Origin of the sequence: Sulfurihydrogenibium azorense Az-Fu1 (assembly GCF_000021545.1) — a bacterium.
GTDB classification, from domain to species: domain Bacteria; phylum Aquificota; class Aquificia; order Aquificales; family Hydrogenothermaceae; genus Sulfurihydrogenibium; species Sulfurihydrogenibium azorense.
This window is the reverse complement of the sequence record NC_012438.1, coordinates 169,910-227,580: the sequence shown is the minus strand read 5'-3', so window position 1 is coordinate 227,580 and position 57,671 is coordinate 169,910. Positions and strand designations below refer to the sequence as shown.

The window sequence follows — 57,671 nt, the reverse complement described above, 5'->3', positions numbered from 1 at the left end:
TTCTTTTAGATGAAGATGCTGAAATATTCAAAAAGAGACTTGGGACTAAAGATATTCTCATACACGGACAGATACTTGGTAAAATAATGTTTTCAAGTCTTTTAAACCCCGGAGCAACACAACTGGTAGAAACGATAATAGATAACGAAACAGGAATAAGAAAAGTCAAAGTTAAAGAAATTGGAAATTTTGAAACCTTTGGAGATATTCTACTGTATCTGAGAAAACAGGACTTGATGCCTATTGCCTTAGAAAGGAATAAGAAGATAATACTATCTCCTTCTGATGACTTTAAAGTTTTAGAGACAGACTATATATTTATAATTCCAAAAAGTGGAGAAACAGATTGAAAAATGTTTTAATAACAAGGGAAAAAGGTCAGTTTGAAGAGGTTAAATCAATCTTTGAAAAAGAAGGTTTTAATCCTATACCTTTTCCTACAATAAAGTTTGAAAAACTGCCTTTAGATAACTTTGATGAAAAAAACTATGACTATCTGATTTTTACAAGTAAAAACGCTGTTAAGTTCTTTTTAGAAGATATAGAGGTAGACAAATCAAAGCCTGTAATCGCCGTTGGTAGTAAAACAGCTAACTACTTGAAAAAAGAAGGTTTTAAAAATATAGAGATACCAGATGCTTTCAGTGGAGAGGGTTTAAAGGATTATATAGATAAAAACTTAGATAGGTTTAAAGGTAAAAAGTTTGGTCTTATAAGGGCTTTAGAAGGGTCTCAAGTTTTACTTAACCAGTCAGGTAAAGACTACTTCGTTCAGCTTCTACCTATTTACAAAACAACCTATAACATTCCTGACAATACAGAAGAAATTGAGAAATTATTTTTAAAGAAAGAGATTTATGCAGTTGTTTTTTCAAGTCCTTCTACTTTCTATGGTTTTTTAAATGTTTTTGGAGTTGAAAAATCAAAAAAATTTTTAGAAGATGTTTTAGTGTGTACTATTGGTACAACTACATCAAAAGCGTTAGAAGATAAAGGATTTAAAGTTAATATAGTTCCACAGATTTTTACATTTGAGGAAATAGTAAAACTTTTAAAAGAAAAACAGCCATAAAGGGCTTTTTATCCTGCTTTTTTCTTTTCTCTCATCTTTTCTATATGAACCATTATAGCTGTGATGGCTGCTGGAGTGATACCTTCAAGTCTTGCAGCATGCCCCAAAGTCATAGGTTTAGCCTTTGTAAGTTTCATAACAGCTTCTTTTGTTAAACCTGCTACTTTTGAGTAATCTATATCTTGAGGAATTTTTATACTATCTAAATACTTCATCTTTTCGTTTAATTTTCTTTCTCTTTCAAAGTAGCCATCGTACTTAACATTTATCTCCACTTCTTCTTTAATGTAATCTGAAGATGGTGTTTCGATGCCGTAATCTTTTAGGTTGTCTATACTTATTTCAGGTTTTTGTAAAAATGTAAAAACTGATATTTTTTTGTCGTTGTCTTTAATGTAGGTGTTTTTGTAAGTTTCTATCCAATTTTTAATCTCATCTTCATGTTGTTTTACAAATCTATACTCTTCTTCTGTTAGAGCTCCGATGTTGTAAGCTTTTTGGTAAAGTCTAAGGATTGCGTTGTCTTGTCTTAGGTGTAATCTATACTCAGACCTTGATGTAAATAGTCTGTATGGTTCTATAACACCTTTTGTTGTAAGGTCATCTATCATAACACCTATGTACCCTTCATCTCTACCTATTATAAATGGTTCATCTTTCCCTAAAGCTCTTAGAGCTGCGTTTATTCCTGCAACTATCCCTTGTCCTGCAGCTTCTTCATAACCTGTTGTTCCGTTGAAGTTTCCTGCGTGGTATAGACCTTTTATTTTCTTTGTTTCTAGTGTTGGGTAAAGTTCAGTTGGCATCACTATATCGTACTCAATTGCGTAAGCAGGTTTTAAAAGAACAACGTTTTCAAGTCCGGGTATGCTTCTGTACATCTGCCACTGTATCTCTTCTGGTAGAGATGTACTTAAGCCGTTAGGATATATACTTATTCCATCTCTTGTTTCAGGTTCAAGCCATACTGTGTGTCTATCTTTTCCTTCAAATTTTACTATTTTGTCTTCTATTGATGGACAGTATCTCGGTCCTACTCCTGTAATGGCTCCACCGTAAAGGGCAGTTCTATGTAAATTTTCTCTTATTATTCTGTGGGTTTCTGGAGTAGTGTAAGTTATGTAGCAAGGTATCTGGTCTTTTTCTTTAAACCAGTATGACCCTTTCGGCTCTGTCCAGAATGAAAATTTTGGTGGAGGGTTATCTCCCGGAGCTTCTTCTAAGATAGAGAAGTTTATTGTGTTTTTATCAAGTCTTGCAGGAGTTCCTGTTTTAAATCTTGCAAGTTCAAAGCCGTGTCTTTTGTAAAATTCAGGGAGTTTACTGGAGGGTTTCTCTTCCATTCTTCCTGCAGGAAATCTTTTGTCTCCTATATGAATAAGACCGTTTAAAAATGTTCCGGTTGTGATAACTACTGATTTTGTTTTTATTTTTAAACCTTTATCTGTTATAACTCCTTCAACTTCGTTTTGATGTGGTTTTAATACTATGTCTACAACTTCATCTTCTATAACTGTAAGGTTTTCTGTGTTGTGGGTTTTTTCAACCATGTATTTTCTATACTCTTCTTTGTCTGCTTGAGCTCTTGGAGACCTTACAGCAGGACCTTTTCTTGTGTTTAACACTTTAAACTGTATTCCGGTTTGGTCTATTGCCTTTGCCATCTCACCGCCAAGAGCGTCAACTTCTCTAACAACTATACCTTTCGCTATTCCACCTATAGAAGGATTACAAGGCATAAGACCTATTTTATTTTCATCTAATGTAATTAAAGCAGTTTTTGCTCCTAACTTTGCAGATATTATCGCAGCTTCTATCCCTGCATGCCCACCACCAACTACAACTACATCAAACTCTGTATCATAAACCAATTTTTACCTCCAGTTTAACTTTTTAAAAACACCTATATTATATTATTCCTTGAAATCAAATTTTCCAAAAGATTTTAAGAAGATTTTTAAAGAAGATTTACCAGCTCTAAAGGTGTTTGAGTTAGGACTTCTACTCCATCTTTTCTTGCCACTACTATGTTTTCTAACCTTACTCCACCCCAGTTAGGAATGTATATACCCGGTTCTATTGTAAAGACTGTGTTTTCTTGTAAAATTTCTTCGTTGTCTTTGTATATTCTTGGTTCTTCGTGAATATCTATCCCTATTCCGTGTCCTGTTGAGTGGGTAAAGTAATCTCCATAGCCATACTTTTCTATTACCTTTCTTGCTGCTAAATCTATCTCTTTTATAGGTATTCCTGCTTTTACTACGCTAGTAGCTTCTATATGGGCTTCTTTTACAATGTTGTATATTTTTTCAAATCTTTGGTCTAAATTACCAAGGTAAAGTGTCCTTGTAAAATCACTACAGTATCCTTTATACTTTAAACCCATATCTATTAGTAATGGTGCATCTTTTAAAATAGGTTCTTCTGAGGTTTCCCAGTGGGGTATCGCAGAGTGTTTTCCTGTAGCTACTATTGTTGGAAAACTTTCTGATGTTCCTCCTTCTTCAAAAATAAGGTCTATAACTTTCCTTCTTACAGACAGTTCTTTTATATTTTGGTTTAAATTTTCTTTTATCCAAGGTAAAAGTTTTTTATAAACGTTATCTATTTTATGGGCTGCCTGTTTTATTATCTGGATTTCTTCTTCTGTTTTTGAAACTCTAAACTCATTTAAAAAACCTTCATAACCAATTAATGTAGGTTTTAAGTTTTCTTTGAGTTTTTCATAGAATGATAAAGTAATTTTATCTTTTTCAAAGCCTAAGTTTTTGATATTTAAATCGTTGATAAACTCTTTTAATCCTTTAAGGCCATTTTTTAGCTCTACTACTATAAAATCCTTTAGTTTTTCTTTTGCATTTTCGTAGTATCTTGCATCTGTAAGGAAGTAGACTTCTTTATCAGTCAGTATAACATAAGCGTTAGAAGATGAAAATCTTGATAAATAAAACACGTTAGAGTAAGAGTTAAACAGGAAGGCATCTAAGCCTTCCTTTTTTAGTTTTTCTTTTATCTGGTCTATTTTTAACATTTGAATAAGGTTGCTTGCTGGATTTGGTCTGCTTTTTCTTTGCCTACTAACTTTTCTACTATTTTAAGGGCAAAACATGCAGCTGTTCCTGGTCCTCTTGAGGTTAGCACGTTGGAATCTTCTACAACAGCTTCTTCAAGATAGTTTACATCTCCTAACTTGTCTTTGTAAGTTGGGTAAGAAGTTGCTTTTTTACCTTGTAAGATTCCAGCAGAAGCTAAAACGTAAGGAGCTGCACAGATTGCACCTGTAAGCTTTCCTTTACTGTAAAACTCTTGGATTAACTTTTTCACTCTTTCATCTTTGTTTAGGTTATCCGTTCCAGGTTGACCTCCCGGAAGGACTATCATATCAAACTCGTCTGCCTTTACTTTATCTATGGTTGTATCTGGAATTACCTTTACACCTCTTGCACTTTCTATGTACCCATCGTGTAATCCAGCTATTACAACCTCTATACCAGCTCTTCTTAAAATATCTACAATACTGATAGCTTCTATCTCTTCAAACCCATCTGCTAATGGTACTAAAACTTTCGCCATCTCAAACCCTCCTTTATGGGATTTGAATTTCTTCAAATAATTCGTCTAAAACTGGGTAGTGTCCTGTAAAACATGCCGTACAATAACCTTTAGTTTTATCTGCAGCTTCAAGCATACCTTCTAAAGATAGATATCCAAGTGTATCAGCTCCTATAAATTTTCTAATTTCTTCTATAGACATAGAAGATGCAAGTAATTCTTCTTTTGTTGGTGTGTCTATTCCGTAGTAGCAAGGACTTACAACGGGAGGAGAGCTTATTAACATATGAACTTCTTTTGCTCCAGCCCTTCTTAACATATTTACTATTTTCCTGCTGGTTGTACCTCTAACTATAGAGTCATCTATCACTATTATTCTCTTTCCTTCTATAACGTCTCTTACAGGGTTTAGTTTTAGTCTTACGCTTAAGTCCCTTATCTCTTGAGATGGCTGGATAAAACTTCTACCAACGTAATGATTCCTTATTAAACCTATTTCAAAAGGTATTCCGCTTTCTTCACTGTACCCAAGAGCTGCAAGTAGTCCAGAATCTAAAACAGGTATTACACAGTCTGCATCTATAGGATACTCTTTTGCAAGTCTTCTACCAAACTCTTTTCTTACACTATAAACCCAATCTTTAAATATTTTACTGTCAGGTCTTGCAAAGTAAACAAACTCAAATATACACTTTTTTGGATTCTCTGTATGTTCAAAAGGATAGTAAGACCTTATTCCTGCATCATCTATTACAATGACTTCACCGGGATTTATATCCCTTAAGTATTCTGCGTCTACAATATCTAAAGCACAGGTTTCTGATGCTACAAAGTAAGACCCACTTCTATTTTTACCTAAAACCAGTGGTCTAAATCCATGGGGGTCTCTAACTGCTATAAGCTGTTTTTCTCTCAGGATTACTAAAGAGTAAGCACCTTTCACTTTTTTCATTGCCTCAAATACATGGGGTAGAAAATCTTCATCGTTTTTGTGGAGATTTATGTGAGGAGGGGCAGGTTGTCTTGACTTTGCTATTAAGTGAACAAACACTTCTGTGTCTGAGGTTGACCTAAATATTGCACCTTCCATCTCAAGTTCTCTTTTTAGTCTTTCAGCATTTACAAGATTGCCATTATGGGCAATTGCAAACTGTCCTCCATAAAAGTGAGCGAAAAATGGCTGAATATTTTTTGGATTAGACCCTCCACTTGTAGAGTACCTTACATGACCTATTGCAATATCTCCTTTTAACTCTTTAATATCCTCTTCTTTTATAGCTTGGGTTACAAGTCCTGACCCAAGTCTGATGTTTATATCGTATCCATCTGATACGGCTATACCAGCTGACTCTTGTCCTCTATGCTGTAATGCGTGTAAACCTAAAAATGTAAGTTCGGCAGCTGATTTATTGTTAAAAACTCCAAATACTCCACACATTAAAAAATCACCTCTTTTTAGATAACCATACAAATTTTACCACTTTTTAAAACAGTTTTCCTACTGCAATATCATAGGAAGCATAGGCAAATATCTCACTTAAAGAAGGATGGAAGTAGATAAACTCATGGACCTGGTCTGCTGTGTATCCTTCTTTTATAAAGACTGCTATTTGATGAATAATCTCAGAAGCTCCTATTCCTACTACATCAACACCGATTATTTTTTTACTGTTTTTTTCAAAGTATAGTCTAACATAACCTTCAGGTTCAAGTTCATCAACAGCTTTTTCATTGTAAGTAAATGGGTAGTACCCTGATATAACTTCTAATCCTTGTTTTTTAGCTGTTTCTTCGTTTAATCCTACATGTCCTATTTCGTATCCAGAGAATATAGCCCAAGGAGTAAGTGTGTAATCAGGGATCTTTTTATCTTGAGAAGTGATGTTATGCAGTACAATTTTTGCTTCGTAAGAAGCTATGTGGGCAAGCATAGGAGAGTTAACAACATCACCTATTGCATAAATATTTTCAAAATTTGTTTGAAGGTAGCTATTTACTTTAATAAAACCTTTTTCATCTTTTTCTATTCCTATTGTATCTATGTCTTGAGTGTTTGGTTTTCTACCTACTGTTAAAAGTATCTTATCGACTACTATAATCTCACCGTTTGAAAGTTTTACTTTAATTTTACTTTCTTCTATAGAAAAGTCTTCTACGGTAGTGTTGAAAAATGTTTTTATTCCGACTGAATTGAGCTTTTTAAGAAGGTTTTTTGATATTTCAGGAGAGATTATATCTGAAGGTAAAAGTCTGTCTTGAAGTTCTGTGATGTAAACCTGACATCCATAACTTTTTGCAATGTATCCTATCTCACAACCAGCCACTCCACCACCAACTATTAACATACTTTCAGGTAAAGTGTCTAACTTTTCCATGTAATCTTCTGTTGTAATGATGTAGTTTCCATCAGGAATAAGTTTTCCTACAGAAGCTGGATAAGACCCTGTTGCTATGATTATGTTTTTTCCTTCTATAATCTCTTTACTGCCATCAGGGTAAGAGACTTCAACTTTATTTTTATCAATGATTTTACCTTTGCCTTTAAATACAGGAACTTTTTTTGATTTTAAGAGTTGCTCTAAAGATTTCCTTAAAAATCCTATAGACTTTTCTTTATTTTCAAAAGCGGCTTTGTAATCAATAGAGTAATCTTTTACTTCTATTCCATAAGCTTTAAGTTTTTGAAGTTTTTCTATACTGTGAGCTCCACTTCTTAAGTACTTAGTAGGAATACAAGCTCTGTTTAAACAGTTTCCCCCTAATTTACTCTTTTCTACTATGGCAACATTGATTTTTTTTCTTAGTGCTGTTAAGGCAGCTTCATAGCCACCGGGCCCCATCCCGATTATAATTAGGTCAAACATTAAAGACTCCTTCAAATTATTTTATTTTTAATGTTATTCCTTATTTTACTTATTTCAAGAAACAATGTAAGAGACAAGGGCAAAAGATATTTAAGAGAGGGAGGATGACGGGACTTGAACCCGCGACCCCGAGGGCCACAACCTCGTGCTCTGCCTACTGAGCTACACCCTCCGTAATAGAGATTTATATTATAATTCTTTTTAAGAAAAAATTCAACAAAAAACGGGGTCAAAAACCCCGTCTAAGACTATTATTTACTTAACAGTTCAGCAGCTTCTAATACTTGAAGACCTGATTCATGTAAAGAAGTTTTACCTATAAATCCTGCAATTCTTGCAACTTCAAGCTCTTTTCCAAAAGTCTCAGGATCCAAGTTAGAGATTTTTATAGCTTCTTTCCAATTTTTAGGAAGGATTCTTACTTTACTTTCTTTTACATAAAGATTTCCTACTTCTCTTATTGCTTGAAGTACTTTTACCATGACTGGGTTTATTGGAAACTCAATACCTTCTGGAACTCCAGCTAAAGCTCTTTTAATTAAAGAACCTGCAGAAGTAAACTCAATAGATTCGTTTGGAAGAATATTTATAATACCTCTTGCTTCAAGCTTATTTAAAGCATACTCAACTTCTTCTTTTAAAGTTTCATCAAATTCTTTGAATAAATCTCCTAAGAACATACCTTGTTCAGGTATTCTATGAACTACCATAACTTCAAATTTTGTAATGTAAGGCTTTTTACTTACGCTGTAAGCAAGGTCTAAGTAAAGTTTTCCTGTTTCAGTAGGATAACCTTCTCCAACAAGATGTTCTTCTACAGACTTTTGATACCATTGATAGTTTGGAGCAGTAAACTCTGTTTTACCCATAGCAAGGGACTTAACAGCTGTTGAGCTGATTTCTCTTACTCCTCTAACTTTTATATCGTTTAAAACCTTTTTACCGTACTGTGTAATTGTATAAACAGTCTTTCCTGTTTTTTCTTCAACTTCAGAGTTTATAAGGTTAAATGATTCAAGAGAGTAAAGGGCAGTTTTGACAGTGTCGTGGAGTTTTTCTTGCCATTTGTTTCCCTTTTCCCAAAAGTGTTTAAATAACTCTTCCATTGTTAAGAATTCTTCCCATTTTTTCTTTAACTCTTCTTTCTTTTGATAACCCATAGCTTGATTTAACATTCTTCCATACCATTCTTTTAAATGCTTATACTCTTTTAAAGGTTTTTCAAGTAAAAAGTGAATAATTTCTTCATCAGTTGGAATTATTTCTGGGTTTTGTTTATTTTTATCCCATATTTTCTCTATTGCTAATAAAACTTCCTCATCTAAAACTTCAAGGTTAAATGATTTTACAGGTAAATAGCTTTTTTCACTCCATAACCTGTAAACTTCAATTAGATGCTCTCCAGCTGGTAGGAGTTCTCCGTTATCATCTATAAATGCAAGTTCTTCTAGTACTTCTCTTTCTGAAGTAGATAAAGATTCTATACCACTGTCTAAAACTTTTAAGAGAGAGTACATATAATCTTCATTAATAACTGTTTCTAAAGAAGGAGCCATCTTTTCAACAGTTTCTTTTACAGCATTTCCAAGAGCTGAAAGAATGTAAACGTCAGACTTAGGAACAGAGAAGGATATCAATCTCATTGATTCTAAAAGTTCAACGTTTCTTCCTGTTATAGGTAAGAATTGACATCTGCAGGTCCGGGAGGAATAGAGATTATATAGTTTGCAAGCTCTTTAGATATTTCTAATCTTGGTTTTGCATTTTTATAAATTTCGTATATAGATTTTGCGTAATCATTAATCTTCTTTAACCAACCTTTCTTTTCTTGATGAACTTCTTCTGCTAACCCTCTTTCTTTTAAAGCATCAAATATTAAATCTCCTGTTAAATCTCCACTTCTAATAGAGGACTCAATCATAGAGATAACTTCTGAACCTATCCATCTAAAACTTTCATTCCACTGGGAAGGATGAGGTATAATACCTTTATTTATCATCTCTTCTAATAGGCACACAAGATTTCTTCCCCAATAAGTTAAAACATACTCAATAGGACTATTCCCTTGAGCCATTAAATTTTGAAGTTCAAGTTCAATATAAGGGTCTTCTTCAGCTTTAATCGTGATTTGGCAAGCCAATCCTTTTTCTTCTTGATGTTTTGCATTTAAAAGTGCAAGTGCATGTTCTTTCTTAATAATCATCTTTATGAAACCTCTTATGAAATCTCTAATTTTTAGCAGAAAATTATATTATATCACAAAGAAACTGGGAAAATATTTTTCTCAATCCTTCAAGTCCACCAGTGGGAATAGAGATAGCATTTATGTTTTTAGGTACATCGTAGTCTCTTGGGTTTATTCTTATAAGGAATCCATTTGTTAATTTTGCTATACGTTCACTTGTTAGTCTAACTGTTGGAACAGCTTTTCCAGCTCCTATCTCTATTATTACAAGCTTTTTATTTAAATCTATCACTTTTTCAAGCCAGAGGTTAAATCTAAATTCTTGACTTTCTGTTCTTATTGGTATCCAGCTAAAGTCGTTAAACATAAGAATGTTTGGTCTTGCAACTCTACCACAGTTTTTACAAGTAGGAAGAGGGTCTAAGGCTTGGAAGTTTTCCATATCTACCTTTACTTGAGTACTATCAGCAGGCCATATCTCATCACGACAAGGTAAAATACACTGTAGGTAGTGAATACTTCCGTGTATCTCAACTATCTTCTTTTCATCAAAACCAGCTTTCTGAAACTGTCCATCTACGTTAGATGTAAATATAAAGTAGTTGTTATTTTTACTTTCTACTAAATTTTTTAAAATGTAAAATCCTTCGTGGGGTTGTGTGTTTCTATACAAGTTCAGTCTGTGTCCATAAAAAGCCCAAGCTAATCTTGGATTTTCTATAAACCACCTTGGATTTGCCAAATCTTGAAAGTTTAAGCCTAACTTTTTTGCGTAAGGGTATGCTCTCCAAAATCCCTCTTTACCTCTAAAATCAGGAAGTCCAGAATCAACTCCCATTCCAGCTCCTGCGGTAATTAAAACACTATCTGCCTGCTTTATAACCTCTTTAGCTTTTAAAAAGATATTCTCATCCACTTACAAACTCCTAATCTTACTTATTATCTTTGATGTTGATGTATCGTAAACAAAGTCTATAGTAAAGACCTGTCCTCCGTAAGATTTTACAAAATCAGCTCCTACTATATTTTCTATTTTCCAGTCTCCACCTTTTACAAGAACATCTGGTCTTATCTCTTTTATAAGTCTCTCAGGGGTGTCCTCTTCAAAGATTATAACTAAATCTACAGGTTTTAAAGCTGATAAAACTTTTTTTCTCTGGTCCTGAGGGTTTATAGGCCTGTCTTTTCCTTTCAATCTTCTTACAGACTCATCACTGTTTAGTCCTACTATTAAAAAATTTCCTAAAGACTTTGCCTTTTCAAGGTAATCAACATGCCCTGCGTGAATTATATCAAAACATCCGTTTGTAAAAACAATCTTTTTACCCTCTTTTTTCAACTCCTCTACAACCTTTAGATAATCCATCTTCTACCTCTTGGGAAAGATTATTATGTAGCCAAGTAAAAATATAGGAAAGGATATTAGAAAATAAACACTGTTGTTAAAAATAATAGATGTTATAAATCCTACTAAAGCAGGAATGTAAGCTAAAATCAAAGTTAAGTTGTAGTTAGACTTTTTTTTAAAAATTAGTAAAGATGGAATAAAAGCCGTAAGTAGTATTACTAAAAAAGCTGGAGAAAAAAAGGAAAAGTTTGGATTTAAAGGAACTCTTAGCAGTATCAGTACAGCAAACCATATAAAAATAGAAAAAAGACTGGCAAAGTATTTTTTTCTTCTATCTACTAAAGTTTCATTCAAGATTTAACCCTTTTTCTGCATTTTCTTTTGCTTTTTCAAACTCTTTTACAACTTTTTCAAACTCTTTTAAAAGTTTTTTTCCTTCTTCTGTAAGTTTTGACCCACCACCACCATAACCACCTCTTACACTTTCAACTATCTTTTTCCCATACCTTTTTTCCATTGCATCAATGTAGTAAAGAGCTTTTCTATAGGATATACCAATATTTTCAGCTGACTTTTTTATAGAGCCTGTCTTCTCAATCTCCCTCAAAAGTTCATCTCTACCAAGACCTATGATAATCTCTCCATCTTTTTCTATCCAGACCTTATACTTTACTTCAAACACAATTAGAATCCCCCAAAGTAGAAGTTGTATATCTTTTCTCCAAAAAACAGGTACACACTACCTGCCAATGCTAAAAAAGGTCCAAAAGGTATCTCAAGTTTCATAAGGTTATTATCTTTTTCTTTTTTCATAAAGTAAAGTGATGCTAAAAGTCCTAAAATAGACCCAAAAAATATGGTAAATAAAGCTCCAAACCACCCAGTATAACTACCTATAAAAGCAAGGAGCTTCACATCACCCATTCCAAGTCCTTCTATATTTCTAAATTTTAAGTAAAGGTAAGCTATTAAAAATAAAAATCCTGACCCAACTAAAGCTCCGATAATAGCATTTATCAAAGGTTCAAAAGAAGAAGATTGATAGCTTTTCATTCCTGCATACACAAAACCGGATAAAAGACCAAGATAGTTTATCTCATCTGGAATAATCTTAAAGTCAAAATCTATAAAAGAAAGGGCAATCATAGAACATAAAAAGTAAAAAGCAAATACAAAGTCTACACTAAAGCCAAACTTTAAGTAAGATAAAACAGCTGCACATCCTGTCATCAACTCTACTAAAGGATACCTTACAGGTATAGAAGTTTTACAAAATCTACACTTACCTTTAAGAATCAGGTAGGATATGATAGGGATGTTGTCATACCACTTTATCCGATTTTTACATACAGGGCAGGAAGAAGGAGGGTAAACGATAGAAAGGTCTCTTGGCATTCTGTATATTACTACGTTTAAAAAACTACCTATGGATACACCTAAGATAAAAATTGCAAAAATTTTTATAACTTCATAAAAGTTAAGCTCCACCTTTTTCCCCTTCTTTTTGAGATTTTTCTAACTTTTCTGTATAAACAACTATCAGTCTTACCACTGCAAACACAAGTAAAGCTATGATGTAATAGTAAGTTTCCTTTAACTCTTCTCCTTCTGCTGTAGAAATCAAAACTGACCTAATTGTCCCAGCTATAGCAGTATCTACGAAGAGATTTAAAGAGATTTTTTCTCCTTTTATTAGATTTATCTCAGCTCTTAAAAGGGAAGACAAAGGCCAAAGAAGTATAGCTGTACCAAAAAGCCTAAGTGCACTACCACTTATATTCCTTTTAAACTCTACTACATTTTTTATCAGTCCTATAAAGTCGTGGACAAACCAAATAAATATAGCCAAAGACACAACAACTATCAAAACCGCTAAAAAAAGGTGGATAAGTCTGTCAAAATTTTCTAAAAAACCTATAAGAGCTGTATCAATATTAGATATTTTTTCTACTAATTTATTCCTTAGATATTTTATTTTCTTCCTCAAGTTCTTCCTCAAGCTGTTTTTTCAGCTGCTGACCTTTTTTTACTAAAAAAATAACTTGAAAAGTAGTAAAACCTAGTAAAACAGCTATTACACCTTCAAACTTTCCTATCAAATAACCAACAAGTGCAGCTCCTATAGGTATTGGGACTCTAAAAACCATACTCATAAGGATTTTATTCTTAGCAGCTCCATAACTTCCTATACTTTTCCACATATGCCAAAAGTATAAAACTCCAGATACAAAGCCTAAGATAAAAAGAGGTATATAAATAAGTATCACTAAAAACTCCTTATTATCTTTATGGTAAAATTATTATAACATCAAAAAATTACGGAGATTACAATGGAAAAAGAGAAATTAAAAAAGTATGAAAGACTTCTTTTAAAGAAAAGAAATCAAATTTTAGAAAGATACTTAAAAAAAGAAGAGACTCAAAAAGTCCTAACAGAACAGGCTACTGAACCAAGAGATATAGATGAATACGCTCTTATAGATATAACAGAAGAAATTTTAGGAGAGTTATCTGATATAGAGATAGAGATAATAAAAGCTATAGACGAAGCTTTAGAAAGAATAAAAAATGGAACATACGGAATTTGTGAGGTTTGCGGAAAAGAAATAGAAGAAGAAAGATTAGAAGCTGTACCTTGGACAACCCTTTGTATACAGCACGCAAAAGAAAGGGAGCTTTACGAAGAAACTCCTGATTTAAGGTATAAAGAGTACTTTGATAACCTTGTTCCAAGGGAAAAACCTACATCAGAAGAAGAAGCAGGAGAGTTATAATGGAGCTTTGGAAAAAGTCAGCTGTAGAAATATCAAACCTTATAAAGAAAAAAGAGATAAAACCATCTGAAGTAGTCCAATCATTTATAGAAAGAAAAAAACAGGTAGAACCTAAGATAAACGCCTACATCACAGATTTAGAAGAGTTAGCTATAAAACAGGCTAAAGAGAAAGACCAAGAGATAACCAAGTTAGATAACATTCCAGACCTTTTCGCAGTGCCAATAGCAATAAAAGATAACATATCAACAAAAGGAATAAAAACAACATGTGCTTCTAAAATCCTTGAAAACTTTGTTCCTGTTTACGATGCTACTGTAATAGAAAGGTTAAACAGTCAAGGCTATATAATAACAGGAAAAACTAACCTTGATGAATTTGCAATGGGTTCATCTACAGAAAACTCAGCCTTTTTTACAACTAAAAACCCATGGGATTTAGAAAGAGTTCCGGGAGGTTCATCTGGAGGTTCTGCAGCTGTTGTTGCAGCTGGAGCAGTTCCTCTGTCTTTAGGTTCTGATACTGGAGGGTCTATCAGACAGCCAGCTGCATTCTGTGGAATAGTAGGATTAAAACCAACTTACGGTAGAGTTTCAAGGTACGGACTTGTTGCATTTGCTTCATCTTTAGACCAGATTGGACCCTTCTCAAGGTATGTGGAAGATACAGCTTTAATCATGAACGTAATATCTGGAAAAGACAGTAGAGACTCAACTTCAAAAGACATTCCACTGCCAAACTTTTTAGAAGAGATAAAGAAAGATGTAAAAGGTTTAAAAATAGGACTTCCACAGGAATTCTTCACAGAAGAGTTAAATCCTCAGATAAAAGAGATTATCTTGAATGCAGTAAAACAGCTTGAAAAAGAAGGAATGAGTGTAGAGTGGATATCTCTACCTTACTCAAAGTACGCAATAGAGACCTACTACATAATAGCACCATCAGAAGCTTCTTCTAACCTTGCAAGGTTTGACGGAGTAAGATACGGATACAGAACAAAAGATTACAAAGACTTAGAAGAGATGTACTCAAAAACAAGAGACGAAGGCTTTGGCCAAGAAGTAAAAAGAAGAATAATGGTAGGAACTTACGCTTTATCTTCTGGATATTACGATGCTTACTACCTAAAAGCTCAGAAAGTTAGAACTTTGATATATCAAGACTACATGAAAGCATTTGAAAAAGTTGACGTTATAATAACACCTACAACCCCAGATGTAGCATTTAAGATAGGAGAAAAATCAAACGACCCAATCCAGATGTACCTTTCTGACATATTCACTGTTTCTATAAACATGGCAACACTACCAGCTGTAAGTATTCCTTGTGGATTTAAAGATAACCTACCAGTTGGAATGCAAATAATAGGAAAGCCATTTGACGAATCAACGATACTAAAAGTTGCTTATAGATGGCAAAGCATCTATAGATTTTATGAAAAAGTACCTATGGAATGAGATTTTTTGTTTTTACGATATTTCCCGGATACTTTGACTGTTTTAAAAATTACGGAATAGTAAGTAAAGCTATAAAAAGTGGTAAAGTTGAAATAAACACTGTAAACCTAAGGGACTTTACAGAAGATAAACACCGGACTGTTGACGATGTTGTCTACGGAGGCGGTCCGGGAATGCTTTTAAAACCAGAGCCTATATTTAAAGCTTACGATTATGTAAAAACGATATCTAAAAATCCTTACGTCTTAATCACTGAACCTTGGGGAAGAAGGTTTGACCAAGAGTTTGCAAAAGAGTTATCCCAAAAACAAGATATAGTTATAATCTGTGGAAGGTACGAAGGGGTTGATGAGAGAGTCAAAAGTATAGTAGACGAAGAAGTATCAATAGGAGACTTTATCCTTTCTGGGGGAGAACCAGCAGCTGTAGTAATAATGGACAGCGTTGTAAGACTTATCCCACAAGTTCTCTCAGAAGAAGAAAGTTTAAAAGTTGACTCCTTTAGTGATGGACTGTTAGGTTATCCAAACTACACAAGACCACCAGAGTTTAGAGGTATGAAAGTTCCCGAAGTTCTTCTATCAGGAAATCACAAACTCATATCCCTTTGGAGAAGATTTATGCAACTAAAAAAAACTTACGAGAAAAGACCAGACTTACTTGAGAAAGCCGTTTTATCCCTTGAAGACAAAAAGATGCTTGAGTATATTTATAAAGGTAAAAATTTTGAAGATTACCTAAAAGGAGAAAAAATTGCTTAACATAGAAAAACCTCCTATCGACGTTATAGAAAACGACGAAGCTTACATTGTTATAGTTGACATTCCGGGTGTTGACAAACAGGACATAGAGATAACAGGAGATGAAAACTCAATTACGATTAAAGCATTTAGAAACCAAATTATAAAAGGAAGATACCATATAGTAGAAAGGTTTAACGGCTTTATAAAAAGAACTATAAAATTCCCTTCAGCAATAAATCTAAATCAAGCCAAAGCTATATATGAAAACGGCGTTTTAACAGTATATTTACCAAAAGCAAAAAATCAGTTTATAATAGATACTTGTTTTAAAATCTTAATACCTTAAACCAAAACCAGGAGGTAAGATGGAAGAGAAATTTTTAGAGCTCCCTTCAAAGTATCCTTTAATACCAACGAGAGACTTAGTAGTTTTCCCATACATGGTAATGCCCCTTTTTATAGGAAGACCTTTTTCTATAAAGGCAGTAGAAGAAGCTATAGATAATAACAATAGATACATATTCTTAGCTCTTCAAAAAGATAAAGATATAGAAAAACCTTCTTTAAAAGATATTCACGAGATAGGAGTAGTAGCCACTATCATAAGAATGATGAAACTTGAAGACGAAAGATTAAAAGTTTTAGTCCAAGGTGTAACAAGAGGAAGGATAAAACAGTTAAGAAAGACAAACGGATACTATGAGGTAGAAGTTGATATCATAGAAGATGAAGAAGTAGAAGAAACAATAGAAATAGAAGCACTTAAACACTCAACTCGAGACCTTATAGACAAAGCTATATCCCTTGGAAAACAGATAATTCCAGATTTAGTAGAAATTATAAAATCTATAGAAGAACCGGGAAGACTTGCAGATGTTGTTGCATCGGTTTTAGACTTAAAGCCAGAAGAAGCTCAAGAGATACTTTACATCCTTGACCCGGTAGAAAGGTTAAGAGTCGTTCATGATAAACTCTTAAAAGAAGTAGGAATATTAGAACTACAGCATAAAATAAGAGTATCAGCCAGAGAAGCTATAGAAAAAGACCAGAGAGAGTATTTCTTAAGACAACAGATAAAAGCAATCCAAGAAGAGCTTGGAGAAAAAGACGAAAGAAAAGAAGAGATAGAAAATTACAGAAAGAAAATAGAAGAGTCTGGAATGCCAGATTACGTAAAAGAAGAAGCTGAAAAACAGCTTAAAAGACTTGAAAAGATGCATCCAGACTCTGCTGAAGCTGGCGTTATAAGAACTTACCTTGACTGGTTAGTAGAGCTTCCATGGAACAAAAGGACTAAAGACAGACTTGATTTAAAACTTGCAAAGAAAATATTAGATGAAGACCACTATGACCTTGAAAAGATAAAAGAAAGAATCTTAGAGTATCTAGCAGTACTAAAACTAAAGAAACAAAAAACCAAAGATCAATCTATAAAAGGCCCTATTCTATGTTTTGTAGGACCACCGGGAGTAGGTAAAACTTCACTTGGAAAATCAATAGCAAAGGCATTAGGTAGAAAGTTTATAAGAATATCCTTAGGTGGTGTAAGGGATGAAGCAGAAATAAGAGGACACAGAAGAACATACGTAGGAGCTCTCCCCGGAAAGATAATTCAAGCTATAAAACAAGCAGGAACAAAAAATCCTGTTATAATGCTTGATGAAGTAGATAAGATAGGTTTAGACTTTAGAGGAGACCCTACAGCTGCATTACTTGAAGTTTTAGACCCAGAGCAAAATAGAGAGTTTGTTGACCATTACCTTGGAGTTCCTTTTGACCTTTCAGAAGTGATGTTTATATGCACCGCAAACAGGATAGACACAATCTCAAGACCACTACTAGACAGAATGGAAGTTATAAGATTATCTGGATATTCAGAAGAAGAAAAGTTAATGATAGCCAAAAAGTACCTCATACCAAAACAACTTAAAGAAAACGGTTTAGATGAAAAAACGGTAGAGTTTACAGACAAAGCCATACAGTTCATCATCAGAGGATACACAAGGGAAGCTGGCGTTAGAAACTTAGAAAGACAGATAGGGTCAATCATAAGGAAGATAGCAAAAGAGATAGTAGAAAAAGGTAAAAAGAAGAAGTACAAAATCACAGAAAAAACTGTTAAAAAACTGTTAGGTTCGCCTATATACACACTAGAGAAAGAAGAAAAAGACGAGGTAGGAGTCGTTACAGGGCTTGCTTGGACTGAAGTAGGAGGAGAGATACTAAAGATAGAAGCTACAAAAATGCCGGGAAAAGGAAATTTAATCCTAACAGGTTCATTAGGAGATGTAATGAAAGAGTCTGCAAAGATAGCATACTCATATGTTAAGTCAAAAGCCCAAGAACTTGGTATAGACCCAGAAGATTTTAATAAATACGATGTCCACGTCCACGTTCCTGCAGGAGCAATACCAAAAGATGGACCATCTGCAGGTATAGCTATAACAACGGCAATTACATCTTTACTTTCAGGTAGACCAGTAAGGTCTGATGTAGCAATGACAGGAGAGATAACCCTTACAGGTAAAGTCCTTCCAATAGGAGGACTAAAAGAGAAGATACTGGCAGCAAAAAGAGCAGGAATAAAAAACGTAATACTACCAAAAGGCAACAAAGAAGAAGTGATGTCTGACCTTCCAGCTTACGTAAGAAAATCTGTAAACCTTATATTTGTAGACCACATAGATGAAGTGTTAAAAATAGCTTTAAAGGATAAGAAGATTGAGCCTGAGAAAAGCGAAAGTTAAAGACGCAGAGAGTATTTTTAAAATACTTCAACATTTTGCATTAAAAGAAGTTCTACTTCCAAGAAGTTTAAACAGTATATACGAAAACATTAGAGATTTTTATGTGTATGAAGTTGGCGGTAAAATCGTAGGAGTTGGGTCTTTACACGTATACTGGGAAGACTTGGCAGAGATAAAGTCTTTAGCCGTCTTAGAAGATTACCAAAACCACGGTATAGGAAGAAAAATTGTTGAGGCTTGTTTAGAAGATGCAAAACAACTTGGTATAAAGAAAGTTTTTGCACTAACCTACGTTCCCTCTTTTTTTGAAAAGTTAGGATTTAAAATTACAGATAAATCAAACTTTCCACAGAAAGTCTGGACAGAGTGTATCCACTGTGTAAAATTCAACGACTGTAAAGAAGTTCCAGTGGTGATCCAGCTATGAAGTACATATACCTTTGCAGACACGGAGAAAGTGAGTACAACGCAAAAAAGATAGTTCAGGGACACATAGACACTCAGCTGACTGAAAAAGGCATAAAACAGGCCAAAGCACTGGGAGAGTTTTTAAAAGATAAAAACATCCAAAAGATAGTATCATCAGATTTAAAAAGAGCTTACCAAACTGCTAAAACAGTAGCAGATATTTTAGGCTTACAAGTTAATGTAGATGAAAGAGTTAGAGAGATGCACTTTGGCACGTGGGAAGGATTATCTTACGACTGGATATACCAAAACGCAAAAGATCATTTTTACAACTGGCTTTCTAACCCCGTAAAACATCCACTACCAAAACAAGAAGACCCACACCATTTTGAAAAAAGACTAAGACTCTTCTGGGAAGATATAAAAAAATCCAAAGAGGAAAACATACTGATTGTAGGACACGGAGGTTCTATCCAAGGATTACTTTGTATAGTGATGAACTTAGGTATAGAATGCTTGTGGAAGTTTAGACACGACAACACAGGATTATCTCTTGTATTATCAAACAACTCAAAAGACGAAGTTAAGTTTATAAATCTTTCCTTCCATACCGAAAAAGATTTTAGATTACTATAACACAATAAGAAAAGGAATAACTAAATGAAAAAAGTAGTGGTATTATTAGCAAGTATTTTTATAATTAACACTACATTTGCCCAAGAAGATATAACAACTTTACTGGATAAGTACGAAGAAGCTGCAGACCTTTCCAACAGAACAAAAGTTGAAAGTCTTGGACATTACATAACAATAACAAGAAAAGATTTAGAGATAATGCAGGCAAATACCCTGTCTGACATTTTAAAATCTTTAAAACTTCACTCCTACATTCCAAACACTTTCGGAGTTTATCAGTTGATCGCTGCTGGCTTACCTGCCGGTTTAAACACTTCTTATAGACTTTTTATAGACGACCACGAGGTAAGTTCAATACATACAGACAATCCATTTCTACTCTACGACAACTATCCCTTAGATGCCATAGACCACATAGAAATATATCTTGGAGCAGGAGCTGTAAGAATTGGTAATGAACCTTCAATATTAATCATAAAACTATACACAAAAGACCCTAAAAGAGAAAACTCTACAACAATTAAAGGATTATTGGATACAAGAAAAGGTTATTCTTACAGCTTTACAGATGCAAGACCTATAAAAGAAAACATCTCTTACCTTGTAAGTATTTATAAAGGATACAACAACTATAAGACTTACCACTACAATAACAACCCTCTAAACAGAGACTCCCAATCAGTTTTTGGTATTTTTAAACTTAATTACTACGACACTCAACTTACATTTAACTTTGCAAGGGTAAACAGAGATGCATTTAAGGGATTGGCAGTTGACATTTCTCCAGACATATCTAACACACAATCTCAAGATTTCTACATATCCCTTACCCAAAAACTACTTGAAGACAAATCCCTAACCTTTAACATCTCCTATGATTACAACGAAAGAAAAGGAGAGTTTGAAAATAAATTTAATGAAGGTGGTATTTTTGTTTTACCTGTATATAACCCATCTTCATTAATCCCTTACTACTATTATGAAAAAAGAAACTTAAAAAAATACATATTCTATATATCAAAAGAGTTTAAAACAGACAACAACGCCCTACTAATAGGAGCTTCATACAAAATAAAACAAAATGATGTGGAAAAAGCTGATTATAAAGCGTTTACTTTATCAGGATTTACATCAGGCTCTATTAAGGACTTTCTTAAATTCAACAGAATAGACCTTTACACAGTTTTTGCTGAAAACCAGTACAATGTAAATGAAAAAAATCTCATATTTTTAAGTCTAAAATACGACTACTACAGAAGAGAGAATCTACCAGATATAAAAGAGTTTATAGCAAGAATCGGACACACGTCTTTTATAACCCATAACCTTTACATAAAAAGTTTTATAACAAAAACCTACATACCACCATCTTTCTATGAATTAGAACAATCTCAAAATCCAAAGGACTTAAAAGTAGAGAAGATGAAAGGTTTTTCTTCTGAAATTGTTTATGAGAAAGATAAAAGTATTTTAAAGCTTTTTTATGGCTACACCTACGCTAAGGATTTAATATATTTTACTCCAAATGGTACTATAAACTGGAGAGGTATCCCATCCCATCTTTTAGATTTTGAATACACTTACAAAATAACTCCAGATAACAAGATAGTATTTGATATATTTAAAACTTTTATACAATCTTCAAAGATGAGCTCTACATTTGGAGGCTCCATAAAAAGCTTTAACTCTTTTGACAGATTAGACCTTTATGGAGAGTTAATATATAGAAATGGTTTTGAAGTTTTCGACAAAAAAATTAATTCAACATATAATTTAAACATTGGACTTATTTACAATTTTGACCGAAATTTAAGTATTAGAGCAAAAGGAGAAAACTTATTAAACAGTTCCTACAAGACTGTTTTATTTGGTTATCCTAACCAAGTTGGTATATTTGATGCATACGATAGAAAGTTAACAATAGGTATAGAAAAGGTATTCTAAGATGAAAACTTTAAAAATTTTACTGGCTTTTATTTTAGTTATCTCTTTTAAAGCCTTATCTCAAGAAGACCCTATCCAAGTTGAAGTTAGATTACTGGAAAAAGTTTTATCAGACATCACTCAAAAACAGTTAATATACGTTTGTATATACGGCTCAGAAAAAATCCAGTATATACAAAAATATTGTACGAAAATACACATAACAAACTGTGAAAAAGCAGATATAATAATAGCCGACAAAGAAGTACCATACAATGATAAACCTGTAGTAGCTCTAAATGAAGAAATCTTGAAAAAACTAAAAAATGCGATAGGAGGATTATACTGGAAAAAAGGAAGACCACAACTAATCTTTTTAGAAGACAGACTAAAAAAGTTTGATATACAATTACCCTCTGAATATAATAGATTTATAATCAAATCAGAAAACTTATCTCAAAAATTCATTTACAATACTAATGCAATAACTATTGCTGAAATATGATAAAGCAACTTTTTAAAGAGATAAAAAAGAATGTAGTAAGCATATGGATCACTGTTATATCTTTACTTGTTTTATTCTCTTTATATTTATACCTACCAAAATATGAAAAAAATATTCAAAATGTTATCATTGAAAAAGACTTAGGAAAAGAAGTAGATGTAGCTGAAAATGTCATAAGAAAGATTAAAGAAAAATCTCAAAATTCATTGATATCAAAAATACACGATAGTGACTTTGTTAAAAATTCAAATGAACTCTTAGAAGTTCTAAATACACCTAACACAGAATATTTATACATTATCTTTAAATCGGGAGAACAGTTTTTTATAGCTCTTGATGTATCTAAAAAAGATAGAATGGAACCATTTGAGTATATTCAACTCCTTCCATCAGAGCTGCCAATTGTAAACCAAGCAATAAAGGACATGGAATATAAATATTTAATACATACAAACACACCAACTTTAGGATTGACTTTATACATCCCATTTAAAGATAAAAATAATATAAACTACATACTTATAAAAGATTACACCATAAAAGAAGTACAAGAGATTAAAAGTTTAGTAGACTCAATACGTAAAGCTATACTTATAGTTATAGTGTTTATAGTATTACTTGCAAATGTTGCTATTGTAGGAGTTATAAAAACTTTATACTACAAAAAAAGAAGTCTCATTGACAGCCTTACAGGACTATACAACAGAAACTATTTAGAAGAGATAGAAAATAAAAACTTAAAAGACTTTGTTGTGATAGTTGCAGACGTAGATTTCTTTAAAAAGATTAACGATACTTATGGTCATTTAGTAGGAGACAACGTTTTAAAGACAGTAGCAGAAACGATTAAAAAGAATGTTAGAGAAAATAACATAGTTATAAGATACGGAGGAGAGGAATTTTTAATAATTTTAAACAAAGAAAGATCTGTAGATAATCTCAACTACATTAATGTTGCAGAAAGAATAAGGAAAGCAGTAGAAAACTTAAAGATAAAGATAAACGAAAATGACTACCTCAAAACAACCTTATCAGTAGGTATATTTTTAGATACGGATAAAATCAAAACTTTACAAGAAGCTATAAAAAAGGCTGACGTTGCTCTATATAAAGCTAAAACAAAAGGAAGAAACAGAATAGAGATTTACGACGAAGAGAACCAGTCCTCAGAAAAAGCTCTAAAAGTTTCCCAGATAAAAGAAGCAATTGAAGATAAAAGACTTTTCTGCCTTTACCAACCTATAGTATCTTTAAAAGATGGAACTGTCTCCCACTATGAAGCTCTCGTCCGAATTAAAGACAAAGAAGGTAATACAATCCCACCTTATCAATTTTTAAACGTTATAGAAAACACTTTCCTATACACTAAACTTACAAAAGAAGTCATAGAGTACAACCTAAAAATACTAAAAGATTACCCTGATATAAAAGTAAGTATAAACCTAAAGCCATCAGATATACTAAACAGGTCAACAATAGACATACTTTTAGATATAGCAAAAGATAAAGATGTTGTAAAAAGACTTATGCTTGAGATAGTAGAGACAGAAGATGCCCTTGCATACGAAGAGATAGTAAAAATAATAAGCAGTCTAAAAAAAGCTGGATACATTATCTGTTTAGACGATTTTGGTAGTGGATACTCAAACTTTGTTTACCTTTTAAGGTTAAACATTGATTATCTAAAAATAGATGCAAACCTTATAAAGAATATTACAACAGATCAAGTTTCTTTTGAAGTTGTTAAGATGATAACAGGTTTTTGCAAAAAGATGAAAATAAAAACAATTGCAGAATATGTAGAAAATGAAGATATACTAAACATAATAAAACAAATAGGTATCGATTACGGACAAGGGTACTACTTCTCAAAACCAAAACAAATAGAAGAGCTTATTAAATCAAGCAAATAACACATTTTTGTATTAAAATATTTATTTACCTAAAAAATTTTGAGGTGGTAAAATTGTCTGAAATTTTAGAAAAAGATGCCTGCGGGGTAGGATTTTTAGCCAATATAAAAGGAATAAAATCCCATAAAATTCTTCACGATGCCCTTGAGTCCCTTGCGAACTTAGACCACAGGGGAGCTGTAAGTGCGGACGGTAAAACAGGAGACGGTGCAGGAATACTTACCCAGATACCCTACAAATTTTTTGAAAAACAGTTAAAAAAATTAGGCATAAAAATCCCTTCTATAGAAGATTTTGCAGTAGGAGTTTTCTTCCTACCAAAGGGTAAAGAAGAAAGTTTAAAAAAAGAGATTGAAGATATAATAAATCAAAAGTTTAAATTTTTAGGTTGGAGAGAAGTCCCAATAAATCAAGATGAAGTAGGAGAGATAGCAAAAAGAACTCAGCCAACTATACTACAAGGTTTTATATCAAAAGAAGGCATCAAAACAGAAAACTTTGAAAAAGATTTATTTATTTTAAGGAAAAAGTTAGAAAAACTTACTTTAAACCAAGATTACAAAGATTTTTACATACCTTCACTTTCCTCAAGAACTATAGTTTACAAAGGACTCATCACAGCTCCAAAATTAAGAGACTTTTACCTTGATTTACAAGATGAAGATTACGAGACAGCTTTTGCAATATTCCACCAAAGATACTCAACAAACACATTTCCAAACTGGAAACTTGCCCACCCGTTTAGAATGCTTGCCCACAACGGTGAGATAAACACAATATCTGCAAACAGAAACTGGCTCAAAGCGAAAGAACAAGATATAAGAGAAGTATGGGGAGACTTAGCAGATATAATACTACCTATCACAAACGACACAGACAGTGATTCTGCTTCACTGGATAACGCTGTAGAGTTTTTAGTCCATTCTGGAAAGGATATTCTTACAGCTATCAATGTACTTGTTCCAAGAGCTTGGGAAAATGACGATAGACTAACACCAGAAGAAAGAGCATTTTACGAGTACTTTGCATGTATATTTGAAAGCTGGGACGGACCTGCTGCGATAGCATTTACAGACGGTAAAATCATAGGTGGAAAGTTAGATAGAAACGGACTTAGACCTGCAAGGTACATAATAACAAACGATGTTTTACTTATGGCTTCTGAAGTTGGTGTTATAGAGTTTCCTGAGGAAGAGGTAATCTTAAAAGGAAGATTAGGTCCGGGAGACAAGATTGCTTTAAATTTAGAAACAGGTAAAATCTACTTCTCTGAAGAGATAATAGACCTTCTTGTAAAAGATAAAAATTACAAAGAATGGGTTGAGTCAAACATAGTTCCGTTTATCCCTGCAAAAGAGACTCCAGAAATTGATTATAAAGACGTTCTAAAGGAGCTCATTACCTTTGGTTACGATAAAGACGAAATTAATATGGTTGTAAAAGAGATGGCTCTAAAAGGAGTAGAGCCTACCTACTCAATGGGTAATGATACACCTATATCCGTTCTATCAAGAAGACCTAAAATGCTTGCATCTTACTTTAAACAAAGATTTGCTCAAGTTACAAACCCACCTATTGACCCTATAAGAGAAAAGAAAGTAATGTCTTTAAAAACTTACGTAGGTAAAAAAGAAAACTTTTTACTTGAAACTCCAAAACACGCTAACCAAATTGTGTTTGAAAGTCCAATAATATTTGACAACGAAATGGAAGAACTTATAAAAACATATCCAGACAAAGTCCAGATAATACCAACAATATTCCCACCTTACGAAACAGCTTTAGAACCTACTTTGGACGAGATATGCCAAAGAGTAGAAGAAGCCGTAGACAATGGAAAAGAGATAATAATACTCTCAGATAGAGATGTATCAATAGAAGGAGCTCCTATACCTATGGGACTTGCTGTTGGAGCTGTAAACACGTACATGGCAAAGAAAGGAAAAAGAAGTAAGTTTAGTATAATAGCCGACAGTGGAGAAGTAAGGGACACTCACTCTGTAGCATTCCTTATAGGATACGGTGCAACCTTAGTAAACCCTTACATGGCTGTTCAAGTAATAAGAAACCTTATAGAAGATGATAAAAAGTTTGAGATAACATTTGAAGAAGCTGTTAAAAACTACAGAAAAGCTCTAAATGAAGGCTTACTTAAGATAATGTCGAAAATGGGTATAGCCACAATAAAAAGTTATAGAGGTTCAGGACTTTTTGAAGCTCTGGGTATATCTCAAGAAGTAATAGATAGATGTTTCCCTGGAACTGTCTCTAAACTTGACGGTATAGGCTTTATAGAGATAGCAAGAGAAGTGTTAGCAAGATTTAATCCTGCTTTCTCTGGAGAGATGAAAGACCTTCCTGTAGGAGGAGAATACAGACACAGAAGAGAAGGAGGAGAGTTCCATTCATGGAACCCAAAAGCGTTAACATCTTTACATAGAGCAGTAAGACAGATAAAGTTAGAAGAGTATAAAGCATTTACAGAACTTGCTTACGCAGAAAAACCTGTAGAGTTAAGAGATTTACTTGAGATATCATCAGACAGACCACCTATTCCTATAGAAGAGGTAGAACCTATTGAGTCAATAATGAAAAGGTTTGTTGGAGCTGGAATGTCTGTAGGAGCTCTCAGTAGAGAGGCACACGAGACTATAGCAGAAGCTCTAAACACCATAGGCGGAAAGTCTAACTCTGGAGAAGGTGGGGAAGACCCTGCAAGATATGGAACAATAAAAAACAGTAAAATAAAACAGGTAGCATCTGGAAGATTTGGAGTAACTCCAGAATACTTAAACTCAGCTGAAGAGATTGAGATAAAGATTGCCCAAGGAGCAAAACCGGGAGAAGGTGGACAGCTTCCCGGTAAAAAAGTAGATGTTTATATTGCATTTTTAAGACATGCAAAACCTGGAATAACCCTTATATCTCCACCACCTCACCACGATATCTACTCAATAGAAGACCTCGCACAGTTAATATACGACCTAAAGATGATAAACCCAAAAGCAAAAGTTATAGTAAAACTCGTATCTGAAAGTGGTATAGGTGTTGTAGCATCTGGGGTAGCAAAGGCATTTGCAGACATCATTCACATATCAGGACACGATGGAGGTACAGGAGCTTCTCCTTTATCATCAATAAAAAATGCAGGAACAATATGGGAACTTGGATTACCTGAAGTCCAAAAAGCGTTGATAGATAACGATTTACGGTCAAGAGTTAAACTTAGAGTTGACGGTGGTATAAAAACAGGAAGAGACATAATCATAGGAGCTTTACTAGGTGCAGAAGAGTTTGGATTTGGAACGGCCCTTATGATAGCAGAAGGTTGTGTAATGGCAAGACAGTGCCACCTTAACACCTGCCCAGTAGGTATAACAACCCAAGATAAAAGATTAAGAGAAAAGTTTCCAGGAAAACCAGAACATATAATAAACTACCTTAAGTTTGTAGCCCAAGAAGTAAGACAGTACCTTGCAAATATGGGATACAGAAGCTTAGATGAAATCATTGGAAGAACAGATTTATTAAGGCCTATAATTCCCCATGACCACTACAAAGCCAAAAAGATTAAATTTGACCATGTTTTAATACCTTACGACCCTACAAAACCATCTAAATCAACTCAAGACTCAAATCCTATACCAGATTCTAAAAAACCTTTTGACCTTGAGATTCTCCCAGAGATATTACCTGCCATCGAAAAAGACCAGAACTTCTCAGGATTTTATGTCTTAAGAAATACGTACAGGTCTTTTGGAACAAGGATAGCCCATGAGATTGTAAAAAGATACGGAGACAAAGGATTAAGAAACGGTAAGATAGAATTAAACTTAAGAGGAACAGCTGGCCAAAGTTTTGGAGCTTTCTGTGTACATGGAATGATTTTATCCCTAACAGGTCAGGCAAACGACTACGTAGGAAAAGGTATGGCAGGTGGAATGATTATTATAAAACCACCGAAAGAGTTTAAAGGAGAAAGCCATAAAAACGTTATAGCAGGAAATACAATACTCTACGGTGCAACTGGTGGACAAGTATTTATAAGCGGAAAGGTAGGAGAAAGATTTGCAGTAAGAAACAGCGGAGCTGTAGCAGTAGTTGAAGGTGTAGGAGACCACGGCTGTGAGTATATGACAGACGGTATAGTCATGGTTCTTGGAGATATAGGTGTTAACTTTGGAGCTGGAATGACAGGAGGAGTAGCCTACATCTATGACCCAAACGGAGAAGTCAGTAAAAAGATTAATAAATCTTATGTTGAAGTAATGCCTCTTGAAGAAGAAGACATAGACCAGATAGAGAAACTTTTAACAAAACACAAAGCTTACACAGACAGTAAAATTGCAGAGAAAATACTTTACAACTTCAAACAAGAGATAGATAACTTTGTAAAAGTTGTTCCAATTGAAGTTAAAAAACCTTCTGACGAAACAGACGAAGTAGAGGTTAAAAAATGAGAAAATTTAAACTAATTCCACTTTTAATTGTTTTATTTATAACTGTAGCTTGCCACAAAGAGAGTAAAAAGGAAGTTAAGTCAGACCTTCCACAGGCAACAGTAGTCAGGGTTATAGACGGAGATACTATAGTAGTTAACCTAAATGGTATGGAAGAAAAAGTTAGATTAATAGGAGTAGATACTCCAGAAAGTAGGGTAAATAAGAGAGCTGAGATTCAAGAGAAAGAAGGGCTTGGAACTGTTGAAGAAGTAGTTCAACTTGGAAAAAAAGCAAAAGAGTTTACAAGTTCTTTAGTAAAACCCGGTGATACGGTTTACTTAGAGTTTGACGTTCAACAGAGAGATAAATACGGTAGATTACTTGCTTATGTTTACTTAAAAGATGGTAGGATGTTAAACAAAGAGATTATATGCAATGGCTATGCAATGCCTTTAACAGTTCCACCAAATGTTAAGTACGAAGAAGAGTTTAGAAAATGTTATAAAGAAGCAAGGGAGAATAAAAGAGGATTATGGAAGGAGTAGATAACAAAAAGAAGACCAACATAAAACATATAGTAGAAACTATAGTAGTTATATTTGTAGTTGTATCTTTAGTAAGAGTGTTTTTAGTACAAGCTTTTAACATACCATCAGGTTCTATGAAGCCTACCTTACTGGTAGGTGATTTTATTTTAGTAAACAAACTTGTATACGGAAACTGGGATATTGGAATACCATTTACAAGCATTACTTTTTACCATCACAACAATAGACTTGCAAAGATAGACAGGGGAGATGTAATAGTATTTAAATATCCAGAAGACCCTTCCATTGATTTTATAAAAAGAGTAATCGCACTCCCAGGAGATATAGTAGAAGTAAAAAATGATATAGTGTATATAAACGGTAAACCATTAAAAAGGGAAGAAGACGGATATTACGAAGACACAAATGAAAAAGTAAAAAAGTATAAAGAAACAACTGTAAGGTCTGATGGAAAAGAGTACTCTTACACTGTAATGGAGATAGAAGATGGTATAGGTCCAGACTTTGGACCTGTGAAAGTTCCACCAAATAGCTACTTTGTAATGGGAGATAACAGAGACAACTCAAAAGACAGTAGATTCTGGGGATTTGTTCCAGATGACTACGTTATAGGACAAGCCTTTGTAATATACTTCTCTATAGATTTAAGAAAACCATCAATAAGGATTGATAGACTTGGTAAGGTTATATACTGATGGATGAGAGTATAAAATCTTTAATTAGACGCTTAAGGCAAAATCCCCACGATACCTACGCAAAAGAGTTGTTAAAAGATGAAGAAGTAGCACAAGTTTTATTAGATGCTCATTTGCCTCAAGAGATAAATTCTATTATAAAAAAAGAAACTTTAGAAATCATAAACACAGAAAATCTAGATTACAAAGAAAAATCCAAGTACTTTGCAGATATTATCTATTCCTTAAAAACAATTTACGGGGAAGATTTAAAAATTTACGTACTTATTGAACACAAATCCTACGACGATAAACACTTACCACTCCAGTTAATAAAAAATATGACTGCTGTATGGTCAAAAGAGATTTTAGAAGGAAAAATAACACCTATCTATCCAATAGTAATTTACGCATCAAAAGAGAAACTGAGTTTAGAAAGTAAATTTTCAAACTATTACAAAATTTCTGATAATATGAAAAAATTTTTCTTAGATTTTTACGTGTCAACCTTGAATTTAAATGAACTTGATGAAAAAACGATTAAAGAAAAGTATAAAAACATATATACACTTATAATGACTTTAAGAATTATTCAAGAACCAACACCAGAAAACATTTTAAATTTGATAAAATCAATAGAAACTTTGTATAACTACAAACCAAAGGCAGTTTACGTAATAGCCTTAAGCTATATTTTCACTATTGCTAAAAAAGATAAAAACACGTATATTAAAGTTAAAAAGCAACTTGAAGGAGGCAACATGGGTAGCTTATTAGATATGTTTATAGAAGAAGGCTTAGAAAAAGGGCTACAGCAAGGACTACAGCAAGGACTACAACAAGGATTACAACAAGGATTACAACAAGGACTACAACAAGGGCTACAGCAAGGATTACAACAAGGAGCTGTGAAGGCAGCTAAAGAACTTCTTTTAGATGCTATTGAAATAAAATTTGGTTATGTTCCACAGGAGATTTTAAAACTTATAGAAAAAATACAAGATGTTAACATCTTAAAAAATTTGCATAAGAAGACAATAATTGCAACGTCCATTGAAGATTTAGAAAAAACTATAAAGGAAATGGTAGGATGATACTGGTAAAAAATGGTTATGTTATAGACCCGGAAAACAACTTAGAAGGTAAATACGATATTTTGATAGAAAAAGGAGTTATAACAAAAATTGAGCCAAATATTCAACCTTTTGCTGGTTGTGAGGTTATAGATGCAACGGAAAAGATAGTATGCCCCTCCTTCGTAGACCTACATGTTCACTTTAGAGACCCTGGACAGACTTACAAAGAAGATATAGAATCTGGAAGTAAAGCAGCTGTAGCGGGAGGATACACAACCGTCGTATGTATGCCAAACACTCAACCAGCCTTAGATGACGTTCCTTTAATAAGATACGTAATAGAAAGAGGAGAAGAAGTAGGATTATGTAGAGTACTACCTGCTGGAGCAATTACAAAAGGCAGAAAAGGTAGAGAGCTAACAGAGATGGCATTACTTAAAGATGCAGGAGCTGTTTACTTTACAGATGACGGAGCTCCCGTTATGGACTCTTTTATAATGCGTAAAGCAATGGAGTATGCCGGCTCTATAGGTTCTTTTGTTGCAGACCACTGTGAAGATTTAAACCTTTCTCAAAACGGTGTAGCCCATGAAGGAGAAATAGCAGCTGCTTTAGGTCTTCCTCCACTTCCACCAGAAGCAGAAGACACTATGGTAGCAAGAGATTGTGTACTATCTATCCAAACTGGAATGCCTGTTCATATATGTCATATATCTTCAAGGTTAGCTGTAGAGATAGTAGCTTGGGCAAAGGCTATGGGTGCAAAGGTGACCGCAGAAGTTACTCCTCATCACCTTTATCTAACAGACGAAGAGTTTTTAGATTTTTCTTGTGTAGCCAAAGTATCACCTCCTTTAAGAACACACGAAGACATAGAAGCAACAAGATGGGCTTTAGCAAGTGGGATAATAGATTTTGTAGCAACAGACCATGCACCTCACGCCCATCATGAAAAGATGCAAGATTTACAAGTGTGCCCTCCCGGAATGTTAGGATTACAGTTTGCTCTACCAATAGTCCTTGAGCTTGTAAAAAAAGATTACATGGATTTAACAAGGCTTGTAGAAGTAATGTCTACTAATCCAGCTAAAAAGATAGGGTTAAGACCTCCTCAAATAAAAGTAGGAGAAACAGCAGAATTTACAATATTTGACCCTTTTGAGACCTGGGAAGTAAACGAAGATACAATACTATCAAAAAGTAAAAACACACCACTTTTGGGAAGAAAACTAACAGGAAAAGTTAAGTATACCTTTTATAATGGTAAAATAGTTTACAAGGATTAAAAATGATACAAAAAATTTATGAAGTTATGAAAGAGATACACGACCCTGAAATACCACTAAACATTGTAGACCTTGGACTTATAAAAAATATATACGTAAATGACGGAGAGGTTAATATAGTGATGACTCTAACTTCTCCAGACTGTCCTTTACAGGAGTTAATTTTAGAAACAGTATCAAAGAAAATACTCAATGAAGTAGAAGGCATAAAAAGTGTAAACATAAGTCTGGACTTTACAAAGACATGGACAACTAACCACATATCAAAGGAAGGTAAAGAAAAACTAAAAAAGTTAGGATGGAATTTTTAAACTTTTTCTAAAAAGTCTATATGTATGGTTTTTTCCCCATGCTTTTCAAATAAAACTTTTGCATTTTTCCCTATTACAGACTTTACTACACCTTTTCCAAAAACTTGATGTTTTACAAGCATTCCAGCTTCAATCTCTCCATCTGAAGGTTTATTAGTTTTATATTTGACAGCAGTATGCTGAGGAGAAGCACTTTTTGACGTAGATTGAGATTTTACATGTTCTTTTATATCTTTTAAAAACTGGGATAATTTAGTAGGAACTGATTTATTCCCAAAACTTTTCCTTTCTTTTGCATAAGTTAAGAAAAGTCTCTCTTTAGCTCTTGTTATTGCTACATAAAACAGTCTTCTTTCTTCTTCAAGTTGGGTAGGGTCGTCAAAAGACCTACCAGATGGAAATATACCATCTTCTAAACCAGCAACAAATACCGTATTAAACTCAAGACCTTTTGCGGCATGGACTGTCATTATCTTCACTTTATTTGTATCTTCAAGGTTATCTTGAGCTTGGGATAGGGAGCTCTCTTCTAAAAACTCTGTTAAGGTCTTTCCAGACTTTTCAATCTCTTCAAGGGCTACTATAAGCTCGTTTATGTTGGCCACTCTATCTTCCCAGTCTTTGCTATACTCTTTCTGTAAGTACTCTTCGTATTTTATCTTCTCAAAGATATGTTTAACAACTTTAGAAGGGTTTAGATTTGCATTTTCTATTACATAATCCATTAAATCTAAATACTCTTTTATACTACTTTTTACCTTTTGATTAAAATGTGGAAGACTTTTTTTCAGAGCTTCTATCCAGTTATCTACAAAGTTTGATTTTATAACTTCTAATCCTTTTTCTCCAATACCTCTTGGTGGTGTTGTTAAAGACCTTTCAAAACTTGCATAGTCCTTTGGGTTTAAAGCCAGCCTTAAGTAAGATAGTATATCTTTAACTTCTGCTCTTTCGTAGAATTTAAGACCACCAACTATCTGGTAAGGTATCGAGTTTAGCATCATAGCTTCTTCTAAGTTCCTTGTTAAGAAAGACATTCTTACCAAGATTGCAAAATCTTTGTAATCGGTAGCAGAAGACAGCTCCTTTATCTTTCTTGCAATAAAAGAGGCTTCTTCTTTTTCGTTAGATAGGGCAACTAATCTTATCTCCTCTCCTTCCTCTTTTTCTGTCCAGAGGGTTAAAAGTTTTGATTTCCACTTTCCTTTTGACTTGGATATTACAGCGTTAGCTGCATCTAATATCTTTTTTGTACTTCTGTAGTTTCTTTCAAGTTTTATTATCTTTGTACCAGGAAAGTCTTTTTCAAAATCTAATATGTTTTCAGGATGGGCTCCTCTCCATGTGTATATACACTGGGCCGGGTCTCCTACAACAGTTATAGTGTTTCTACTGCCAACTAAAAGTTTTAAAAGTTGATGTTGAACTTTGTTTGTGTCTTGGTACTCATCTACAAGGATATAATCAAATTTGTTTTGCCATCTTTGAAGTATCTCTGGATTGTTTTTCAGTATCTTTACAGACTTTACAAGTAAATCATCAAAATCAAAAGCGTTGCTGTTTTTTAGATCTTCTTCATATTTTTCGTAAATATTCCTTATGTGAGGTACAGAGAAAGATAGTAAATCCAAATACTCTTCTGGATTGTCTTCTTGTTTTATCTTAGATATGTAATCTTTTACTTTGTCAGGTTTAATTAACTCTTCGTTTAAGTTTAAATCTTTTAAAACTTTTTTGATTAACTTTTTACTGTCATCTTCATCGTATATAACAAAGTTTCTATCGTATCCAACCTTTTCAGCTTCAAATCGTAAAAATTTTGCTGCAAAACTGTGAAAAGTCATTACCCACTGAGGCCTTTCTCCGAGGGCTTTTTCTACCCTCTCTTTCATCTCTTCTGCGGCTTTATTTGTAAAAGTAATGGCAAGAATTCTGTGAATAGGAATACCTAAGGATTTGACAAGATACATTATTTTATGAGTTATAACTTTTGTTTTTCCTGAACCAGCTCCTGCCAGAACGAGTAATGGACTTTCAAAGTGTAAAACAGCTTCTTTTTGTCTATCGTTTAGTCCATCAAGAATAGGGTCTCTTAGCAAACTCTGTTCCTCTGTTTACCACGGATAAAGGCTTCTATATTTAGGTATATCTCTTTTACAAGGGTTTGTCTTGCTTCTATACTTGTCCAAGCTATATGAGGTGTTATTAAAAGTCTGTCTTTGTTTTTTATAAAAAGTAATGGGTTGTCTGGGTCTATTGGTTCTTTCTCTAAAACGTCTAATCCGGCAGCTGCTATTAAACCTTCGTCTAAAGCCTTTGCCAAGTCTCTTTCGTTAACTATACCACCTCTTCCAAGGTTAAGGAGTATAGCTGTTTTTTTCATAAGTTTTATTTTATCGTATGTTATAAGATTTTTTGTGTATTCGTTAAGAGGTGCGTGGATTGAAACAATATCAGATATGGAAAGAAGTTCATCTAACCCTTTATGAGGGTAGGTTTGGTCTAAATTTTTCCCAGATGTTGAGTAGTATATTACATCACATCCAAAACTTTCTGCCACTTGGGCTACTTTTTTACCTATTGTCCCAAGTCCTATTACTCCCCAAGTCTTTCCGTTTAACTCCCAGAAAGGTCTATCTAAATGGGTAAAAATAGGACTTTTTGAGTACTCACCAGATTTTACGTAATCATCGTAGTACCTTAAGTTTTCAAGAAGATAAAATAACATAGCAAAAGTGTGTTGAACTACACTGTTTGTAGAGTACCCAGCTACGTTTGTAACTGCTATACCTTTTTGTTTAGCGTAATTTATATCTACATTGTTATAACCTGTAGCAGCAACACAGATTAGCTTTAAATAAGGGGCGTTATCCATAACATCTTTATCTATAATAACTTTGTTTGTAATGATTATGTTTTTATCTTTCACCCTTTCAATGGTCTCTTCTTTTGTTTTTGTGATAGGGTATATTTCAATATATCCAAAATCTCTAAAAATATTTAAATCTATATCGTCCCCTAAAGTTTTTGCATCTAGTATTGCCAGCTTCATTTTTTTACCCTAAATAAACAGTGAGCTTACAGAACTTTCAATGTTTATACGTTTTATAGCTTCTCCTATCAACTCTGCTACAGATAAAACAGTTAATTTATCAAACTCCTTTCCTTCTAGGGGTATTGTGTTTGTTGCTATCACTTCTTCTATTGCTGAGTTTTTAAGTCTCTCTATAGCAGGTCCAGAGAATACTGGATGGGTGCAGGCTGCAATAACAGACTTGGCACCTTTTGACTTTAACATATCAGCAGCTGCCACTATAGTTCCTGCGGTATCTATTATATCGTCTATTATAACTGCATTCTTCCCTTCAACATTACCTATAACGTCTAAGGTCTCAACAACATTGGGAGCAGGTCTCTTCTTATAAATAATAGCAAGATTACCACCAAGTCTATTTTGGAGCATCCTTGCCCTTTCTACTCCACCTGCATCAGGAGACACAATAACTAAATCTTCTATATTTTTTGCTTTTAAGTACTCGTAAATAACAGGAAGAGCGTATATGTTATCTACAGGACAGTCAAAAAATCCTTGTATCTGAGCAGAGTGGAGATCGACAGTTAATACTCTGTCAGCTCCTGCTTTTTGAATTATATCTGCTAAAAGTTTTGCACTTATAGGAACCCTTGGTTTATCTTTTCTATCTTGTCTTGCGTAGGCAAAGTATGGGATAACAGCTGTTATTCTATGAGTTGAAGACCTTTTCAATGCATCTAATAAAAGAAGAAGTTCCATAATATGGTCGTTTACAGGATGTGTTAGACTTTGAATAACGAAAACATCAGCTCCTCTAACATTTTCATTTATTTGAACTCTAATTTCTCCATCACTAAACTTTGTTAAAAGAACATCAACTAAAGGAGTTTCTAAATAGTCGGAAATTTCTTTGGCTAGAGATTTGTTTGCATTTCCACTGATTAATTTTAAGACTTTACTCAATGAGTTCCTCCGGAAGGTGTAAGTTGTTAGCTGGGGAGGGAGGACTCGAACCTCCGACACCCGGTTCCAAAGACCGGTGTTCTGCCAGCTGAACTACTCCCCAGTGTTTATTTGAATCTTGTTTTAATCAATTTCCAATTTCTAACTTTACAGGCAGTCTCTACTTCTTTTGAAGGGCTACCTACACAGTAAACTGTGCTACCACTTCCCGTTATAAAAGGCTTATAACCTAAATACTCTAAGAAGTTGTAAACTTCCTCAATTTCAGGGTATATCTTTTTAGCTATTTCACCTAACTTATTTTCTGCAACTTCAAAAATCTTTTTAGTACCGTATTCAGTTATCAGATTTAATATTATATTCAAATCATCTTTGTTTGTCAACATATTTTTATCAACTTTTGAGTAAACTTCACCTGTGTTTGATTTAATATTAGGGTAGATTAAAAACAATTCATCATTAAGTCTTTGGTCAAAGAATGTTAGCTTCTCTCCTATCCCTTGAGCCAGAGCAAAACCACCTTTAAGGAAAAATGGAGCATCAGCCCCTATTTTAACTGATAGGTCAAAAAGGTCTTTTTCTGAAAGAGGATTTTTATAGAAACTGTTTAAAAACTGTAAAACTACAGCTGCGTTAGAACTACCACCACCAAGCCCACCACCTACTGGAATATTTTTTTCTATAAAAATCTCCCAGTTTTGGTCTATTCCGGTAGTCTTTTCAAATAAAGTAACTGTTTTATAAACTATGTTCTTTTCTTCCTGTAAATCAGGGTCTAATGTAGAACTTTTTACAGTTAGAGTGTGTGAGGGTTTTATGTATATCCTGTCGTATAAATCTATTGTGTGAAAAAAAGAAAATATGTTATGGTATCCATCATCCCTTTTTTCTACTATCCATAGACCTATATTAACTTTTGCCGGTGAAAGCAGTACTTCCATATACGCACCTATTTTTTCCAGTTTTTTTTGCTATATAAAGATATCTATCTGCTTCTTCAATGTCAATGTAAGGATTGTCTAAATTTTTTATCTCTCTAACACCACAACTGACAGTAATTCTTTCAATAACAGGGAATTTATAACTTTCTACAGATTTTCTTATTCTCTCTGCAACGACTAAAGCTCCTTCTTCGTCAGTATGAGGTAAAAGGATTAAAAATTCTTCGCCACCGTATCTAAAAGGATAGTCAGATTCCCTTAGATTATTTTTAACTATCCTTGAAAAGTGCATTAAAACCTCATCTCCAACTAAATGACCGTAAATATCGTTTATATTCTTAAAGTTATCTAAATCCATCATAAGTATGGATATTTTGTAGCCGTGTCTTTTACTCCTGCTAGTCTCTTTTGATAGTAATACATCTAACATATGTCTATTAAAAAATCCTGTCAAAGAATCTTTTAAAGCTATTTTTGATACGTTGTCTAAAGATATCCTATTTAAGATAAATAGAAGTTTTAAAGAAGCGTTTTCTATGTCTTTTAAAAGGAGATACACTGCTAAACTGTTATTCTCTTTATTTTTAGAGTAAATATGTTTAATTTTTTCAAACTTTTCATGGAACAACTTATGAAAATGCCAAACCTCTTCATAGGATTTTTCATCAATATACTTTTGACCGTGTTCTTCAAGCCATTTTGTAAATTCACAGATTTTATAATCTGGAAGATTGGATAACACATCGGTATCACCGTCTGCAACAGCCTTTAAGAATTTATTTCTATTTTTTATATGTATTTTTGCAGCTTCTTGAAGAGATAATACCATCTCCACATTACTGTCTTTTAGCAGCTTCTTTTCTTCGTCTAAAGAGTAGTTCATATAAGGTCTCAGCACAACTAAAAAATCAAAGTTTATCTTCTCTTTTAAAAGAGAATCTTTTTCTACTGATTTATAAACTATCTTGTAAACTTCCAATAGTATCTCATCTGTATAACCTTTTAAAAACAACCTTTTTCCTGCGTTGTAAAGATTAAGTACATACTTCTCATCTGGATATTTAAGTAAGTAGTTCTTTATATACCTTTTAACAAATCTTTTTAAATACAACTTATCATCTTCTGTTAAAATAGATATTGAAATACTTCTATCGTAAAACGTTTCAATCTCAGAAATTATATCTGGGATTTTTGGGTGAAAATCTTTTATCTTCTCCTCCCAAACCTCTTTTCTTACCCTCTCTTTAAACCTTTCTAAAAGTTTATATGGCATTTTTCTCATCCTAATATCCCCAAGCTATACAAAAAATATTCTAACATAAAAAAACATTTTTATATTATAAACATAGCATCACCATAACTGAAGAATCTGTATTTTTGTTTTACAGCTTCGTTGTAGGCTTTGAGTATGAAATCTTTTGAAGCAAAGGCAGATACAAGCATAAGGAGAGTGGACTTTGGAAGATGGAAGTTTGTTATAAGTTTATCTACTATCTTAAACTCAAAAGGTGGATAGATGAAAATGTCTGTAAAACCTTCGGTTTTACCTGTAAGGACAAAACTTTCAAGGGTTCTTACAACAGTTGTTCCTACTGCTATAACAGACTTTCCTGATTCTTTTGTTTTCTCTATAAGGTCTAAAGATTCTTTGGGTATGCTGTAAAACTCTTCGTGCATCTTATGTTTTGTAATATCCTCTTCTTTCACAGGTTTAAACGTTCCAAGGCCTACGTGTAGAGTTATGTAAGTTATGTTTACACCTTTATCTTTTACCTTCTTTAGAAGTTCTTCTGTAAAGTGAAGTCCAGCCGTGGGTGATGCTACAGAGCCTTCTTTTTTTGCAAATACAGTTTGATAAAGCTGCTTATCTTTCTCCTCATCTGGTCTTTCTATGTATGGAGGGAGGGGAATGTGTCCATACTTTTCTAAATCTTCTTTTATGTCTTTACTGTGAAGTTTCACTATTACTTTATCTTCTTGTCTTTCTAAAAACTCTACAAAAAAGTCTTGGGCTACGACTATTTTATCTTTCGGTTTTAATCTTCTTACGTTTTTTATAAGAGCTTCCCAGATGTTATCTTCTACAGGTTTGAGTAAGAAAACTTCAATATTTGCTCCTGTTTTCTCTTTTTTTCCTATCAGTCTTGCAGGTATGACTTTTGTATCGTTTAAAACAAGTAAATCTCCTTCTTGAAGGTAATCAACGATGTCTCTAAATACTCTATGCTCTATAGACTTTTTTTCTCTATTTAAAACCATCAAACGACAGCTATCCCTTGGCTCTACTGGGTATTTAGCAATAAGTTCTTTTGGAAGATGGTAATCAAAATCAGACAATTTCATCATTTTGAAAATTTAGATAGGAGTATAAAAATTAGGGAAAGAATAACACTTAAAATTAAAGATGTGGTTAAAGGAAAGTAAAATGTAAAGTTATCTTTTTTTATAAGTATATCACCCGGAAGTTTTCCTATTCCAAAAGGTAGTTTTTCTAAAAAAATAAACAAAAATCCCATTACTACCAAAACCAAACCTAAAAATACGAGAGTTTTTCCTATGGTTTCCATCATTACCTTTGTTAAAATTATGATAGTATAATTTAACATCAACTATAGAGTTTATCAAGGAGTGTTTATTTGAAAGAAGAAAAAGGAGAAAAGTTAGTAATATGGGGTAGAAATCCAGTAATAGAGGCTCTAAGGTCGGGGAAAAGTTTAGAAAAAATCCTTGTAGCCCATGATTCCCATCCACCTAAAGACCTTTTAAAGTTAGCAGAAGAAAGGAAAGTAAAAGTTCAAAAAGTTCCAAGACAAAAGGTTGAAGAATTAGCAGGTACAAAAAAAACTCAAGGTGTAGTTGCACTACTAAGTCCCATCCAATACTGGAATGAAGATAAGATTATAGATAAAGTTATTAAAGAAAAAGGGATACTACTTGTCTTAGACCATATTACAGACCCTCAAAATGTTGGAAGTATAATGAGAACAGCAGAAATACTGGGAGTAAGCGGTATAATCCTACCAAAAGAAAGGTCAAGCCCAATAAATGAAGTAGTCGTAAAAGCTTCAACTGGAGCTGTATTTTACCTTCCTATAGCAAAGGTAGGAAGTTTAAGGAATACACTGGAAAAGTTTAAGAAAAAAGGGGGATGGGTTGTGGCAGTAGAAAAAGGAGGTAAAAACATACACGAGATAGATTTTCCGTTTCCTCTTGCGTTAGTGGTTGGGTCTGAAGGTAAAGGAGTCTCAAAGTCAGTGTTAGAAGAAGCTGATATAGTTGCATCAATTCCTATGAAAGGTAAAATTACATCTTTTAATGTATCAAATGCAACAGCAATAGCACTTTGGGAAGTATTTAAAAAGAAGGAGGCTTTAATATGAGCAGATTTGATATAGCAGCTCTAACTTGGGACGAAAAACCTATGAGAGTAAATATTGCTAAAAGTGTAGCAGAAAATATAAAAAAACATATTCCTTTAAATAAGGATATGAAACTTCTTGACTTTGGCTGTGGCACTGGACTACTTACATTTTTCCTTATTGATAAGGTTGGTAGGGCTGTAGGAGTTGATAGCTCTCAAGGAATGTGTGAAGTTTTTTTAAAGAAAGCTAAAGAAAACAACATAGATAATGTAGAAGTTTTAAATGTAGACTTAGAAAAACAAGATATTGACCAGAAGTTTGACGTGATAGTAAGCTCTATGGCTCTTCACCACGTTAAAGATACTCAAAACATACTTAAAAAATTTTACTCTTTGTTAAACGATGGAGGATACATAGCAATAGCTGACCTTGTAAAAGAAGATGGAACATTTCACGATGATAACGAAGGAGTAGAGCATTTTGGCTTTGATTTAGAAGAGTTAAAGTCCCTTTTTGAAAAGGTAGGGTTTAAAGATGTTCAATACGATATAGCTTATACTGTAGTAAAAGAAAGGGATGGGCAAAATAGAGAATATCCAATATTTTTAATGGTAGGTAGGAAGTGAGATTAACAGACTTAGCTAAAGTAGTTGAAGGTAAGATTTTAAACATTGAAGAAGATTTAGAGGTTAAGTCCTTTACCATAGACAGCCGAAGCTCAACACAGGATAGCGTATTTATACCTTTAAAAGGAAACACAGATGGACATAGTTACATTGAAGATGCTCTAAAAAAATGGTCTGTAGGGTATCTAACAGAAAAACCTTTAAACTTTAAAAACGGCATACTGGTAAAGGACACATATCAAGCTTTAAAAAAGATAGCTATTTATAAAAGAAAAAGTATTGACACCGTAGTAGGTATTACAGGAAGTAGCGGAAAAACTTCAACAAAAGAATTACTAAACTTTGTTTTATCTAACTTCTACAAAACCTATGCAACATCAGGGAACTACAACAACGAGATAGGTGTGCCATTAACCTTAGCAAATACACCAGAAAATACTCACATTGCAATCATAGAGATGGGAGCTGGAAAAGTAGGAGATATAGATTATTTAAATAATATAGTTAACCCAGATATAGGAGTTTTAGTCTCAGTAGGACATGCCCACGTAGAGAAGTTTGGCAGTTTTGAAAACATAATAAAAGGTAAAGGAGAGATATTCAACACTTCCCATTACCATGTCTTACCATTTGACCTTTTAAACTACTACAAAGATAAACTGAAAAAATTCATTACCTTCGGAGAAGAAGGAAACATAAAAGTATACGACATAAAAATTATTCCTGAGGGAACGACAGGAAAAGTTGCTTACAAAAATCAAGTGTTAGATTTAACTATACCTATCTTTAACAAGGGTATTTTTAAAAATATAGGAGCTGTAGCAGGAGTACTTTACCACTTAGGCTTAGACCCTATAGAGAGTTTAAAAGTGTTAAAAGAGTTTAACCAGATTCAAGGTAGAGGAAAGATTATAAAGATAGGAAATTTAACCATTATAGATGACTCTTACAATGCAAATCCTCTGTCTGTGAAAAATGCAATAGAAACCCTAAACGAGATACCAACTGTAAAAGTGTTAGTCCTTGGAGATATGCTGGAACTGGGAGAAGAATCAGAAAAGCTACACAGAAGTATAGCCAAAGAGATACTAAAATCACACATTGACTATGTATTTTTATACGGAGAAGAAACAAAGTACATAAAACAAGAGTTAGAAGGTAAAAAGTATGTTTTACACACTGATAAAAAAGAAATAGCAAACCAGTTAAAAAAGTTAGAAAATAGCAGTCCAACTGTTTTAGTAAAAGGTTCTCGTGGCATGAAAATGGAAGAAGTGATAGAATATTTAAAAAATTAATATGGAGGAAAACTTATTATGAGAGTTGCAATTAACGGATTTGGAAGAATCGGAAGGAATTTTTTTAGAATAGCAAACTCTGTAGAAGGGATAGAAATAGTTGGGATTAACGACCTGACAGATGCTAAAACCTTAGCACATCTTTTAAAGTATGATTCAGTTCATGGTATATATGACGCTGATATAAAAGCAACAGAAGACTCTATAATAGTAAATGGAAAAGAGATAAAAATAACAGCTATAAAAGATCCTTCACAACTTCCATGGAAAGATTTGGAAGTTGATGTTGTAATAGAGTCTACAGGTGTATTTACAAAAAGGGAAGATGCAGAAAAACATCTTCAAGCTGGAGCAAAAAAAGTTATAATCTCAGCTCCTGCTAAAAATCCAGATATAACAATAGTTTTAGGTGTAAACCAAGAGATGTATGACCCTAAAAACCACAACATAATCTCTAACGCATCTTGTACCACAAACGCCCTTGCACCTGTAGTTAAGGTGCTCCAGAAAGAGTTTGGTATAAAGTACGGATATATGGTAACAACTCACGCTTACACAAACGACCAAAGAATATTAGACTTACCTCATAAAGATTTAAGAAGAGCAAGGGCAGCAGCTGTAAACATAGTTCCAACGACAACAGGAGCAGCAAAAGCCTTAGGAGAAGTTATTCCTGAAGTGAAAGGAAAGTTAGATGGCACAGCAAGAAGAGTGCCTGTAGCAGATGGGTCTTTAATAGACTTAACTGTAGTTGTAGAAAAAGATACAACAGTAGAAGAAGTAAATGCAGCTATGAAAAAGTACTCAGAAGGAGAGATGAAAGGAATTCTTGCATACTGTGAAGACCCTGTAGTATCTTCAGATATAGTAGGAAACCCTGCTTCTTCAATCTTTGACTCTCTCTTAACACAAGTTATAGGTGGTAATCTAGTACACGTAGCATCATGGTACGATAACGAGTATGGCTACTCTACAAGGTTAAAGGACTTAGTTTTATTCATAAAAAATGCAGGATAAATCTAAAGTTGGGGGATTAATCCCCCAATTAATTTAGAAGGTAGAAAAATGATACTAATGATAGATAACTACGACTCTTTTACTTACAACATAGTCCAGTACTTTTACGAACTTGGACAAGATGTTTTAGTAAAAAGAAATGACGAGATAACGGTAGAAGATATAAAACGTATGGATAACGTAGATGCTATAGTTATATCTCCCGGTCCATGTACTCCAAACGAAGCTGGAATATCAGTTGATGTAATAAAGGAGTTTAAAGGTGTGTATCCTATACTTGGTGTATGTTTAGGGCATCAGTCTATAGGACAAGCTTTCGGTGCAAAAATAGTAAAAGCAAAGTGTCTTATGCATGGTAAAACTTCAAAAATATACCACAATGAAAAAGGTCTTTTTGAAGGCATACCAAATCCGTTTAATGCAGTAAGGTACCATTCCCTTGTTATAGACGAATCCACTTTACCTGAAGATATAGAAATTACAGCAAGGTCAGACGATGGAGAGATAATGGCTATCCAGCATAAAAAGTATCCAATCTGGGGAGTTCAATTCCATCCTGAATCAATACTTACAGAGTATGGTCTAAAACTACTGGAAAATTTCATACACCTTGCAGAAAAAGCAAAGACTACATCAAAACAGTAAAATAGTAATAAGCAGGCAGTATATGAACCTTTACATCATCAACTAAAATAGTATCAAAATCATCAAATGTTAGTATGACAGCTTTTTTAACATTTAAAAATCTTGCAGCTTCCAACAGTCCGTTTAAATCCCTATTAACAAAGTCAGGTATACCATTTTGATGAAATTCAACGATAAGCTGTTTAAATATTTCTTTCCTTTTCATAAGGAAAATTTTACCATATATTTCCTTTCAAAAAGGAAATATTTACAGATTAAAATTAAAGGTCGCTAAGTAGCTTTCCACCTTTACCCCAATTTTCTCTGTCTACTTCATCTATCACCACGTAAGTAGATTGTGGGGGTTTGTTTGCAACTTCTTCTAAAAGTTTCGTTATTCCTTCTACTATTTTTTCTTTTTGTTCTTTTGTAAGTTTTCCTGCAACTTTTACGTTTACGTAAGGCATCTTTACTCCTCCAAATTGTACTGTTTAATTTTTCTATAGAGAGATGATAAATCTATATCTAAAGCTTTTGCAATCTCTTTAAGATTGTTATTGTAAACCTTTAAAGCTTTTTTTATCATCTGTTTTTCCAACTCTTCTTTTGCATCTTTTAAAGGTCTTATAGTGATAGGAATAGATTCTTCTTTTTCCAATTTTACATTCCCAAGCATATGGGGAGGTAGGTCTTTGTTGTAAATAATAGACTCACTGTTTAGTATCACCAACCTTTCCATAAGATTTTTTAACTCTCTAACGTTTCCAGGCCAGTTGTAGTTTAAAAATGTGTTTTTTACTTCGTCTGAGAGTATAGGTGGTTCTACTTTGTTTTCTACTGAAAATTTTCTTAAAAAGTAGTTTGCAAGTAGTAGTATGTCTTCCTCTCTTTCCCTTAACGGAGGAACGTAGATAGGAATAACTGAGAGTCTAAAGGCAAGGTCTTGTCTGAATGTTCCTTTTTCCACTTCTTTTTGTATATCTTTGTTTGTAGCTGATATAACTCTTAAATCAACTGTAATTTTTGTATTACTACCAAGTCTTGAAAACTGCTTTTCCTCCAAAACCCTCAGTAGTTTTGCCTGTGATGATAAACTCATATCTGCAACTTCATCTAAAAACAACGTTCCTTTGTCTGCAAGTTCAAGTTTTCCTATCTTTCTTGTAAATGCATTTGTAAAGGCTCCTTTTTCATACCCAAAAAATTCAGCTTCAAAAAGTTCATCTGGGATAGCTGCACAGTTTATATCAACAAAAGGATAATCTTTTCTTGGAGATTGGTAATGGATAGACTTAGCTACAAGTTCTTTACCTGTACCGTTTTCACCTAAAATCATAACCCAAGCGTTTGTTTTTGCCACTTTTTCAATCTGTCTTTTAAGTTCAACTATCTTAGGACTGTTTCCTATTATCTCTATCTGTTTTTCTTCTTTCTCTTTAAAGTATTCTAGGCTCTGTTTTACTTTTATCTGCTTTTCTACTTTCTCGATGGTTGCCATTATGGTTTCTGTTGATAAAGGTTTTTCTAAAAAGTCAAAGGCACCTTCTTTTATAGCTTTTACTGCTATAGGAATGTTTGCATGACCTGAAATCATAACTACACTTGAATTCGGAGAGTTTTCTTTTATAAATGGTAGTAAATCTAAACCTTCACCGTCTGGAAGCCAGACATCTAAAAAAATCACATCATAAGAGTTTTTCTTTATAAAATCTTTAGCAGTTGTTATACTACCAGTAGTACCAACGTAATAACCTTCATCGGTTAAAATGTCTTTCATCAAGTCTTGTATATTCTTTTCATCATCTACAACTAAAATATTTAGCATCTTACTTTACCTCTTTCCTAATTACCCTCTTAGATATACCACACATAATCTCGTAGGCAATGGTTCCTGATATTTTTGCAATATCAGAAAATTTTATCTCTTTATCCTGAAGTTTTCCAACAATTACCACATCATCCCCTACATTAACAGTATCTAAATCTGATACATCGACGATAGTCATATCCATAGTGATATTTCCAACTATTTTACAGTATTTTCCGTTTATGAGCACATAACCTTTATTAGACAACGACCTTGGAAGACCGTCTGCATACCCAAAAGAGACTACTGCAACCTTCATATCCCTATCAGCTTTAAAAGTTCCACAGTAAGATATCCTATCTCCCTTTTTAACACTTTTAACAGATATTACCTTAGATAAAACAGTCATAACAGGGTAAAGACTTACTGGGTAATCTTGTGTAGGTTTTTCTCCGTATATAGCAATACCTAATCTGATAGTATTACAGAAAGGACAGTCATAAACCACACCAGCTGAGTTTTGTATATGAATGTACTTAGGGTTGACATCTAACATTTTCACTATCTCTTTAAACTCTTCTATCTGGCTTTTAGTATAATCAGGGTCTGTGTCAGCTGATGGAAAGTGAGATAAAATTCCTTCCACTTCAAAGTCTTTTATCTTTTCTTTTAACTTTTCTATATCAGACTGGTAAAAACCAAGTCTTCTCATTCCTGTATCAAACTTTATGTGTATCTTCTTGTGTTCTAACTTTTGAGCGACTTCAAAATGAGAAAAATCGGAAATAACTGGTGTTAAACTATAACGATTAAACAGCTCTAACTCTTGCTTTAGTATGCCACCTAAAACGATTATGGGCTTTGTTATCCCTGCTTCTCTTAAAAGATAACCTTCATAGCCAGTAGCAACACAGAAACCTTCAACTATATCTAAAGAAGAGAGGGTCTTTGAAACTATACAAGCATCGTGTCCATAGGCATCTGCTTTAACTACTGCAAATATTTTTTTATTAGAGAATTTATAAAGATTTTCTACATTTTTTTTTAAATTTTCTGTATTTATTAAGGCAACACTTCTAATAAAATCCAATCCTGTCCTTTACTTTGAAAAAATTACTTTAAATATGATATCATAATTAACAAAAACTGGTTTTTAACATGGATAATAGAAATTTAGCGGTAGAAGGTTATCAAAGGGCAGTAGATAGATTAAGTAGTGTTGACGCTAACGCTGTTATATTTTTACTTCTCTTTTTAATTTTTATTGTTTTATCTATCATAATCTTAGGAAATTTGTCTAAAAAAATAAAAGCAAAGAAACAATACGAAGATTTTATAAAGTATGCAAAAGAAAAAAATCTAACAGACCAGCAGATAAAACTACTTTGGGATTATTCAAAAAAGTTGGGGAGAGACCCTTTCCTTGCAATTGAGTTTAAGGCTCCTTTCGAAAAAATTATAGATGTGTATATAAAAGAAAATCCTAACTTTGACGAAGACCTAATAAAAGATATGAGAGAAAAACTTGGATTTGATTATATACCTTACTTTGTACCTCTAACAACAACAAAAGATATTGAACTTTTCCAAGGTGGATCTTTAAAAACAGAAGATGGTAGAACTTACAGCGTTGCACTTTACGATAAAGATGAACTTTACATGTACTGGGTCATAACAGACAAAACCATCCCAAAAATAAATCCTGAAGATAAAGTAAAAGTATCTTTTACAAGAAAATCAGATGCTGCTTATACCTTAGAAGGGCAAGTTATAGATGTTATAAATGAAAATGGAAGGGTTATCATTAAAATCCCTCACACTTTTGAACTTATTAGAATACAAAGAAGAGAATATCCAAGGGTTGAAGTAGAAATAGAATCTTTAATAGGTAAAAAAGTAAAAAAAGATGGACAAGAAATTCTTCTATGGATTACTGCTAAGATTTTAGATATAAGCCCTTCAGGAGCAAAAGTGTGTATAAGTCCAGAAGAGAAAGATAAGCTTAAGTTAGGCATAGGAGATAAAATCATACTTTCTTTTAATCTTTTAGAAAAAGAATTCCAAGAAGAAGCAGAAATAGTCAACATTCATCAAAAACAGAATATACTCTGTTATGGCGTTAAGTTTGTAGATATTAAAGAATCTCAACAAAAACATATATTTGAGTTTGTAAGAAGAGAACAGAAAAAGCTAGCTGAACTTTATAAAAAACAATCTTGACAAAGTTATAATTTAGTATATCATTATTGCTTATTTTTGGAGGTTTAAATTATGGATTTAGAAACAATCAGAGAAAAGCTCTTAGAGAAAAGAAATCAGATCTTAAAATCTTTAGAAGAGTCTGCTAAAAGTGATATAAACGAAAAAACAGGCGTAGGAGACGACGCTGACACCGTAACAGATGAGTTAAGTAGAGAGACCCATTACAGGCTTACCCAAGCAGATAGAGAAACTTTATACCTTATAGACCTTGCTTTAAGAAAGATAGACAGCGGAATATACGGTATATGTGAAGAGTGTGGTGCAGTAATAGGAGAGAAAAGATTGGAAGCAATACCATGGGTTAGACTTTGTATAGATTGTAGCCAAAACGAAGAGATAGTTAGACAGTTCCAACAAAGAAACGAAGAAGAAATGATATACAACATCATCCCGCCAACATTAGGAGAGGAAGAAGAATCTTCTAAAAATCTTCAGGCTGACTAATGAACAAAAAAAGTGTAGCTTTTTGGGGTGTTTTCTTTTTAGTATTTTTTTTAGATTTAATTACAAAATACTTGGCTGAAACTTTACTACTAGACAGAACTGTTTCTGTTATTCCAAACTTTTTTGACTTAACGTTAGTGTGGAATAAAGGTGCGGCTTTTGGAATGTTAGCGGAAGCTCCAGAGTATGTAAGAAAATTTATTCTAGTTGGGTCTTCTATAGTAGCTATCATAGTTTCAGTAGTTTACTTTTTAAAGTCTAAAGATAAACTTTCAAATTTAGAAATCATCTCTCTTGCTTTAATAGGTGGTGGATCTCTTGGAAACTTATACGATAGATTTTTTTTAGGACAGGTTAGGGACTTTTTAGATTTTTACATAAAAGACCATCACTGGCCTGCTTTTAATATAGCTGATGCTTCAATTACTGTAGGAATAGGACTGTTTATATTTTACGAACTCCATCTAAAAAAGAGGAGTATAATAAATAATTAATTGGTTGTTTTAGGAGGAAGTTTTGATAGGATTTTTAGTCAAAAAACTATTTGGAACAAAAAACGAAAGAGAGATAAAAAAGTTAAAATCAATCGTTGAGAAGATAAATAAGTTAGAACCGGATCTTGATTCGCTATCTAATTTAGAGTTAAGACAAGAAAGTTTAAAACTTATAGAAAAGGTAAGAAATAACAATCACTTATCAGAAGCAATAACAGAAGGAGAAATTGTAGAAGAGTTACCCCTTGCTTTTGCTCTTGCAAGAGAAGCTGCAAAAAGAACACTTGGGCTTCGCCCTTTTGATGTCCAACTTATAGGTGCCCTTGCCCTACATAAAGGTATGATAGCAGAAATGAAAACAGGCGAGGGAAAAACATTAGTTGCAGCCATAGCAATATACCTCAACGCTTTAACTGGAAAAGGTGTTCATCTTGTCACTGTAAACGATTACCTAGCAAAAAGAGATGCCCTTACAATGGGGTCTATCTATAAATTTTTAGGTTTGTCTGTTGGAGTAATAAATACAAACCATGCCTCTTATGTGATCGAGTGGGCAGATGAAGAAAAGTTTAAAAGAGCTTTAGAGTTAGATAAGAGAGTATGGGAAAAGGGATTTTTTGGTGAACTTTTACCACCTGAAAAATTTGATATAGAAGCAAGGAAGGATTTCTTTACAGTTGCAGTAGAAAGTGATAGAAGGTCTGCTTACGCAGCTGACATAACCTACGGAACAAACAACGAGTTTGGATTTGATTACTTAAGGGATAACATGGTATTTTCAAAAGACCAGATGGTACAAGTTAAAGGACATCACTACGCAATTGTAGACGAAGTAGACTCTATCCTTATAGATGAAGCAAGAACACCTCTTATAATATCAGGTCCATCCGGAGAAGATGTATCAATTTACTATATGACAGACGCTTTTGTTAAGACACTTATAAAAGATGAAGATTATATAGTTGATGAAAAAAATAAGACGGCTGTTTTAACGGAAAAAGGAGTAGAAAAAGCTGAAAAGTACTTTAACTTAGAAAACCTCTACGACCCAAGGAACGTTGATATCCTTCACGCGATCAACCAGTCTTTAAGGGCAAATACTCTATACCACAGAGATGTAGATTATGTTGTGAAAGATGGAGAAGTTATAATAGTAGATGAGTTTACAGGAAGACTTATGCCTGGAAGAAGATGGTCTGACGGTCTTCATCAGGCAATAGAGGCAAAAGAAGGAGTAAAAATTCAAGCAGAAAATCAAACTCTTGCATCTATAACATTCCAAAACTACTTTAGAATGTACAAAAAACTTGCAGGAATGACAGGAACGGCTGAAACAGAAGCCTTAGAATTTAAAGAGATATACAACCTTGATGTTTTAGTAATACCTACAAACAAACCTGTCAAAAGGATAGACTATCCAGATTTAGTCTACAAAACAAAGAAAGAAAAATTCAACCAAGTTATAGAAGAGATAGAAAGACTCCACAAACAAGGAAGACCTGTTTTAGTGGGAACAGTTTCTGTTGAAACATCTGAGTATCTATCAGGACTTCTTAAGAAAAGAGGAATACCACACAATGTTTTAAACGCAAAAAATCACGAAAAAGAAGCAGAGATAATAGCCCAAGCTGGTAGAGTTGGAGCTGTTACTATATCAACAAACATGGCAGGTAGAGGAACAGATATCTTACTTGGTGGAAACCCTGAGTTTTTAGCAAAAGAGATACTTAAAAAGAAAGGACTAACTCCAGAAACAGCAACAGAAGAACAGTACGCCCAAGCTCTAAAAAAAGCTCAAAAAATAACCCAAGAAGAAAAACAAAAAGTTATAGAGCTGGGAGGTCTTGCAGTAATAGGTACAGAAAGACACGAAAGTAGAAGAATAGACAACCAGCTCCGAGGTAGAGCAGGTAGACAGGGAGACCCGGGAAGCTCTAGATTTTACCTATCCCTTGAAGATGATTTACTTAGACTGTTTGGTGGAGATAGACTTAAAGCATTGATGGATAGGTTAAAAATACCTGAAAATGAACCTATAGAAAGTACAATGGTGTCTAAGGCCATAGAAAACGCACAAAAGAGAGTAGAAGGACAGAACTTCCAAATAAGGAAAAGACTCCTTGAGTTTGATGACGTAATGAACAAACAAAGACAAGTTATATACTCATTAAGAAGAGATATATTAGAAGGTGTAAACCTTAAAGATGAGATTAAACTCTGGCTTACAGATATAGTTTTATACTTTTTAGATAAGTACGCTCCTGCAGACCAGTATCAAGAAAAATGGAACTTTGAAGAGTTAAAGAAGACATTCAAAGAGTGGCTGGGTGTAGATATAGATATTCCTACAGATAAAGAATGGGATAGAAAAGAGCTTGAAGAGTATATACTAAAACATCTTGAAGAGTACTACAATCAAAAAGAGGAAAAATTAGGAAGCTCACTGATGAGAGAGTTTGAAAGGTACATGACTCTACAAGTTTTAGACAACTTGTGGAAAGACCACCTACATAACCTTGATAGATTAAGGGAAAGTGTTTACCTGAGAGGATACGCCCAGAGAGACCCTCTTGTAGAGTACAAAAAGGAGTCTTTTGAACTGTTTGAAGATATGATGTTTAAGTTAAAGTACAACACTATAGAATACCTATACAAACTTCAAATTCAATCAGAGGAAGTTTTAGAAGAAGAAAAAGCCAAAAAAGAAAAAGAAGCTGAAAAAACATTAAGGAAAGCTGATACCAATAAAGAGGAAGAGAAGAAAAAGAAAGTTATAAAATACAAAAACAGAATGGAAAGAAGAAAAAAATAAATAGATGATACAAAACTTAATTATAATCTTTTTCTTCTTTTTCCTTGGATATATCTATAGAAAACTAAAAATATTCTCAGAAAATTACTCAAAACCATACATAGACTTTATAATGTACGTGGGTTTTCCTGCTTTAGTTATAAACAACATCTACCATTTAAAGTTTACCTCTGACGTGTTTATGGCACTGTTAACAGGATGGATAGCACTTATACTCAACATTCTCTTTTCTTACAAAGTAGCCACCTTAATTAAACTTGACAAAAAATCGGCAATCTCGTTTGTTATGGTTGCAACGTTTGCAAATACAGGATTCTTAGGATATCCCTTTATACTTTCACTTTATGGAAGTGAAGGTTTAAGGTATGCGGTCATATTTGACAATCTTGCAATGTTTTTACCTATTTACATCCTTGCTCCAATACTTATATCCTTTGCAAAAGATGAAAAATCATTTAAAGTAGATTTAAAAAAACTTTTACTTTTTCCACCGTTTACCGCCCTTTTAATAGCACTATCTTTAAAACCTTTCCAGCTTCCAAGTATAGTGCTAAAAATATTAGACATGCTCGGTTCTACAGTAATACCACTTATTCTTTTTTCTGTAGGTATGAATCTAAGGTTTACATCTATTAAGAAAGATATAAAAATCATATCTTTAGTTTTACTTATTAAACAAATTCTACTACCTTTAACTGTTTTAACTATACTTTTACTTTTAGGAGTTTCTTTAACTCTTCCGTGGAAGGTGGCAATACTACAACTTTCAATGCCACCGATGGTTTTAGCATCAATCTTTGTAATAGAAGCAAATTTAAACAAAGATATAGCTGTGTCTTCAGTTGCTTTAGGTATTATTTTAAGTTTCTTAACAGTTCCTCTGATATATTACATAATAGAAAATATGGTATAATAATATACTTAACTAAGCACGCTTTCTCTTAGAGGGTTGCCCTAATATCAGGGTTAAAACTTAGAGAAAGCGGAAGAAAAAACCCTTATAGGAGGTATTTTTATGTCAGTAGAAATTAGTATGAGAGAGCTTTTAGAAGCTGGAGTACACTTTGGCCATCAGGTAAGAAGATGGAACCCTAAGATGAAGCCGTACATCTACACAAAAAGAAACGGCATTCATATCATCGACTTATCTAAGTCAGTACCACTTTTCAAACAAGCAATAGACTTTATCATCAATGAAGTGGCAAACGGTGCAGAAATCCTATTCCTCGGAACTAAAAAGCAAGCTCAAGCCATCATAGAAGAGCAAGCTCAAAGATGTGGGGCTTACTACGTTAACTATAGATGGCTTGGTGGAATGTTTACAAACTTCCAAACAGTTAGAAAAAGCATAGCAAAACTCAGAAAGCTCCAAAAGATGGAAGCAGAAGGTGCATTTGAGATACTTCCTAAAAAAGAAGTTATGAAGTTAAAAAAACAAAAAGAAAAACTTGAAAAGTACTTAAAAGGTATAGTTGATATGAACAGAGTCCCAGATATTATCTTCGTAGTAGATACAGTTAGGGAAGATTTAGCTGTAACGGAAGCTAATAAACTTGGGGTTACGGTTGTAGCTATAGCAGATACAAACTGTGATCCTGACAAAATAGACTACCCAATACCGGGGAACGATGACGCAATAAAGGCTATAAGTTTAATCACCTCTAAAATTGCCGATGCAGTTATAGAAGGAAAGAAAATGAGAGAAAGTCTGGGAACAGCTGTTGAAACAAAAACAATTGAAGAAGAGCTCCTTGCAAAAGAAGCAGAAATAGTAGAATCCGGATACATGGGAGCTAAAAACTACTCTAAAGAAGAAAGACTTGCAGAAATAGTTGAAAAAGAAGCAAAAGAATCGGTAGAAGAAGCAAAGGAGGAATTGTGACATGGCTGTAGATGCAAAGTTAGTTAAAACGTTAAGGGAGATGACTGGAGCAGGAATGCTCGAGTGTAAAGCAGCTTTAGAAGAAGCAAACGGAGATTTAGAGGCTGCTGTAGAGATACTTAGAAAAAAAGGTATTGCAAAAGCAGCTAAAAAAGCTGGAAGGGAGACAAAGGAAGGTTTAATACATTCCTACATCCACGCAGGTGGAAGAATAGGCGTTTTACTTGAGTTAAACTGTGAAACAGATTTTGTAGCAAGAAACGATCTATTTAAAGAACTTGCAAATGAGATAGCCCTTCAAATAGCAGCGATGAAACCTCAATACGTAAAAAGAGAAGATGTACCAAGAGAAGTTGTTGAAAAAGAAGGAGAAATTGCAAGAGAAGCCGCTATAGCAGAAGGAAAACCTCCTCATATAGCAGAAAAAATAGCTGAAGGAAAGCTAGAAAAATTCTACAAAGAAGTCTGTCTTTACGAACAACCCTACATAAAAGATGACAAAAAGACTATAGAAGAGCTTATAAAAGAGTACATTGCAAAGATAGGAGAAAATATTCAAGTAAGAAGATTCTGTAGATACGAATTAGGAGAGTAAAAAGTGCCTTTAGTTTATAAAAGAATACTCCTTAAATTATCTGGTGAAGCTTTAATGGGGGATCAGGACTACGGGATTGATCCCCATTTTGTAAGTGAACTTTGTGATGAAATAAAGGATGTTTACGATATAGGAGTACAGATAGCCATTGTAATAGGTGGTGGAAATATATTTAGAGGTATAAAAGGCACCGAGATGGGGCTTGACAGAGCTACTGCTGACTATATGGGAATGCTGGCAACTGTAATGAACGCTCTAGCCCTGCAAGATGCCTTAGAAAAAAAAGACGTCCCTACCAGAGTAATGTCTGCTATAGAGATGAGACAAATTGCAGAACCTTACATAAGAAGAAGAGCGATAAGACACCTCGAAAAAGGTAGAATAGTTATTTTCGCAGCGGGAACGGGAAGCCCATTTTTCACAACAGACACAACAGGAGCTTTAAGAGCAGCAGAGATAAAAGCAGATCTACTTTTAAAAGCAACAAAGGTAGACGGTATATACGATAAAGACCCTATGAAATACCCTGATGCAAAACTTTTAAAAGAAATATCCTACTTAGATGTAATAAACAAAAACCTGAAAGTTATGGACCATACAGCTTTAACACTCTGTATGGAAAACAAACTTCCTATAGCAGTCTTTAACATAAAGAAAAAAGGAAACCTAAGAAAAATAGTATTTGGAGAAGATGTTGGTTCAATAGTAAGGTAAGGAGGTATAGGGATGATAGAGGAGTATCTTAAAGAAGCTGAAAAAAGAATGAAAGGTGCTGTAGCAAAATTTAAAGAAGAGCTTACAGGTATTAGAACAGGAAGAGCATCAACTGGATTAGTTGAGAACATAAAAGTTGATTACTATGGATCTGAAATACCACTAAAACAACTTGCAACAATATCCACACCTGAACCATCTCAAATAGTTATCCAAACATGGGACAAAAGTGCTGTAAAATCAATAGAAAAAGCTCTTATAGAAGCAAACCTCGGTGCCAATCCTCAAACAGAAGGTAACACAATAAGACTAAACCTTCCACCTATGACAGAAGAAAGGAGAAAAGAAGTAGTTAAGATAATACATAAGTTTGCAGAAGAAGCGAGGGTAGCTGTAAGAAACGTAAGAAGGGACGAGAAAGAAAACATAGAAAAACTTAAAAAAGAAGGCTTTTCAGAAGATGATGTTAAAAAAGCATTGGAAAAACTTCAAAAACTAACTGACAAATACATAGAAGAGATTAATCAGCTAGCAGAAGCAAAAGAAAAAGAAATTTTATCTATATAAAAATCTCAAAAGGAGTTTTCCTTCCTCTCTTTTCTTTTTCGAAATTTAGCTTAATTTATGATAAAATTAATATTCTTAAATTTTAAATTTGGGGAAAGAATGAAGTTAGAGGAAAAAGTTAAAGAATTACTAAGTCCAATACTGGAAGACAGAGGTTTAAAATTAGTCGATATAGAGTATATTACAGGTAAAAGACCAGTACTTAGAATATACATATACAACCCTGAAGGGACTTCTATAGATGATTGTGAGTATGTAAGCCAAAGAATAGGTTCTATATTAGATGTTGAGGATTTAATAAAAACATCTTACACTCTAGAAGTATCGTCCCCCGGACTGGACAGAAAGTTTAAAAATATAGAAGAGTACAACATATTTAAAGGTAAAGATGTTGTTGTTAAAACAAAAGAACCTATAGAAGATAAAAAGATATTTAAAGGTATTTTAGAAGGTCTTGAAGATGGCATAGTTAAATTAAAACAAGATAATATAGTAGTTGAAATACCTTTAGATAAGATATCACAAACAAAATTAGATTTTTAGGAGCAGGTATGCCTATAAAATTAAAGAATGTTATAGAAACAGTAGCAAAAGAGAAAAACATTCCAGAAGAAGTTATAGAAAGAGCATTAAAAGATGGAATATTTGTTGCTGTGAAAAAAGAGTACAAACTAAGAAATGACCAGATTAAAGTGATTTATGACAAAGATAAAGATGAGTTAAAAGTTTTAATTAAAAAGAAAGTTACACCTTTTGTTGAAGATGAAAAAAAAGAAATATCTTTAGAAGAAGCAAAAAAGTATAACCCTAATGTTGATTATGGAAAGTTTGTCGAAGTCCCATTAGATCTGGAAGATATAGGGAGAATAGCTCTATCTGTTGCAAAAGAGGTAATAGCAGAAAAAGTTTCAAGAGTAGAAAGAGATATTCTATATAAAGAATTTAAAGAGTATGAAGGCAAAATAATAACAGGGACAGTTCGTAGATTTGAAGGTGAAGATATTATAGTAGATTTAGGTAGAGTAGAAGCAATACTACCAAAAGAAGAACAGATACCAAAAGAAAAATATAAAATAGGAGATAGAGTAAGAGCCCTTGTTTTAAAAGTTTTAAAAGAAAATAAGTATCCTATACTGGAAAAAGGTAAAGTAAAAAGAGTTATAAAAGTTAGCGAGGGACCCCTTATAATTTTATCAAGAACACATCCAAACTTCTTAAAAAAATTATTAGAAATAGAAGTACCTGAGATTCAAGAAGGTGAAATTGAAGTAAAAGCTGTGGCAAGGGAACCGGGAGAAAGGGCAAAGGTAGCAGTTTATACCAAAGATAAAAATATAGATCCTGTAGGAGTAGTAGTAGGTTTAAAAGGAAGTAGAATACAAAACGTATCTAACGAACTATCAGATGAAAAAATAGACGTGATAGAATGGTCTGAAGACCCTGCAAGATTTGTTATAAGAGCCTTATCTCCTGCAAGACCAACAAAGTATAGATTACTTCCAAAGGAAAAGAGAATAGAAGTTGCTGTACCAAAAGAAGAGTTATCTTTGGCAATAGGAAAAAATGGTATAAACGCAAAATTAGCACATAAGTTGACAGGTTGGCATATAGATATACTAAGTGAAGAAGATTTTGAAAAGATACAGAAACTACCAACAAAGTGATGGATGAAAAGAAAATAGACAGTTTATTACAACTTAGCTTTAAAGCTCGTAAAATAAAATTTGGGTATGAGAATATTGATAAAGTAAAGGGTGATACTTTT

The 57,671-nt window shown here is 33.5% G+C and carries 58 protein-coding genes, 2 tRNA genes and 1 pseudogene (2 of these 61 running past the window's edge); 35 read left to right on the top strand and 26 right to left on the bottom strand.

Going from position 1 to position 57,671, the window contains the following annotated elements; genetic code table 11:
- On the top strand, positions 1–350 hold the final stretch of the coding sequence (locus tag SULAZ_RS01235; RefSeq protein ID WP_012674340.1) for an ion transporter. Its footprint begins 1,186 nt before the window's first position; the window shows 350 of its 1,536 coding nt (coding positions 1,187–1,536); the start codon falls outside the window, past its left edge; the stop codon is at positions 348–350.
- Positions 347–1,072 carry a uroporphyrinogen-III synthase gene (locus SULAZ_RS01230; RefSeq protein ID WP_012675085.1) on the top strand — a complete coding sequence of 242 codons (726 nt, stop codon included), beginning with the start codon at positions 347–349 and terminating at the stop codon, positions 1,070–1,072. The genes SULAZ_RS01235 and SULAZ_RS01230 overlap by 4 nt, the downstream gene beginning before the upstream one ends.
- 8 nt (positions 1,073–1,080) lie before the next feature.
- Here SULAZ_RS01230 and mnmG read toward each other — a convergent pair whose 3' ends face one another.
- The 14 genes and pseudogenes from mnmG to SULAZ_RS01160 all read right to left on the bottom strand — a co-directional run bounded on the left by mnmG (position 1,081) and on the right by SULAZ_RS01160 (position 13,288).
- Positions 1,081–2,943 carry a tRNA uridine-5-carboxymethylaminomethyl(34) synthesis enzyme MnmG gene (gene mnmG / locus SULAZ_RS01225; protein WP_012674148.1) on the bottom strand — a complete coding sequence of 621 codons (1,863 nt, stop codon included), beginning with the start codon at positions 2,941–2,943 and terminating at the stop codon, positions 1,081–1,083.
- Between the two features lie 86 nt (positions 2,944–3,029).
- Positions 3,030–4,103, bottom strand: coding sequence for a M24 family metallopeptidase (locus SULAZ_RS01220; RefSeq protein WP_012674248.1), 1,074 nt, complete (start codon positions 4,101–4,103; stop codon positions 3,030–3,032).
- Positions 4,097–4,645, bottom strand: coding sequence for a DJ-1 family glyoxalase III (locus SULAZ_RS01215; RefSeq protein ID WP_012673461.1), 549 nt, complete (start codon positions 4,643–4,645; stop codon positions 4,097–4,099). The genes SULAZ_RS01220 and SULAZ_RS01215 overlap by 7 nt, the downstream gene beginning before the upstream one ends.
- A 13-nt stretch (positions 4,646–4,658) precedes the next feature.
- Positions 4,659–6,062, bottom strand: a complete 1,404-nt coding sequence (gene purF, locus SULAZ_RS01210) for an amidophosphoribosyltransferase (RefSeq protein ID WP_012673480.1) — start codon at positions 6,060–6,062, stop codon at positions 4,659–4,661.
- A gap of 46 nt (positions 6,063–6,108) precedes the next feature.
- Entirely contained in the window at positions 6,109–7,488 is a 1,380-nt protein-coding gene (gene lpdA / locus SULAZ_RS01205) for a dihydrolipoyl dehydrogenase (protein WP_012674332.1), read from the bottom strand.
- 99 nt (positions 7,489–7,587) lie between these two features.
- Positions 7,588–7,660, bottom strand: a tRNA-His gene (locus tag SULAZ_RS01200).
- Between the two features lie 79 nt (positions 7,661–7,739).
- Positions 7,740–9,691 (bottom strand): annotated as a pseudogene (locus tag SULAZ_RS01195) (DUF505 domain-containing protein).
- A 43-nt stretch (positions 9,692–9,734) separates the two neighbouring features.
- On the bottom strand, positions 9,735–10,589 hold the full coding sequence (locus SULAZ_RS01190) for an SIR2 family NAD-dependent protein deacylase (protein WP_012674952.1): 855 nt from the start codon (positions 10,587–10,589) through the stop codon (positions 9,735–9,737).
- The gene (gene rfaE2, locus SULAZ_RS01185; protein ID WP_012673945.1) at positions 10,590–11,039 is read right to left on the bottom strand and encodes a D-glycero-beta-D-manno-heptose 1-phosphate adenylyltransferase; all 450 of its coding nucleotides are present in this window, start codon (positions 11,037–11,039) and stop codon (positions 10,590–10,592) included.
- Positions 11,040–11,042: 3 nt separating this feature from the next.
- Complete coding sequence (locus tag SULAZ_RS01180) at positions 11,043–11,375, bottom strand: hypothetical protein (RefSeq protein WP_012673637.1); 333 nt, start codon at positions 11,373–11,375, stop codon at positions 11,043–11,045.
- Positions 11,368–11,703 (bottom strand): winged helix-turn-helix domain-containing protein, encoded by a 336-nt coding sequence (locus SULAZ_RS01175; protein WP_012674149.1) that lies wholly within the window; start codon positions 11,701–11,703, stop codon positions 11,368–11,370. Before SULAZ_RS01175 ends, SULAZ_RS01180 begins: the two co-directional genes overlap by 8 nt.
- Positions 11,704–11,705: 2 nt before the next feature.
- Positions 11,706–12,509 (bottom strand): prepilin peptidase, encoded by an 804-nt coding sequence (locus SULAZ_RS01170; protein ID WP_012673707.1) that lies wholly within the window; start codon positions 12,507–12,509, stop codon positions 11,706–11,708.
- On the bottom strand, positions 12,499–13,008 hold the full coding sequence (locus SULAZ_RS01165) for a phosphate-starvation-inducible PsiE family protein (protein ID WP_012674457.1): 510 nt from the start codon (positions 13,006–13,008) through the stop codon (positions 12,499–12,501). The genes SULAZ_RS01170 and SULAZ_RS01165 overlap by 11 nt, the downstream gene beginning before the upstream one ends.
- Entirely contained in the window at positions 12,977–13,288 is a 312-nt protein-coding gene (locus SULAZ_RS01160) for an ATP synthase subunit I (protein WP_012674662.1), read from the bottom strand. Before SULAZ_RS01160 ends, SULAZ_RS01165 begins: the two co-directional genes overlap by 32 nt.
- 63 nt (positions 13,289–13,351) lie before the next feature.
- Between SULAZ_RS01160 and SULAZ_RS01155 the strand changes: the two genes are divergently transcribed.
- From SULAZ_RS01155 to SULAZ_RS01080, 16 genes are read left to right on the top strand one after another with little or no spacing between them, the layout of a single operon-like run.
- Positions 13,352–13,795, top strand: coding sequence for a TraR/DksA family transcriptional regulator (locus tag SULAZ_RS01155; protein WP_012673700.1), 444 nt, complete (start codon positions 13,352–13,354; stop codon positions 13,793–13,795).
- Entirely contained in the window at positions 13,795–15,252 is a 1,458-nt protein-coding gene (gatA, locus tag SULAZ_RS01150) for an Asp-tRNA(Asn)/Glu-tRNA(Gln) amidotransferase subunit GatA (protein WP_012674578.1), read from the top strand. The genes SULAZ_RS01155 and gatA overlap by 1 nt, the downstream gene beginning before the upstream one ends.
- Positions 15,249–16,013, top strand: a complete 765-nt coding sequence (gene trmD / locus SULAZ_RS01145) for a tRNA (guanosine(37)-N1)-methyltransferase TrmD (protein ID WP_012673830.1) — start codon at positions 15,249–15,251, stop codon at positions 16,011–16,013. Before gatA ends, trmD begins: the two co-directional genes overlap by 4 nt.
- Complete coding sequence (locus tag SULAZ_RS01140; protein ID WP_012674679.1) at positions 16,006–16,341, top strand: Hsp20/alpha crystallin family protein; 336 nt, start codon at positions 16,006–16,008, stop codon at positions 16,339–16,341. Before trmD ends, SULAZ_RS01140 begins: the two co-directional genes overlap by 8 nt.
- 19 nt (positions 16,342–16,360) lie before the next feature.
- Complete coding sequence (gene lon / locus SULAZ_RS01135; RefSeq protein WP_012673656.1) at positions 16,361–18,742, top strand: endopeptidase La; 2,382 nt, start codon at positions 16,361–16,363, stop codon at positions 18,740–18,742.
- Positions 18,717–19,169 carry an N-acetyltransferase gene (locus SULAZ_RS01130; protein ID WP_012674995.1) on the top strand — a complete coding sequence of 151 codons (453 nt, stop codon included), beginning with the start codon at positions 18,717–18,719 and terminating at the stop codon, positions 19,167–19,169. Before lon ends, SULAZ_RS01130 begins: the two co-directional genes overlap by 26 nt.
- Positions 19,166–19,786: a histidine phosphatase family protein gene (locus SULAZ_RS01125; RefSeq protein ID WP_012673614.1), complete on the top strand. Its 621-nt coding sequence runs from the start codon at positions 19,166–19,168 to the stop codon at positions 19,784–19,786. Before SULAZ_RS01130 ends, SULAZ_RS01125 begins: the two co-directional genes overlap by 4 nt.
- Positions 19,787–19,810: 24 nt before the next feature.
- Positions 19,811–21,730, top strand: a complete 1,920-nt coding sequence (locus SULAZ_RS01120; RefSeq protein WP_012673609.1) for a TonB-dependent receptor plug domain-containing protein — start codon at positions 19,811–19,813, stop codon at positions 21,728–21,730.
- 1 nt (position 21,731) lies between these two features.
- On the top strand, positions 21,732–22,214 hold the full coding sequence (locus SULAZ_RS01115) for a hypothetical protein (RefSeq protein WP_012674590.1): 483 nt from the start codon (positions 21,732–21,734) through the stop codon (positions 22,212–22,214).
- Complete coding sequence (locus SULAZ_RS01110; RefSeq protein ID WP_012674933.1) at positions 22,211–24,127, top strand: putative bifunctional diguanylate cyclase/phosphodiesterase; 1,917 nt, start codon at positions 22,211–22,213, stop codon at positions 24,125–24,127. The genes SULAZ_RS01115 and SULAZ_RS01110 overlap by 4 nt, the downstream gene beginning before the upstream one ends.
- Before the next feature lie 53 nt (positions 24,128–24,180).
- Positions 24,181–28,587 carry a glutamate synthase large subunit gene (gene gltB / locus SULAZ_RS01105; RefSeq protein WP_012674363.1) on the top strand — a complete coding sequence of 1,469 codons (4,407 nt, stop codon included), beginning with the start codon at positions 24,181–24,183 and terminating at the stop codon, positions 28,585–28,587.
- Positions 28,584–29,114 (top strand): thermonuclease family protein, encoded by a 531-nt coding sequence (locus SULAZ_RS01100; protein ID WP_012674774.1) that lies wholly within the window; start codon positions 28,584–28,586, stop codon positions 29,112–29,114. Before gltB ends, SULAZ_RS01100 begins: the two co-directional genes overlap by 4 nt.
- Positions 29,102–29,812 carry a signal peptidase I gene (lepB, locus tag SULAZ_RS01095; protein WP_012673921.1) on the top strand — a complete coding sequence of 237 codons (711 nt, stop codon included), beginning with the start codon at positions 29,102–29,104 and terminating at the stop codon, positions 29,810–29,812. Before SULAZ_RS01100 ends, lepB begins: the two co-directional genes overlap by 13 nt.
- Positions 29,812–30,885, top strand: coding sequence for an Rpn family recombination-promoting nuclease/putative transposase (locus SULAZ_RS01090; protein ID WP_012674771.1), 1,074 nt, complete (start codon positions 29,812–29,814; stop codon positions 30,883–30,885). The genes lepB and SULAZ_RS01090 overlap by 1 nt, the downstream gene beginning before the upstream one ends.
- Positions 30,882–32,153: a dihydroorotase gene (locus SULAZ_RS01085; protein ID WP_012674010.1), complete on the top strand. Its 1,272-nt coding sequence runs from the start codon at positions 30,882–30,884 to the stop codon at positions 32,151–32,153. Before SULAZ_RS01090 ends, SULAZ_RS01085 begins: the two co-directional genes overlap by 4 nt.
- 2 nt (positions 32,154–32,155) lie before the next feature.
- Positions 32,156–32,464 (top strand): metal-sulfur cluster assembly factor, encoded by a 309-nt coding sequence (locus SULAZ_RS01080; protein WP_012673516.1) that lies wholly within the window; start codon positions 32,156–32,158, stop codon positions 32,462–32,464.
- Here SULAZ_RS01080 and SULAZ_RS01075 read toward each other — a convergent pair.
- The 8 genes from SULAZ_RS01075 to SULAZ_RS01040 form a co-directional block, all read right to left on the bottom strand.
- Positions 32,461–34,563, bottom strand: coding sequence for an ATP-dependent helicase (locus tag SULAZ_RS01075; RefSeq protein WP_012674527.1), 2,103 nt, complete (start codon positions 34,561–34,563; stop codon positions 32,461–32,463). The two genes, SULAZ_RS01080 and SULAZ_RS01075, sit on opposite strands and share 4 nt — an antisense overlap.
- The gene (locus tag SULAZ_RS01070; protein WP_012673571.1) at positions 34,557–35,516 is read right to left on the bottom strand and encodes a D-2-hydroxyacid dehydrogenase; all 960 of its coding nucleotides are present in this window, start codon (positions 35,514–35,516) and stop codon (positions 34,557–34,559) included. The genes SULAZ_RS01075 and SULAZ_RS01070 overlap by 7 nt, the downstream gene beginning before the upstream one ends.
- Before the next feature lie 9 nt (positions 35,517–35,525).
- Entirely contained in the window at positions 35,526–36,461 is a 936-nt protein-coding gene (locus tag SULAZ_RS01065) for a ribose-phosphate diphosphokinase (protein ID WP_012674616.1), read from the bottom strand.
- Positions 36,462–36,491: 30 nt separating this feature from the next.
- Positions 36,492–36,564, bottom strand: a tRNA-Gln gene (locus tag SULAZ_RS01060).
- Positions 36,565–36,568: 4 nt separating this feature from the next.
- Positions 36,569–37,402, bottom strand: coding sequence for a 4-(cytidine 5'-diphospho)-2-C-methyl-D-erythritol kinase (locus SULAZ_RS01055; protein ID WP_012673829.1), 834 nt, complete (start codon positions 37,400–37,402; stop codon positions 36,569–36,571).
- Entirely contained in the window at positions 37,371–38,684 is a 1,314-nt protein-coding gene (locus SULAZ_RS01050; protein ID WP_012674818.1) for a sensor domain-containing diguanylate cyclase, read from the bottom strand. Before SULAZ_RS01050 ends, SULAZ_RS01055 begins: the two co-directional genes overlap by 32 nt.
- 50 nt (positions 38,685–38,734) lie before the next feature.
- Positions 38,735–39,745 (bottom strand): tRNA preQ1(34) S-adenosylmethionine ribosyltransferase-isomerase QueA, encoded by a 1,011-nt coding sequence (queA, locus tag SULAZ_RS01045; protein ID WP_012674029.1) that lies wholly within the window; start codon positions 39,743–39,745, stop codon positions 38,735–38,737.
- Positions 39,745–40,008, bottom strand: coding sequence for a DUF2905 domain-containing protein (locus tag SULAZ_RS01040; RefSeq protein WP_323145358.1), 264 nt, complete (start codon positions 40,006–40,008; stop codon positions 39,745–39,747). The genes queA and SULAZ_RS01040 overlap by 1 nt, the downstream gene beginning before the upstream one ends.
- 30 nt (positions 40,009–40,038) lie before the next feature.
- Here SULAZ_RS01040 and rlmB point away from each other — a divergent pair, with 30 nt between their 5' ends.
- Genes rlmB through SULAZ_RS01015 form a run of 5 tightly spaced genes read left to right on the top strand, consistent with a single transcriptional unit; the run spans position 40,039 to position 44,350 of the window.
- Entirely contained in the window at positions 40,039–40,782 is a 744-nt protein-coding gene (rlmB, locus tag SULAZ_RS01035; protein WP_012674262.1) for a 23S rRNA (guanosine(2251)-2'-O)-methyltransferase RlmB, read from the top strand.
- Complete coding sequence (locus SULAZ_RS01030; RefSeq protein ID WP_012674362.1) at positions 40,779–41,390, top strand: class I SAM-dependent methyltransferase; 612 nt, start codon at positions 40,779–40,781, stop codon at positions 41,388–41,390. The genes rlmB and SULAZ_RS01030 overlap by 4 nt, the downstream gene beginning before the upstream one ends.
- Positions 41,387–42,688 (top strand): UDP-N-acetylmuramoyl-tripeptide--D-alanyl-D-alanine ligase, encoded by a 1,302-nt coding sequence (locus SULAZ_RS01025; protein WP_012673608.1) that lies wholly within the window; start codon positions 41,387–41,389, stop codon positions 42,686–42,688. The genes SULAZ_RS01030 and SULAZ_RS01025 overlap by 4 nt, the downstream gene beginning before the upstream one ends.
- Positions 42,689–42,706: 18 nt before the next feature.
- The gene (gap, locus tag SULAZ_RS01020; protein WP_012674587.1) at positions 42,707–43,705 is read left to right on the top strand and encodes a type I glyceraldehyde-3-phosphate dehydrogenase; all 999 of its coding nucleotides are present in this window, start codon (positions 42,707–42,709) and stop codon (positions 43,703–43,705) included.
- 48 nt (positions 43,706–43,753) lie between these two features.
- Positions 43,754–44,350 carry an anthranilate synthase component II gene (locus tag SULAZ_RS01015; RefSeq protein WP_012674117.1) on the top strand — a complete coding sequence of 199 codons (597 nt, stop codon included), beginning with the start codon at positions 43,754–43,756 and terminating at the stop codon, positions 44,348–44,350.
- Here the strand turns inward: SULAZ_RS01015 and SULAZ_RS01010 are convergent.
- Genes SULAZ_RS01010 through alr form a run of 4 tightly spaced genes read right to left on the bottom strand, consistent with a single transcriptional unit; the run spans position 44,334 to position 47,226 of the window.
- A complete protein-coding gene (locus tag SULAZ_RS01010; protein ID WP_012675044.1) occupies positions 44,334–44,555 on the bottom strand; it encodes a hypothetical protein in 222 nt (73 codons plus the stop codon). The genes SULAZ_RS01015 and SULAZ_RS01010 overlap by 17 nt on opposite strands.
- Before the next feature lie 55 nt (positions 44,556–44,610).
- Positions 44,611–44,796, bottom strand: a complete 186-nt coding sequence (locus SULAZ_RS01005) for a tautomerase family protein (RefSeq protein WP_012673577.1) — start codon at positions 44,794–44,796, stop codon at positions 44,611–44,613.
- A 2-nt stretch (positions 44,797–44,798) separates the two neighbouring features.
- A complete protein-coding gene (locus SULAZ_RS01000; RefSeq protein ID WP_012674320.1) occupies positions 44,799–46,154 on the bottom strand; it encodes a sigma-54-dependent transcriptional regulator in 1,356 nt (451 codons plus the stop codon).
- A gap of 1 nt (position 46,155) precedes the next feature.
- Positions 46,156–47,226 carry an alanine racemase gene (gene alr, locus SULAZ_RS00995; RefSeq protein WP_012673730.1) on the bottom strand — a complete coding sequence of 357 codons (1,071 nt, stop codon included), beginning with the start codon at positions 47,224–47,226 and terminating at the stop codon, positions 46,156–46,158.
- Between the two features lie 68 nt (positions 47,227–47,294).
- Here alr and SULAZ_RS00990 point away from each other — a divergent pair, with 68 nt between their 5' ends.
- The 12 genes from SULAZ_RS00990 to SULAZ_RS00935 all read left to right on the top strand — a co-directional run.
- Positions 47,295–48,356: a flagellar brake protein gene (locus SULAZ_RS00990; protein ID WP_012674377.1), complete on the top strand. Its 1,062-nt coding sequence runs from the start codon at positions 47,295–47,297 to the stop codon at positions 48,354–48,356.
- Between the two features lie 51 nt (positions 48,357–48,407).
- Positions 48,408–48,842, top strand: coding sequence for a TraR/DksA family transcriptional regulator (locus SULAZ_RS00985; protein ID WP_012673564.1), 435 nt, complete (start codon positions 48,408–48,410; stop codon positions 48,840–48,842).
- A complete protein-coding gene (lspA, locus tag SULAZ_RS00980; RefSeq protein ID WP_012674713.1) occupies positions 48,842–49,336 on the top strand; it encodes a signal peptidase II in 495 nt (164 codons plus the stop codon). The genes SULAZ_RS00985 and lspA overlap by 1 nt, the downstream gene beginning before the upstream one ends.
- Positions 49,337–49,358: 22 nt before the next feature.
- A complete protein-coding gene (gene secA / locus SULAZ_RS00975) occupies positions 49,359–52,148 on the top strand; it encodes a preprotein translocase subunit SecA (protein WP_012673925.1) in 2,790 nt (929 codons plus the stop codon).
- A 4-nt stretch (positions 52,149–52,152) separates the two neighbouring features.
- Positions 52,153–53,061 (top strand): AEC family transporter, encoded by a 909-nt coding sequence (locus tag SULAZ_RS00970; protein WP_012674853.1) that lies wholly within the window; start codon positions 52,153–52,155, stop codon positions 53,059–53,061.
- A gap of 102 nt (positions 53,062–53,163) precedes the next feature.
- Entirely contained in the window at positions 53,164–54,030 is an 867-nt protein-coding gene (gene rpsB / locus SULAZ_RS00965) for a 30S ribosomal protein S2 (protein WP_012674845.1), read from the top strand.
- Between the two features lies 1 nt (position 54,031).
- The gene (gene tsf, locus SULAZ_RS00960) at positions 54,032–54,625 is read left to right on the top strand and encodes a translation elongation factor Ts (RefSeq protein ID WP_012673460.1); all 594 of its coding nucleotides are present in this window, start codon (positions 54,032–54,034) and stop codon (positions 54,623–54,625) included.
- A 3-nt stretch (positions 54,626–54,628) separates the two neighbouring features.
- Positions 54,629–55,339 carry a UMP kinase gene (gene pyrH / locus SULAZ_RS00955; RefSeq protein ID WP_012674409.1) on the top strand — a complete coding sequence of 237 codons (711 nt, stop codon included), beginning with the start codon at positions 54,629–54,631 and terminating at the stop codon, positions 55,337–55,339.
- Positions 55,340–55,351: 12 nt separating this feature from the next.
- On the top strand, positions 55,352–55,906 hold the full coding sequence (frr, locus tag SULAZ_RS00950) for a ribosome recycling factor (protein ID WP_012673683.1): 555 nt from the start codon (positions 55,352–55,354) through the stop codon (positions 55,904–55,906).
- A 99-nt stretch (positions 55,907–56,005) separates the two neighbouring features.
- Entirely contained in the window at positions 56,006–56,449 is a 444-nt protein-coding gene (locus SULAZ_RS00945; protein WP_012674648.1) for a ribosome maturation factor RimP, read from the top strand.
- An 8-nt stretch (positions 56,450–56,457) separates the two neighbouring features.
- Positions 56,458–57,570 (top strand): transcription termination factor NusA, encoded by a 1,113-nt coding sequence (nusA, locus tag SULAZ_RS00940; protein ID WP_012674817.1) that lies wholly within the window; start codon positions 56,458–56,460, stop codon positions 57,568–57,570.
- Positions 57,570–57,671, top strand: partial view of a 50S ribosomal protein L7ae gene (locus SULAZ_RS00935; RefSeq protein WP_012673968.1) — the 5' end (the start) only. Its footprint extends 201 nt past the window's final position; 102 of the gene's 303 nt are visible here — the first part of the coding sequence; it begins with the start codon at positions 57,570–57,572; the stop codon falls past the right edge of the window. Before nusA ends, SULAZ_RS00935 begins: the two co-directional genes overlap by 1 nt.

Excerpts from the sequence above, each read along its gene's own strand:
- SULAZ_RS01220 (WP_012674248.1), bottom strand. The coding sequence starts at position 4,103 with ATGTTAAAAATAGACCAGATAAAAGAAAAACTAAAAAAGGAAGGCTTA.
- SULAZ_RS01215 (WP_012673461.1), bottom strand. The coding sequence starts at position 4,645 with ATGGCGAAAGTTTTAGTACCATTAGCAGATGGGTTTGAAGAGATAGAA.
- purF (WP_012673480.1), bottom strand. The coding sequence starts at position 6,062 with ATGTGTGGAGTATTTGGAGTTTTTAACAATAAATCAGCTGCCGAACTT.
- lpdA (WP_012674332.1), bottom strand. The coding sequence starts at position 7,488 with ATGTTTGACCTAATTATAATCGGGATGGGGCCCGGTGGCTATGAAGCT.
- rfaE2 (WP_012673945.1), bottom strand. The coding sequence starts at position 11,039 with ATGGATTATCTAAAGGTTGTAGAGGAGTTGAAAAAAGAGGGTAAAAAG.
- SULAZ_RS01155 (WP_012673700.1), top strand. The coding sequence starts at position 13,352 with ATGGAAAAAGAGAAATTAAAAAAGTATGAAAGACTTCTTTTAAAGAAA.
- gatA (WP_012674578.1), top strand. The coding sequence starts at position 13,795 with ATGGAGCTTTGGAAAAAGTCAGCTGTAGAAATATCAAACCTTATAAAG.
- trmD (WP_012673830.1), top strand. The coding sequence starts at position 15,249 with ATGAGATTTTTTGTTTTTACGATATTTCCCGGATACTTTGACTGTTTT.
- lon (WP_012673656.1), top strand. The coding sequence starts at position 16,361 with ATGGAAGAGAAATTTTTAGAGCTCCCTTCAAAGTATCCTTTAATACCA.
- SULAZ_RS01125 (WP_012673614.1), top strand. The coding sequence starts at position 19,166 with ATGAAGTACATATACCTTTGCAGACACGGAGAAAGTGAGTACAACGCA.
- SULAZ_RS01120 (WP_012673609.1), top strand. The coding sequence starts at position 19,811 with ATGAAAAAAGTAGTGGTATTATTAGCAAGTATTTTTATAATTAACACT.
- SULAZ_RS01115 (WP_012674590.1), top strand. The coding sequence starts at position 21,732 with ATGAAAACTTTAAAAATTTTACTGGCTTTTATTTTAGTTATCTCTTTT.
- SULAZ_RS01110 (WP_012674933.1), top strand. The coding sequence starts at position 22,211 with ATGATAAAGCAACTTTTTAAAGAGATAAAAAAGAATGTAGTAAGCATA.
- SULAZ_RS01100 (WP_012674774.1), top strand. The coding sequence starts at position 28,584 with ATGAGAAAATTTAAACTAATTCCACTTTTAATTGTTTTATTTATAACT.
- lepB (WP_012673921.1), top strand. The coding sequence starts at position 29,102 with ATGGAAGGAGTAGATAACAAAAAGAAGACCAACATAAAACATATAGTA.
- SULAZ_RS01090 (WP_012674771.1), top strand. The coding sequence starts at position 29,812 with ATGGATGAGAGTATAAAATCTTTAATTAGACGCTTAAGGCAAAATCCC.
- SULAZ_RS01085 (WP_012674010.1), top strand. The coding sequence starts at position 30,882 with ATGATACTGGTAAAAAATGGTTATGTTATAGACCCGGAAAACAACTTA.
- SULAZ_RS01080 (WP_012673516.1), top strand. The coding sequence starts at position 32,156 with ATGATACAAAAAATTTATGAAGTTATGAAAGAGATACACGACCCTGAA.
- SULAZ_RS01070 (WP_012673571.1), bottom strand. The coding sequence starts at position 35,516 with ATGAAGCTGGCAATACTAGATGCAAAAACTTTAGGGGACGATATAGAT.
- SULAZ_RS01055 (WP_012673829.1), bottom strand. The coding sequence starts at position 37,402 with ATGGAAGTACTGCTTTCACCGGCAAAAGTTAATATAGGTCTATGGATA.
- SULAZ_RS01050 (WP_012674818.1), bottom strand. The coding sequence starts at position 38,684 with ATGAGAAAAATGCCATATAAACTTTTAGAAAGGTTTAAAGAGAGGGTA.
- queA (WP_012674029.1), bottom strand. The coding sequence starts at position 39,745 with ATGAAATTGTCTGATTTTGATTACCATCTTCCAAAAGAACTTATTGCT.
- SULAZ_RS01040 (WP_323145358.1), bottom strand. The coding sequence starts at position 40,008 with ATGTTAAATTATACTATCATAATTTTAACAAAGGTAATGATGGAAACC.
- SULAZ_RS01030 (WP_012674362.1), top strand. The coding sequence starts at position 40,779 with ATGAGCAGATTTGATATAGCAGCTCTAACTTGGGACGAAAAACCTATG.
- gap (WP_012674587.1), top strand. The coding sequence starts at position 42,707 with ATGAGAGTTGCAATTAACGGATTTGGAAGAATCGGAAGGAATTTTTTT.
- SULAZ_RS01015 (WP_012674117.1), top strand. The coding sequence starts at position 43,754 with ATGATACTAATGATAGATAACTACGACTCTTTTACTTACAACATAGTC.
- SULAZ_RS01010 (WP_012675044.1), bottom strand. The coding sequence starts at position 44,555 with ATGAAAAGGAAAGAAATATTTAAACAGCTTATCGTTGAATTTCATCAA.
- SULAZ_RS01005 (WP_012673577.1), bottom strand. The coding sequence starts at position 44,796 with ATGCCTTACGTAAACGTAAAAGTTGCAGGAAAACTTACAAAAGAACAA.
- SULAZ_RS01000 (WP_012674320.1), bottom strand. The coding sequence starts at position 46,154 with ATGCTAAATATTTTAGTTGTAGATGATGAAAAGAATATACAAGACTTG.
- SULAZ_RS00990 (WP_012674377.1), top strand. The coding sequence starts at position 47,295 with ATGGATAATAGAAATTTAGCGGTAGAAGGTTATCAAAGGGCAGTAGAT.
- SULAZ_RS00985 (WP_012673564.1), top strand. The coding sequence starts at position 48,408 with ATGGATTTAGAAACAATCAGAGAAAAGCTCTTAGAGAAAAGAAATCAG.
- lspA (WP_012674713.1), top strand. The coding sequence starts at position 48,842 with ATGAACAAAAAAAGTGTAGCTTTTTGGGGTGTTTTCTTTTTAGTATTT.
- SULAZ_RS00970 (WP_012674853.1), top strand. The coding sequence starts at position 52,153 with ATGATACAAAACTTAATTATAATCTTTTTCTTCTTTTTCCTTGGATAT.
- rpsB (WP_012674845.1), top strand. The coding sequence starts at position 53,164 with ATGTCAGTAGAAATTAGTATGAGAGAGCTTTTAGAAGCTGGAGTACAC.
- tsf (WP_012673460.1), top strand. The coding sequence starts at position 54,032 with ATGGCTGTAGATGCAAAGTTAGTTAAAACGTTAAGGGAGATGACTGGA.
- frr (WP_012673683.1), top strand. The coding sequence starts at position 55,352 with ATGATAGAGGAGTATCTTAAAGAAGCTGAAAAAAGAATGAAAGGTGCT.
- SULAZ_RS00945 (WP_012674648.1), top strand. The coding sequence starts at position 56,006 with ATGAAGTTAGAGGAAAAAGTTAAAGAATTACTAAGTCCAATACTGGAA.
- nusA (WP_012674817.1), top strand. The coding sequence starts at position 56,458 with ATGCCTATAAAATTAAAGAATGTTATAGAAACAGTAGCAAAAGAGAAA.